At 59.3% G+C, this 57,671-nt stretch carries 50 protein-coding genes (2 of these 50 cut by a window edge); 22 read left to right on the plus strand and 28 right to left on the minus strand.

The features are described 5' to 3' along the window. Both phoR and AAGQ88_RS26355 read left to right on the plus strand, forming a co-directional pair. Positions 1–443 carry the final stretch of a phosphate regulon sensor histidine kinase PhoR gene (phoR, locus tag AAGQ88_RS26350; RefSeq protein WP_342654030.1) on the plus strand. It extends 859 nt beyond the left edge of the window, so only the last 443 of its 1,302 coding nucleotides appear in the window; its start codon lies off the left edge, out of view; it ends in the stop codon at positions 441–443. Between the two features lie 98 nt (positions 444–541). Continuing rightward, positions 542–1,882 (plus strand): hemolysin family protein, encoded by a 1,341-nt coding sequence (locus AAGQ88_RS26355; RefSeq protein WP_285422891.1) that lies wholly within the window; start codon positions 542–544, stop codon positions 1,880–1,882. Between the two features lie 84 nt (positions 1,883–1,966). Here AAGQ88_RS26355 and AAGQ88_RS26360 read toward each other — a convergent pair whose 3' ends face one another. The 7 genes from AAGQ88_RS26360 to AAGQ88_RS26390 form a co-directional block, all read right to left on the minus strand. Further along, on the minus strand, positions 1,967–2,875 hold the full coding sequence (locus AAGQ88_RS26360) for a M23 family metallopeptidase (RefSeq protein ID WP_285422890.1): 909 nt from the start codon (positions 2,873–2,875) through the stop codon (positions 1,967–1,969). 252 nt (positions 2,876–3,127) lie between these two features. Further along, positions 3,128–4,024: a response regulator gene (locus AAGQ88_RS26365; RefSeq protein ID WP_285422889.1), complete on the minus strand. Its 897-nt coding sequence runs from the start codon at positions 4,022–4,024 to the stop codon at positions 3,128–3,130. A gap of 186 nt (positions 4,025–4,210) precedes the next feature. Then, positions 4,211–4,969, minus strand: a complete 759-nt coding sequence (gene phoU, locus AAGQ88_RS26370) for a phosphate signaling complex protein PhoU (RefSeq protein WP_093466324.1) — start codon at positions 4,967–4,969, stop codon at positions 4,211–4,213. Between the two features lie 54 nt (positions 4,970–5,023). Then, a complete protein-coding gene (gene pstB, locus AAGQ88_RS26375; protein ID WP_285422888.1) occupies positions 5,024–5,857 on the minus strand; it encodes a phosphate ABC transporter ATP-binding protein PstB in 834 nt (277 codons plus the stop codon). 111 nt (positions 5,858–5,968) lie between these two features. Further along, on the minus strand, positions 5,969–7,639 hold the full coding sequence (gene pstA / locus AAGQ88_RS26380; RefSeq protein ID WP_342654031.1) for a phosphate ABC transporter permease PstA: 1,671 nt from the start codon (positions 7,637–7,639) through the stop codon (positions 5,969–5,971). 15 nt (positions 7,640–7,654) lie between these two features. After that, complete coding sequence (locus AAGQ88_RS26385; protein ID WP_342654032.1) at positions 7,655–9,940, minus strand: phosphate ABC transporter permease; 2,286 nt, start codon at positions 9,938–9,940, stop codon at positions 7,655–7,657. A 194-nt stretch (positions 9,941–10,134) separates the two neighbouring features. Then, on the minus strand, positions 10,135–11,106 hold the full coding sequence (locus tag AAGQ88_RS26390) for a phosphate ABC transporter substrate-binding protein PstS family protein (RefSeq protein ID WP_285422885.1): 972 nt from the start codon (positions 11,104–11,106) through the stop codon (positions 10,135–10,137). A 453-nt stretch (positions 11,107–11,559) separates the two neighbouring features. Here AAGQ88_RS26390 and AAGQ88_RS26395 point away from each other — a divergent pair, with 453 nt between their 5' ends. Further along, positions 11,560–12,915, plus strand: a complete 1,356-nt coding sequence (locus AAGQ88_RS26395; protein ID WP_342654033.1) for a hypothetical protein — start codon at positions 11,560–11,562, stop codon at positions 12,913–12,915. Between the two features lie 56 nt (positions 12,916–12,971). Here the strand turns inward: AAGQ88_RS26395 and AAGQ88_RS26400 are convergent, their stop codons facing one another. Then, positions 12,972–14,267 (minus strand): MFS transporter, encoded by a 1,296-nt coding sequence (locus tag AAGQ88_RS26400; RefSeq protein ID WP_342654034.1) that lies wholly within the window; start codon positions 14,265–14,267, stop codon positions 12,972–12,974. A 380-nt stretch (positions 14,268–14,647) separates the two neighbouring features. On the opposite strand from AAGQ88_RS26400, the gene AAGQ88_RS26405 reads away from it, so the two are divergent. After that, positions 14,648–15,049: an acyl-CoA thioesterase gene (locus AAGQ88_RS26405; protein ID WP_093466337.1), complete on the plus strand. Its 402-nt coding sequence runs from the start codon at positions 14,648–14,650 to the stop codon at positions 15,047–15,049. A gap of 99 nt (positions 15,050–15,148) precedes the next feature. Beyond that, complete coding sequence (locus tag AAGQ88_RS26410) at positions 15,149–16,060, plus strand: D-hexose-6-phosphate mutarotase (RefSeq protein ID WP_285422882.1); 912 nt, start codon at positions 15,149–15,151, stop codon at positions 16,058–16,060. A gap of 80 nt (positions 16,061–16,140) precedes the next feature. Here the strand turns inward: AAGQ88_RS26410 and AAGQ88_RS26415 are convergent, their stop codons facing one another. The 5 genes from AAGQ88_RS26415 to AAGQ88_RS26435 form a co-directional block, all read right to left on the minus strand. Further along, positions 16,141–16,677, minus strand: a complete 537-nt coding sequence (locus tag AAGQ88_RS26415; RefSeq protein WP_342654035.1) for a DUF3299 domain-containing protein — start codon at positions 16,675–16,677, stop codon at positions 16,141–16,143. Between the two features lie 78 nt (positions 16,678–16,755). Next, the gene (locus AAGQ88_RS26420; protein ID WP_093466343.1) at positions 16,756–17,001 is read right to left on the minus strand and encodes a GlsB/YeaQ/YmgE family stress response membrane protein; all 246 of its coding nucleotides are present in this window, start codon (positions 16,999–17,001) and stop codon (positions 16,756–16,758) included. A 212-nt stretch (positions 17,002–17,213) separates the two neighbouring features. After that, positions 17,214–18,296 (minus strand): 5-(carboxyamino)imidazole ribonucleotide synthase, encoded by a 1,083-nt coding sequence (locus AAGQ88_RS26425; protein WP_342654036.1) that lies wholly within the window; start codon positions 18,294–18,296, stop codon positions 17,214–17,216. 7 nt (positions 18,297–18,303) lie between these two features. Next, entirely contained in the window at positions 18,304–18,795 is a 492-nt protein-coding gene (purE, locus tag AAGQ88_RS26430) for a 5-(carboxyamino)imidazole ribonucleotide mutase (protein WP_074754780.1), read from the minus strand. Positions 18,796–19,005: 210 nt separating this feature from the next. Continuing rightward, positions 19,006–19,917 carry a LysR substrate-binding domain-containing protein gene (locus AAGQ88_RS26435; RefSeq protein ID WP_342654037.1) on the minus strand — a complete coding sequence of 304 codons (912 nt, stop codon included), beginning with the start codon at positions 19,915–19,917 and terminating at the stop codon, positions 19,006–19,008. A 357-nt stretch (positions 19,918–20,274) separates the two neighbouring features. Between AAGQ88_RS26435 and AAGQ88_RS26440 the strand changes: the two genes are divergently transcribed. From AAGQ88_RS26440 to AAGQ88_RS26450, 3 genes are all read left to right on the plus strand, one after another. Then, positions 20,275–21,699 carry an aspartate ammonia-lyase gene (locus AAGQ88_RS26440; protein ID WP_285422879.1) on the plus strand — a complete coding sequence of 475 codons (1,425 nt, stop codon included), beginning with the start codon at positions 20,275–20,277 and terminating at the stop codon, positions 21,697–21,699. Between the two features lie 253 nt (positions 21,700–21,952). Beyond that, a complete protein-coding gene (locus AAGQ88_RS26445; RefSeq protein ID WP_342654038.1) occupies positions 21,953–23,407 on the plus strand; it encodes an alanine/glycine:cation symporter family protein in 1,455 nt (484 codons plus the stop codon). 30 nt (positions 23,408–23,437) lie between these two features. Beyond that, on the plus strand, positions 23,438–24,442 hold the full coding sequence (locus tag AAGQ88_RS26450; protein ID WP_342654039.1) for an asparaginase: 1,005 nt from the start codon (positions 23,438–23,440) through the stop codon (positions 24,440–24,442). A gap of 126 nt (positions 24,443–24,568) precedes the next feature. On the opposite strand, the gene AAGQ88_RS26455 is transcribed toward AAGQ88_RS26450, so the two are convergent. Beyond that, a complete protein-coding gene (locus AAGQ88_RS26455; RefSeq protein WP_342654040.1) occupies positions 24,569–25,447 on the minus strand; it encodes a bestrophin family ion channel in 879 nt (292 codons plus the stop codon). 281 nt (positions 25,448–25,728) lie between these two features. On the opposite strand from AAGQ88_RS26455, the gene tkt reads away from it, so the two are divergent. Beyond that, positions 25,729–27,729, plus strand: a complete 2,001-nt coding sequence (tkt, locus tag AAGQ88_RS26460; RefSeq protein WP_342655895.1) for a transketolase — start codon at positions 25,729–25,731, stop codon at positions 27,727–27,729. Between the two features lie 120 nt (positions 27,730–27,849). Here the strand turns inward: tkt and AAGQ88_RS26465 are convergent, their stop codons facing one another. Further along, a complete protein-coding gene (locus AAGQ88_RS26465; protein WP_342654041.1) occupies positions 27,850–29,061 on the minus strand; it encodes a YeeE/YedE family protein in 1,212 nt (403 codons plus the stop codon). 110 nt (positions 29,062–29,171) lie between these two features. Further along, the gene (locus AAGQ88_RS26470; protein WP_342654042.1) at positions 29,172–30,728 is read right to left on the minus strand and encodes a PLP-dependent aminotransferase family protein; all 1,557 of its coding nucleotides are present in this window, start codon (positions 30,726–30,728) and stop codon (positions 29,172–29,174) included. A gap of 89 nt (positions 30,729–30,817) precedes the next feature. Here AAGQ88_RS26470 and AAGQ88_RS26475 point away from each other — a divergent pair, with 89 nt between their 5' ends. The 4 genes from AAGQ88_RS26475 (at position 30,818) to AAGQ88_RS26490 (ending at position 33,317) form a co-directional block, all read left to right on the plus strand. Continuing rightward, positions 30,818–31,459 carry an FMN-binding negative transcriptional regulator gene (locus AAGQ88_RS26475; protein ID WP_342654043.1) on the plus strand — a complete coding sequence of 214 codons (642 nt, stop codon included), beginning with the start codon at positions 30,818–30,820 and terminating at the stop codon, positions 31,457–31,459. Then, complete coding sequence (locus AAGQ88_RS26480) at positions 31,452–31,898, plus strand: GNAT family N-acetyltransferase (protein ID WP_342654044.1); 447 nt, start codon at positions 31,452–31,454, stop codon at positions 31,896–31,898. Before AAGQ88_RS26475 ends, AAGQ88_RS26480 begins: the two co-directional genes overlap by 8 nt. 18 nt (positions 31,899–31,916) lie before the next feature. Then, positions 31,917–32,588, plus strand: coding sequence for a GNAT family protein (locus tag AAGQ88_RS26485; protein ID WP_342654045.1), 672 nt, complete (start codon positions 31,917–31,919; stop codon positions 32,586–32,588). Between the two features lie 129 nt (positions 32,589–32,717). Further along, the gene (locus tag AAGQ88_RS26490) at positions 32,718–33,317 is read left to right on the plus strand and encodes a hypothetical protein (protein ID WP_342654046.1); all 600 of its coding nucleotides are present in this window, start codon (positions 32,718–32,720) and stop codon (positions 33,315–33,317) included. Between the two features lie 113 nt (positions 33,318–33,430). On the opposite strand, the gene oadA is transcribed toward AAGQ88_RS26490, so the two are convergent. Beyond that, positions 33,431–35,239 carry a sodium-extruding oxaloacetate decarboxylase subunit alpha gene (gene oadA / locus AAGQ88_RS26495; RefSeq protein WP_342654047.1) on the minus strand — a complete coding sequence of 603 codons (1,809 nt, stop codon included), beginning with the start codon at positions 35,237–35,239 and terminating at the stop codon, positions 33,431–33,433. Positions 35,240–35,250: 11 nt separating this feature from the next. Beyond that, a complete protein-coding gene (locus AAGQ88_RS26500) occupies positions 35,251–36,666 on the minus strand; it encodes an acetyl-CoA carboxylase biotin carboxylase subunit (protein WP_285422867.1) in 1,416 nt (471 codons plus the stop codon). 196 nt (positions 36,667–36,862) lie between these two features. On the opposite strand from AAGQ88_RS26500, the gene AAGQ88_RS26505 reads away from it, so the two are divergent. Then, complete coding sequence (locus AAGQ88_RS26505; RefSeq protein WP_342654048.1) at positions 36,863–37,813, plus strand: LysR family transcriptional regulator; 951 nt, start codon at positions 36,863–36,865, stop codon at positions 37,811–37,813. Here the strand turns inward: AAGQ88_RS26505 and AAGQ88_RS26510 are convergent. The 3 genes from AAGQ88_RS26510 to AAGQ88_RS26520 all read right to left on the minus strand — a co-directional run bounded on the left by AAGQ88_RS26510 (position 37,767) and on the right by AAGQ88_RS26520 (position 41,274). Further along, entirely contained in the window at positions 37,767–37,997 is a 231-nt protein-coding gene (locus AAGQ88_RS26510) for a hypothetical protein (protein ID WP_285422865.1), read from the minus strand. The two genes, AAGQ88_RS26505 and AAGQ88_RS26510, sit on opposite strands and share 47 nt — an antisense overlap. A gap of 226 nt (positions 37,998–38,223) precedes the next feature. Then, on the minus strand, positions 38,224–39,090 hold the full coding sequence (gene hexR, locus AAGQ88_RS26515; protein ID WP_074754821.1) for a transcriptional regulator HexR: 867 nt from the start codon (positions 39,088–39,090) through the stop codon (positions 38,224–38,226). Positions 39,091–39,234: 144 nt separating this feature from the next. Beyond that, the gene (locus AAGQ88_RS26520; protein WP_342654049.1) at positions 39,235–41,274 is read right to left on the minus strand and encodes an EAL domain-containing protein; all 2,040 of its coding nucleotides are present in this window, start codon (positions 41,272–41,274) and stop codon (positions 39,235–39,237) included. A gap of 223 nt (positions 41,275–41,497) precedes the next feature. Between AAGQ88_RS26520 and uvrD the strand changes: the two genes are divergently transcribed. The 3 genes from uvrD (at position 41,498) to AAGQ88_RS26535 (ending at position 45,518) form a co-directional block, all read left to right on the plus strand. Then, positions 41,498–43,681, plus strand: a complete 2,184-nt coding sequence (gene uvrD / locus AAGQ88_RS26525) for a DNA helicase II (RefSeq protein WP_342654050.1) — start codon at positions 41,498–41,500, stop codon at positions 43,679–43,681. 447 nt (positions 43,682–44,128) lie between these two features. Further along, on the plus strand, positions 44,129–44,980 hold the full coding sequence (locus AAGQ88_RS26530) for a Tim44 domain-containing protein (protein ID WP_093466400.1): 852 nt from the start codon (positions 44,129–44,131) through the stop codon (positions 44,978–44,980). Between the two features lie 130 nt (positions 44,981–45,110). Next, positions 45,111–45,518 (plus strand): SMI1/KNR4 family protein, encoded by a 408-nt coding sequence (locus AAGQ88_RS26535; RefSeq protein WP_093466402.1) that lies wholly within the window; start codon positions 45,111–45,113, stop codon positions 45,516–45,518. Positions 45,519–45,549: 31 nt separating this feature from the next. Here AAGQ88_RS26535 and AAGQ88_RS26540 read toward each other — a convergent pair whose 3' ends face one another. Then, positions 45,550–47,313: a cation:proton antiporter gene (locus AAGQ88_RS26540; protein WP_342654051.1), complete on the minus strand. Its 1,764-nt coding sequence runs from the start codon at positions 47,311–47,313 to the stop codon at positions 45,550–45,552. 310 nt (positions 47,314–47,623) lie between these two features. On the opposite strand from AAGQ88_RS26540, the gene AAGQ88_RS26545 reads away from it, so the two are divergent. Continuing rightward, positions 47,624–48,109, plus strand: coding sequence for an acyl-CoA thioesterase (locus AAGQ88_RS26545; RefSeq protein ID WP_093466406.1), 486 nt, complete (start codon positions 47,624–47,626; stop codon positions 48,107–48,109). Positions 48,110–48,232: 123 nt separating this feature from the next. Here AAGQ88_RS26545 and pdxY read toward each other — a convergent pair whose 3' ends face one another. After that, positions 48,233–49,099 (minus strand): pyridoxal kinase PdxY, encoded by an 867-nt coding sequence (pdxY, locus tag AAGQ88_RS26550; RefSeq protein ID WP_342654052.1) that lies wholly within the window; start codon positions 49,097–49,099, stop codon positions 48,233–48,235. Between the two features lie 133 nt (positions 49,100–49,232). On the opposite strand from pdxY, the gene AAGQ88_RS26555 reads away from it, so the two are divergent. After that, positions 49,233–49,625, plus strand: a complete 393-nt coding sequence (locus AAGQ88_RS26555) for a DUF3301 domain-containing protein (protein WP_342654053.1) — start codon at positions 49,233–49,235, stop codon at positions 49,623–49,625. A 20-nt stretch (positions 49,626–49,645) separates the two neighbouring features. Here AAGQ88_RS26555 and AAGQ88_RS26560 read toward each other — a convergent pair whose 3' ends face one another. Next, positions 49,646–50,608 (minus strand): CobW-like GTP-binding protein, encoded by a 963-nt coding sequence (locus AAGQ88_RS26560; RefSeq protein ID WP_342654054.1) that lies wholly within the window; start codon positions 50,606–50,608, stop codon positions 49,646–49,648. Between the two features lie 53 nt (positions 50,609–50,661). On the opposite strand from AAGQ88_RS26560, the gene AAGQ88_RS26565 reads away from it, so the two are divergent. Then, a complete protein-coding gene (locus tag AAGQ88_RS26565; protein ID WP_342654055.1) occupies positions 50,662–51,033 on the plus strand; it encodes an NADH:ubiquinone oxidoreductase in 372 nt (123 codons plus the stop codon). 37 nt (positions 51,034–51,070) lie between these two features. Here AAGQ88_RS26565 and zigA read toward each other — a convergent pair whose 3' ends face one another. Further along, complete coding sequence (zigA, locus tag AAGQ88_RS26570) at positions 51,071–52,273, minus strand: zinc metallochaperone GTPase ZigA (RefSeq protein ID WP_342654056.1); 1,203 nt, start codon at positions 52,271–52,273, stop codon at positions 51,071–51,073. Between the two features lie 87 nt (positions 52,274–52,360). On the opposite strand from zigA, the gene AAGQ88_RS26575 reads away from it, so the two are divergent. After that, the gene (locus AAGQ88_RS26575) at positions 52,361–52,762 is read left to right on the plus strand and encodes a glutamine synthetase (protein WP_342654057.1); all 402 of its coding nucleotides are present in this window, start codon (positions 52,361–52,363) and stop codon (positions 52,760–52,762) included. Between the two features lie 37 nt (positions 52,763–52,799). Here AAGQ88_RS26575 and AAGQ88_RS26580 read toward each other — a convergent pair whose 3' ends face one another. Together AAGQ88_RS26580 and AAGQ88_RS26585 are read right to left on the minus strand one after the other, a co-directional pair. Further along, on the minus strand, positions 52,800–54,041 hold the full coding sequence (locus AAGQ88_RS26580) for an N-acetylmuramoyl-L-alanine amidase (RefSeq protein ID WP_342654058.1): 1,242 nt from the start codon (positions 54,039–54,041) through the stop codon (positions 52,800–52,802). Between the two features lie 240 nt (positions 54,042–54,281). Then, the gene (locus tag AAGQ88_RS26585; RefSeq protein ID WP_342655896.1) at positions 54,282–54,803 is read right to left on the minus strand and encodes a DUF3617 domain-containing protein; all 522 of its coding nucleotides are present in this window, start codon (positions 54,801–54,803) and stop codon (positions 54,282–54,284) included. Between the two features lie 172 nt (positions 54,804–54,975). Between AAGQ88_RS26585 and cls the strand changes: the two genes are divergently transcribed. After that, positions 54,976–56,415 (plus strand): cardiolipin synthase, encoded by a 1,440-nt coding sequence (gene cls, locus AAGQ88_RS26590; RefSeq protein ID WP_093466432.1) that lies wholly within the window; start codon positions 54,976–54,978, stop codon positions 56,413–56,415. Between the two features lie 118 nt (positions 56,416–56,533). Here cls and cfaB read toward each other — a convergent pair whose 3' ends face one another. Further along, positions 56,534–57,671 carry the 3' portion of a C17 cyclopropane fatty acid synthase CfaB gene (gene cfaB, locus AAGQ88_RS26595; RefSeq protein ID WP_285422855.1) on the minus strand. Its footprint extends 47 nt past the window's final position, so only the last 1,138 of its 1,185 coding nucleotides appear in the window; the start codon falls outside the window, past its right edge; it ends in the stop codon at positions 56,534–56,536.

Consider the following 57,671-nt stretch of genomic DNA (forward strand, 5'->3'; position numbering starts at 1 on the left):
TGCAGAGCATCAAGAACGATGCCCAGGCGCTGTCGGGCAGCAAGAATCAGCAGATCACCCTGGATCTCGAGAGCGAGTACAGCCTCAAGGGCAGTGAGGCGGAGTTACGCAGCGCGTTCTCCAACCTGATCTTCAACGCGGTGAAATATACGCCCGCCGAAGGCAAGGTCCGCATCCGCTGGTGGGCCGACGGACGCGGTGCGCATTTGAGCGTGCAGGACTCGGGTATCGGCATCGACAGCAAGCACATTCCTCGCCTGACCGAGCGCTTTTACCGCGTCGACTCAAGCCGTGCGTCGAACACTGGCGGCACGGGGCTGGGCCTTGCGATCGTCAAGCACGTCTTGCTGCGTCATCGCGCAACGCTGGAAATCAACAGCGTTCCGGGCAAAGGCAGTGTGTTCATCTGCAACTTCGCTCCGATCCAGATGACCAAGGCCTAGGCAAGCCCACGGATAGCGGCTAAATTGCGTCGCTTATGCCCTCCATTTGTGAGGGTTTATTTCATCCTTCTGTAAAACGGAACCTGCAAAACTCCATCATGGACCCTTCCCCTGGTATTAGCCTGGCTTCAATTTTCGCCGACTTCGGCATGATTCTCTTCGCAATGATTCTGGTCCTGCTCAACGGTTTTTTCGTTGCCGCAGAGTTTGCCATGGTCAAACTGCGCTCCACTCGTGTCGAGTCGATCGCCGAGAAAAACGGCTGGCGCGGCCGTATCCTGCGCACCGTACACAGCCAACTGGACGCCTATCTGTCGGCGTGTCAGCTGGGTATCACGCTGGCCTCCCTTGGTCTGGGCTGGGTCGGTGAGCCTGCCTTCGCCCATCTGCTGGCGCCGCTTCTGGAGACCCTGGGCGTGGATACGCCTGAAGTGGTCAAGGGCGTGTCGTTCTTCACGGCCTTCTTCCTCATTTCCTACCTGCACATCGTGGTCGGTGAGCTGGCGCCCAAATCCTGGGCCATCCGCAAGCCTGAACTGTTGTCGCTGTGGACTGCGGTGCCGCTGTACCTGTTTTACTGGGTCATGTATCCGGCCATCTACCTGCTCAACGCCAGTGCCAACGGTATCCTGCGCATTGCCGGTCAAGGCGAGCCCGGGCCGCATCACGAGCATCATTACAGCCGCGAAGAACTCAAACTCATCCTGCACTCCAGCCGGGGTCAGGACCCGAGCGATCAGGGTATGCGCGTGCTGGCGTCTGCCGTTGAGATGGGTGAGCTGGAGGTCGTGGACTGGGCCAACTCCCGTGAAGACCTCGTGACGCTGGATTTTAATGCGCCACTCAAAGAGATTCTGGCGCTGTTCCGTCGGCACAAATTCAGCCGTTATCCGGTGTACGACGCCGATCGCGGCGAATTCGTAGGCCTGCTGCACATCAAGGACCTGCTGCTGGAGCTGGCGGCGCTGGATCACATTCCCGAATCGTTCAACCTCGCGGAGCTGACTCGCCCGCTCGAACGCGTGTCCAAGCACATGCCGCTGTCACGGCTGCTGGAGCAGTTCCGCCAAGGCGGCGCGCACTTTGCGCTGGTCGAGGAAGCGGACGGCAAAGTCATCGGCTACCTGACCATGGAAGACGTGCTGGAAGTGCTGGTCGGCGACATTCAGGATGAGCACCGCAAGGCCGAACGCGGGATTCTCGCCTACCAGCCCGGCAAGCTGCTGGTGCGGGGCGATACGCCGCTGTTCAAGGTCGAGCGCTTGCTGGGCATCGATCTGGACCACGTAGAGGCCGAAACCCTTGCAGGCCTCATCTATGACAGCCTCAAGCGCGTGCCTGAGGAAGAGGAAGTCATGGAAGTCGAAGGCCTGCGAATCATCATCAAGAAGATGAAAGGCCCGAAGATCGTGCTGGCGAAGGTGTTGAAGCTGGATTGATCAACAGCCTGGCCAGAGTCGCTTTTGATTCTGGCCGCAGGCCGTAGGCCTCCGGCCAGAAGCGGACCGCAAGGGTACTGCGATTCAATTCCCGCCAATGGCGAAGTTCGGCAGGCTTTGGACCGGCTGCGAGAATTCGTAAGGAATCGATTCCAGCGCCAACCCGACATTGCGCTGCACCACGAAGTGCAAATGCGGCCCGGTGCTGTTGCCGGTATTGCCTGACCGTCCAAGCGGGGTGCCGACGGTTACCTTTTCCCCTTCCCTGACGCTCACCGAACCCTGTTGAAGGTGCAGATAGACGCCCATGGTGCCGTCGTCGTGCAGGATGCGCACGAAGTTGCCGGACGGATTCGCGCCGCGTCCGGACTGGGTGTTTTCAGTCTTGATCACGGTCCCGCCTCGTGCCGCAATGATCTGCGTGCCTTCAGGCATGGCGATGTCGATCGCATAACGGCTCTTGGCGCCCACATGGCTGTATGAGCCGTTGGCGCCCTGACTGATACGAAACGGTCCGCCGACCCAGGGCAACGGATAGCGATAGCCCAGGCCGCTTGCGCTCACGCTGCGCTGCGGGTCGCCCATGATCGAGCGAAGACTCGGTTTGTAGGCCATCGCCCTGCTTGGAATCTGCGGACTCAGCGCGATCAGGCGTTCGTTGCTGCGGGCAGGAATGGTTCGGCGGATCACCTGATCAGCAACGCCGACAACGTTCTTCACGCCCGACAGGCGCAGCTCGATCTCCACAGGCGCGAACAGATCATTACGCACGTAGAGGTTGTCGGCACCTTTGGTTTTCTTGACGTTGAGCCGGACCTGACTGTCGATGCGTTCGACCATGCGCTCGCGCAGCTTCATCACCTGGGCGCCAGGAACGGGTTGGTCGGTAAACGAAACCACTCCATTGGCATCGGTGAATCGGTAAATGGTCACAGCTGCAGCAGTCTGCGCGGCCAGCAGCAATGCACAGACAACCAGCAAGCGCTCTAACATCTGGATAGGCCTGGTATGAAGACAATGGGGCAAGCCTAGCAGCGATGCCGATGGAAAAGGACTCATCCGTATCAATCGGTAATAGACGAAGCGTCAAGGAAATCGCGTCAGGGTCAGCTGCGAAGCAATTTGCAAATTCTATGCAGGATGGGGATGCGCTTCGTCAGGCAGAGACGGAGCCATTGTGGGAGCGCGCTTTGCGTTGAGCCGCATTCGCGGGCAAGCGCGCTCCTACAGGGGGTTGTGGCGAGCTTATGCGCCAGGCACGAAATGCTTTTGCGCCGTGCCGCGGGCAATCAGGCGCGACAGGTAGTCGAGCTTCTGGGTGTCCTGGTCGACGAAGCGGAACGTCAGTTGCAGCCAGTCGCTGTCCGGTTTCTGCTCGAACGCCGCGATGGCGTGCAGGTAGCCGTTCAAGCGCGCGACCTCGGCATTGTCGCCCTGCTCCAGATCCAGCACGGCGCTGTCGAGAATCTGCGGCAGCACTTCACCGCGACGCACCACCAGCAGCGCTTCCTTGAGCGTCAGCGCTTTGATCACACACTGCTGGTTGCCGCTGGACAGCCGCAGCTGACCCTGACCACGCCCTGTTGGCTCAGACGGTGCTGCCGGTTTGGCCATCGGCTTGACCAGCGGTTGTGCCGGAGCCGACGCGGTTGGCGTGGCGGTCACGACCTCTGGACGGTTGCCGGTCAAGGCGCTGAGGGAGTCGTTGGCGAACGCAGCGTTCGCGCGCGCAGGACCGCTGCTCATCAACGCATCCAGCTTGCCCACCTTGTGCAACGCTTTCTTCACCTTGGTCAGCAGTTGTTCGTTGGTGAACGGCTTGCCGATGAAATCCGAAACGCCGGCATGGATCGCCTGGATCACGTTTTCCTTGTCGCCACGGCTCGTGACCATGATGAAGGGCATGGTTTTCAGGCTGTCCTGCTGACGGCACCAGGTCAGGAGCTCAAGCCCGGACATTTCCGGCATTTCCCAATCGCACAACACCAGGTCGAACACCTCACGGGTCAGCAATACCTGGGCTTTACGGCCGTTGACTGCATCCTCGAGGTGAATTCCGGGGAAAGCGTTGCGCAGCCCTTTCTTGACAAGGTCGCGGATGAACGGCGCGTCATCCACCACCAAAACACTGACTTTACTCATCGACGCTCCTGATGGCGTGTGCACCGCAAATGGCGAGCATATCGCTGGCGGGTAGCCAGCTGCCAAACTGTTTGACGACACCGGGACATTTATTCGCGGGTGACTTAGGAATTAGGTGGCCTTGAAAACGGCCATTTTACCCAAAAAAAAGCCCGGCGTTCGCCAGGCGTTTTTTATCAGGCAATCTTATTTATCGTCAGGAGCGTCCGGAACATTAGGCTTTTCGGCGGACAGGCCTTTGACTTCTTCCTGCATGCGCTTGAGGCCCAGGTGACGCACGTCGGTGCCGCGCACCAGGTAGATCACCAGCTCGGAGATGTTGCGGGCGTGATCGCCGATCCGCTCAAGCGAACGCAGCACCCAGATGACGTTGAGCACGCGGGAGATCGAACGTGGATCTTCCATCATGTAGGTGACCAACTCACGCAGTGCGGTCTTGTATTCGCGGTCGATGGTCTTATCGTACTGCGCAACGGACAGGGCCAGATCAGCGTCGAAGCGGGCAAAGGAGTCCAGGGCGTCACGCACCATGCTGCGGACCTGATCGCCGATGTGGCGCACTTCCACATAACCGCGTGGCGACTCGCCTTCTTCGCACAACTGAATGGCGCGACGGGCAATCTTGGTAGACTCATCACCGATGCGCTCCAGATCGATCACCGATTTGGAAATGCTGATGATCAGACGCAGGTCGGAGGCGGCGGGCTGACGACGAGCCAGAATGCGCAGGCATTCTTCATCGATGTTGCGCTCCATCTGGTTGATGCGGTCGTCGACTTCGCGAACCCGCTGGGCCAGGCCCGAGTCGGCGTCGATCAGCGCGGTGACCGCGTCGTTGACCTGCTTCTCGACCAGACCACCCATTTCCAGCAGGTGGCTGCGAACTTCTTCCAGTTCAGCGTTGAACTGCTGGGAGATGTGATGTGTATGGCTGTCTTTGATCATGCTGAGTGTCCGTCCGATTGATTGCGCGGTGGTTCAGGGCTGACGAAACACGTGCTAGCCGTAACGACCGGTTATGTAGTCTTCAGTCTGCTTTTTGGTCGGATTGGTGAACAACGTATCGGTGTCCCCGAATTCGACCACCTTGCCCATGTACAGAAACGCGGTGTAATCCGACACGCGCGCCGCCTGCTGCATGTTGTGGGTAACGATCACAATGGTGTATTTGGATTTCAGTTCGTAGATCAGCTCTTCGACTTTTAACGTCGAAATCGGGTCGAGCGCGGAGCACGGCTCATCGAGCAGCAGGACTTCGGGTTCGACGGCGATAGTGCGGGCGATCACCAGACGCTGCTGCTGACCGCCGGAAAGCCCGAGCGCCGATTCGTGCAGGCGGTCTTTGACCTCATCCCACAGAGCGGCGCCACGCAACGCCCACTCGACCGCCTCATCAAGCACGCGCTTTTTGTTGATGCCCTGAATCCGCAGGCCATAGACCACATTTTCATAAATGGTCTTGGGAAACGGGTTGGGCTTCTGGAACACCATGCCGACGCGACGACGCAGCTCGGCCACATCCTCGCCCTTGGTATAGATGTCGTGCCCGTAGAGCTTGATTTCGCCCTGCACGCGGCAGCCGTCCACCAGATCGTTCATGCGATTGAAGGTGCGCAACAAGGTCGACTTGCCACAGCCCGACGGCCCGATGAACGACGTTACCCGCTGTTTCGGGATATTCATCTGGATGTCGAACAACGCCTGCTTTTCCCCGTAGAAAAGATTCAGGCCCGGCACTTCCAGAGCGACGTTTTCGCTGGCCAGATCAAGCCCCTGGCGCTTTCGACCCAAGGCAGACATGTTGATGCCGTGGGTGTGGGGTTCTTGCTGCATGGTCTCACTCCGTTCGTAGCCGCAAGCATCGAGCTGCAGCCGCCAGTTCGTGCAGAAGCGGCGTGCGGCGTTTTACTGGCCGCGCGTGGTTCCCCGCTCGTGGCTTGTTTATCAGCTGTCCAGGGCTCTGTACTTCTCGCGCAGCCGGTTTCGAATCGTCACCGCCGACAGGTTCAACAGGGCAATGACCAGCACCAGCAGCAACGCCGTGGCATACACCAGCGGTCGCGCCGCCTCGACGTTGGGGCTCTGAAAGCCGACGTCGTAGATGTGGAAGCCCAAGTGCATGATCTTCTGGTCGAGGTGCAGATACGGATAGTTGCCGTCCACCGGCAGCGACGGCGCCATCTTGACCACGCCCACCAGCATCAGCGGCGCGACTTCACCGGCCGCGCGGGCCACGGCCAGAATCAGTCCGGTCATCATCGCGGGACTTGCCATCGGCAGGACGATCTTCCAGAGCGTCTCGGCCTTTGTCGCACCCAGCGCGAGCGAGCCCTCACGCAGGGTCAGCGGAATGCGCGCCAGTCCCTCTTCGGTCGCGACGATCACCACCGGCACCGCCAGCAATGCGAGGGTCAGCGACGCCCAGAGCAGGCCAGGCGTCCCGAAGGTCGGCGCTGGCAGCGCTTCGGGGAAGAACAGCCGGTCAAGCGAGCCGCCCAGAACGTAGACGAAAAAGCCCAGCCCGAAGACGCCGTAGACGATCGCCGGAACGCCTGCCAGGTTGTTCACGGCAATGCGGATCAGCCGCGTCATCGGCCCCTGACGCGCGTATTCGCGCAGATACACAGCCGCGAGCACGCCAAACGGCGTGACGATGATCGCCATGATCAGGGTCATCATCACGGTGCCGAAGATCGCCGGGAAAATCCCGCCCTCGGTGTTCGCCTCTCGCGGGTCGTCGCTCAAGAATTCCCACAGCTTCTGGAAGTAGAAACCCAGCTTGGTCAACGTGCCCATCGCATTGGGCTGGTAGGCGTGCACGACTTTACCCAGCGCAATTTCGACCTCTTTGCCATTGGCGTCGCGGGCCGTCAGGCTGTCGCGGTTGAAGTCGGCATGGAGTGCGCCAAGACGCGCCTCGATGTCCTTGTAACGTGCGTCGTATTCGGCGCGTTCGGTAGCCAGGTCAGCCTGAGCGGCAGCATCGAGCTTGCCGTCGAGCTCAAGCTGGCGCGTGCGCAGGCGCAGACGCTCAATGCCGTGGTTGATCGCACCAATGTCCGATTTCTCAAGGCCATCGAGCTCATCGGAGATTTTCTCGACGCGCTTGATGCGCTCCTGCAATTGCGGCCAAGCGGCTTCACCTTGCGCTACGACCTGTCCGTTCTCCTTGACGTTGACCAGGTAACCGTAAAAGTTGCCCCACTCCCGACGCTCGAGCGTCATCAGCTCTACCGGTTTGCGCTGATCCGTCAGCCATTCGCCGATGATCCAGCTGAAGTCGGAGGCATTGATATCCCGGTTGCCGACCTTGAACAGGTCGCGGGTCATGAATTCCGGCCCTTTGTCCGGGACAGGCAGCCCGGCGCCTTTAAGCCGTGCGCGCGGCACTTGTTCGGATTCGACCAGTTCGCCGACCAATACGTGGCGCTCCTGACCTGGCACATCGTATTGGGCAGAGATCACGTCCGCGGGCCAGAAATGGCCCAGACCGCGCACGGCGATCACCGCCAGCAGGCCGATGGTCATGATCACGGCAACGGAAACAGCGCCCGCGCTGAGCCAGACGCCGGGGCCACCACTTTTGAACCAATGCTTGAGGGAGGTCTTTTTCATGTGTTTCTACCTGCCCTATAGAGACGAATACTGCTTGCGCAGGCGCTGACGGATCAGCTCTGCCAAGGTATTCATGACAAACGTGAACATCAGCAGCACGAGGGCAGCCAGGAACAGCACGCGGTAATGGCTGCCGCCCACTTCCGACTCCGGCATTTCGACGGCGACGTTGGCCGCCAGCGTGCGCATACCTTCAAAAAGGTTCATGTCCATGATCGGCGTATTGCCGGTGGCCATGAGCACGATCATCGTTTCACCCACGGCGCGGCCCATGCCGATCATCAACGCCGAGAAAATCCCCGGGCTGGCGGTCAGGATCACTACGCGCGTGAGGGTTTGCCATGGGGTTGCGCCCAGCGCCAATGAGCCCAGCGTCAGACCGCGCGGCACGCTGAACACCGCATCTTCGGCGATGGAGTAGATATTGGGAATGACAGCGAAACCCATTGCCAGGCCAACGACCAGTGCATTGCGCTGATCGTAGGTGATGCCCAGATCGTTGGTGATCCAGGAACGCATGTCGCCGCCGAAGAACCAGTTTTCCAGGTGCGAGCTCATGCCCAGAGAGACCCAGCCGATCAGCAAAATGACCGGAATCAGGATCGCGCTCTCCCACCCATCAGGCACACGAAGGCGAATCGAATCCGGCAAGCGCGTCCACAAAAACCCTGCCAGCAGGATGCCGATCGGGGTGAAGATCAGCAGACTGAATATGCCTGGCAGATGGCCTTCCAGGTAGGGCGCGAGAAACAAGCCGGCGAAGAAACCCAGGATCACGGTCGGCATCGCTTCCATCAGTTCGATCACCGGCTTGACCTTGCGACGCATGCCCGGGGCCATGAAATACGCGGTGTAGATGGCAGCGGCGACGGCCAGCGGCGCGGCGAGCAGCATGGCGTAGAAGGCAGCCTTGAGCGTGCCGTATGTCAACGGCGCCAGGCTGAGCTTGGGCTCGAAGTCGCTGTTGGAGGCGGTCGACTGCCAGACGTACTTGGGCTCGTCGTAACTCTCGTACCAGACCTTATCCCAGAGAGCGCTCCAGGACACTTCGGGGTGCGGGTTTTTGAGGGTCATCGGCAGCAGTCTGCCGCTGTCTTCGGCAATGATGCGGTCTGCCCGGGGCGACATCCCGATCACGGCAGGACCGCTGGCGACAGGCTCAACCAGCAGCGTGCGGTGAGCCGTGCTGTGGAACACGCCGAGCTTGCCGGAGGTGTCCATCGCGATGAAGCCTTTGCGGCGCTGCTCGGCAGTGATCTGCGCGATCGGCGCGCCACTCATCTTGAAGTCACGGATGTGCTGAAGACGCATCTCGCCATCGACATCGCGGGCCATGAACCATTGAGCGATGTTGCCCTTGGAGCTGCCGATCACCAACGATATCCCGCCAACGAGCTGTGCGCTGGCGGTGGTTTCGGCGTTGGCGTCTTCAAGCAGTTTGTAACGACCGTTGAGCGTACGGTCGTGGAGGTCGAAGACGTCGGCCTGCGCACGACCGTTGATCACGTACAACCATTGCTGCCGCGGATCGACGAAGATGGCCTTCACCGCGGCCGACAGTTGCGGCAGATCAATACGGCTTTGCTCGTTGGCAGTCTCGCCGGTCATCAGGTTTTCAGCTTGCGTCAACGCCAGCACGTGCAGCTGAGTGCCTGTAGCACCCGCCAGAATCAGCGTCGAGTCGCTGGCGTTGAGGTTGACGTGCTCAAGCGCCCGCCCTTCCTCATCCAGCACCAGCGGCGTGTCGCCATAAGGCCAGGTAATGGTCGGTGTGATGGTCTTCTTGTTGCCGGGATAGGTGATGGGATAGGCATGTTTGAACACCAGCACCTGTCCGTTGGACAGGCCCACCGCGATCAGGGGTTTGCCAGGCTGATCCTGAGCGACTGACGTGACACGGGCCCCCTCGGGCACCGGCAAGCTCACGCGGGACAATTCATGCCCGTCTTCCACGGCGAAGAACAGTGCCTCGCCACTGTCCGACACACGCATGCCGACCTGATTCTGCTCCTCTATGACCAGAACCATGGGTTTGCCGGCAGTCTGCAACCATGCGGGGGTTTGCGCGTCCGCGACCGTCAGCCTGGCCCCCTGAAACAGGGGCGCCACGACGTAAGCGAGATAAAAGAAAATCAGGGTGATTGCGGCCAGCACGGCGAGACCACCCACCAACACGTACCAGCGCGTCAGACGGTCTTTGAGCGCGCGAATACGACGCTTACGTTGCAGCTCGGGCGCGTTGAAATCAATGCGCTCGGGATGGGGTTTTTCGGTCATCGATGAATTGGCCAAATCATTCATGCGCACACCCTAGTCGCTCTGTATGACAAATACATTACAACGTGGTGACGCAAAAAAGCCCGTCGCCTCTGGTGTGTGGCAACGGACTGTTCATTGTCTCGCAAGCCTCGTTCCATAAGGCCTTTCTGGTTTCATGCGGGACGAACCTGTCACCCCGCTCAGGGTTATCCGGCTGCACGGCGCGCAGCCCATTGTTATAGCCCCAGATCAGCCAATGCCTTGCTGACGACCTTGGCTGGTAAAGGAATGTACCCGTCTTTCATGACAACTTCCTGACCTTGTCTGGACAGCATCAGTTTTACGAACTCGGCCTCGAGGGGATTCAGCGGTTTATTGGGCGCCTTGTTGACGTAGACATAAAGGAAGCGCGCCAGTGGATACGTGCCGTTGAGCGCATTGGCTTCGTTGTCCTCGACGAACTCGCCACCGGGCTTTTTCGCCAGCGGCACGGTGCGCACGCTGGACGTTTTATAGCCAATACCCGAATAACCGATGCCGTTCAGCGAGCTGCTGATCGAGCTGACGACCGAAGCCGAGCCCGGTTGCTCATTGACGTTGGGCTTGAAGTCTCCCTTGCACAGCGCTTCTTCTTTGAAATAACCGTAGGTCCCGGACACCGAATTGCGGCCGAACAGCTGGATGGACTTACCCGCAAGGTCACCCGTCACGCCCACGTCGCCCCAGGTCTTCGCATCGAGTTTGCCGCCGCACAAGCGGGTTGCCGAGAAGATCGCATCGACCTGCTGCAACGTCAGCCCTTTGATCGGGTTGTCCTTATGGACGAACACCGCAAGCGCATCAACCGCAACCGGAATGGCAGTCGGTTTGTACCCATGCTTCTGCTCGAACGCAGACAGCTCGCCGTCTTTCATTTTGCGGCTCATCGGGCCGAGCGTTGCCGTGCCCTCGGTCAACGCAGGCGGCGCTGTCGAGGAACCGGCAGCCTGAATCTGGATGTTCACGGTGGGGTATTCTTTCTTGTAGGCCTCAGCCCACATCGTCATCAGGTTCGCCAGCGTATCCGAGCCGACGCTGGACAGATTGCCCGACACCCCGCTGGTTTTTTCGTAGGCCTTGATCGCCGGATCAACAGCAGCAACCGCCGCCGCCGCGGTAAAGCCAGCAGCGACAAAAGTCAGTGCGGTCATCAAACGCTTGAGTGTCATGCCTTGCTCCTGGCGAGATTAGGGTGCTGGCCGGGGAGATGGCCATGTGACTACTCTATGTCTGAATTGTGACATATCCATGAAACCGAGAAAGACGCGTATTCATTTCCCGGAATGGACAGCGGCACATTCATCTGCCTGCCTAGACCCGCATGCGCGCATCCACACGGCAATTCAGGCATTCAGTCAGCATTTTTTGCCGCGCGCACCGATTCGCAATTTCAAGGTGAAGTGCTTACTCGTCGTAACCGGTGTATTGAAAGCGCGATAAGAGATAAATCTGAAATCGCGATTTAATCTACCGTAATCGCTCTCGCTGATCCAGACTCACTGTATGGCGACCACCCATCCAAGACATTCGCCTAAAAGTTGTTATATACATTCTTATCCGCACTTTTTCGTGGATAGCGAATACGTGCCAGGGAAGCGCACCTTTATACGAGGCAATACATTATGGACAATAAACTTCGCGAGGAGATTTCGAAATCTTATCTCTATGGCCATACCGATGATCGTCAGACTTCACCTCGATCACTGGGAACGCTCGAGTACGATCAAACATTCGGGGCTGCAGGCAAATTAAGGCTCGGGAATGACAATGGCTGGGCTACATGCATAATATCCAGTGTCGCCAAGCCAGGTTATTTCCTCGCAACCTATTACGATATCCTTAACGTCGACCTTCCGGGACGACGCTACGAAGCCTACGTGGCGCGGTTCGACGCCGCCGGAAACATAGACCCTTCATTTGGGAGCCTTGGAACAGGGTCTATCGAAGCACATTTCACGAAAGAGCCCGGGAAGATAACCGTCCTCAAGGGCCTTCACGAAACAACGGCTGGCGATATATTCAATTGGGGATCCACTATGTGGGTAGACGGTGGCAATATCTATCACGCTCATGCCCTTACAAAAAGATTGAGCGATGGCACGCCAGACTCAAGCTTCGGCATTGAAGGCAAAGTGGATATCGACACATTTGCGGCCGCTGATGCACAACTCTTTGATGGCAACGCCTGCATTGTGTGTTCATCGGGTATATTTGTCGGCATTGCCGAATATAACAAGTCTCCTCCTGACTATCATATTTTACGATTGACGCAGAAGGGCGCACTGGATACCACTTTTCAGGAAGGTGGTATATGGACACCGAGACATCCTGATTACCCCGAAAAACTGATCAGGATATCAAGCCTTGCCCCAAGTCAGGACGGCGGTATTCTCGCATGCGGGACGACTCACCGGCCCGATGGTTTTGGACTGGGCGGGCTGATCATGAAGTTCGACACTGAGGGCAATCTTGATAAAAGTTTTGGCACAAACGGGGTCAGCGAAACCGAGATAGAAGGTCAGTTTCATGAGTTTCGCTCGGTCTACGAGGCCCCTCCCGTCATGCTCGTAGCAGGCACGTCGCTTGAAAGGGGATGGAAAAGTCTGGTCGGGCTATACGGTACCAACGGCTCGCCGGAAGAGAGCTTTAACGGAGGCGAGCCGGCTGTTCACGCCTTCGTTGATCCGCCTTATGTGGATATGTGGCATCAAGCGGGCATAGCGGCGCAGACGCCTGAAAAAGTGATTGCACTGGGGAGGTGGAGACAACCCACATCATCTGGACCTGTAGTCGGGCGTTTCAATATGGACGGCAGTGTCGACGAGACCTTTGTGCCCAATCCGGCAAAGTTCGGGACACTGACCGACGCGGACGTTATATCCAACGCGTCGACCGGATTCGTCCAACCCAGGCCAGACCAGATACTGGTTGCAGGTGAGTCCGGTGGAAAACCGACGATACTTGCCGTCAAAGTCTGACGGTGCAAGCTTCGCGCTCGCGGCTTGATAATGCCGCGAGCGCGAAGCTTTTCACATCAATTGATCCGCCGGCTGCGCAGCAAATACACGCCGATCACCATCCCCAATGCACACAGAATAGCCACATACCAGGCGGGCGCCATCGGGTTCACCTTGTTCATACCCTGCACCACCATCGGGGTCAGCCCGCCGAAGATTGCATAGGCCAGATTGTAGGAAAAGGACAGTCCGGAAAAGCGAACGACTGGTGGGAAGGCTCTGACCATCACGAATGGCACCGCGCCGATGGTGCCAACGAACAGGCCGGTCAGTGCGTAGAGCGGATAGAGCAAGTCGGGATGATCGCCAACGGTGTGATAGAAGGTCCACGACGTGACCAACAGCCCAAGCGAGCCGACCAGGAACACGAGGCCTGCGCCAACACGATCCGCCAGTGCGCCCGCGCCGATGCAGCCCAGGCTCAGCAGGACGATGGCCAGACTGTTGGCCTTCAACGTGACCGCCGGCGCGAAACCGAAGTTGGTTTGCAGCAGCGTCGGCGTCATGAGGATGACCACGACAACGCCTGCCGACAGCAACCAGGTCAGTGCCATCGACAACACCACAGCACCGCGATGATCACGCAGCACGGCCTTGAGCGGGACTTCGTCAGCCAGTTGTTTGCGCAGTTGCAGCTCAGCGAATACCGGCGTCTCGTGCAACCAGCGGCGCAGGTAAACCGACATCAGACCGAATACACCGCCCAGCAGGAAAGGAATACGCCATGCGTAATCCGAAACCTCAGCCGGTGAATAGATGCTGTTGATCCACGTGGCCACCAGCGAACCAAGCAGAATGCCGGCAGTCAGCCCGGAAGTGAGGGTACCGCAGGCGTAACCGACGTTACGTGCGGGAACGTGTTCGGAAACGAATACCCACGCACCTGGCACTTCACCCCCGATCGCGGCACCCTGGATGACGCGCATTAACAGCAGCAACAACGGTGCGAACATTCCGATCTGTTCGTAGGTCGGCAGCAAGCCCATGATCAGCGTCGGCACCGCCATCAGGAAAATACTGAGCGTGAACATTTTCTTGCGACCCAGCAGATCGCCAAAATGCGCCATGACGATGCCGCCCAGCGGTCGAGCCAGATAACCGGCGGCAAAAATGCCAAACGTTTGCATCAAACGCAGCCATTCCGGCATGTCAGCGGGGAAAAACAGCTTGCCCACCACTGCCGCGAAGAACACGAAAATGATGAAATCGTAGAACTCCAGCGCGCCGCCCAGTGCGGACAGCGACAGGGTTTTGTAATCGTTACGGGTCAGTGGGCGCGAGGGTTGCGCGGCACTTGAAGACACAGAGGACATGACAATGGCTTCTCTTTTGAGGCTCTCTTGAGACGAATGATCAACAGCGAAAAAGGCCGCGGGTAACGGCTCCATACGCGATTTATCGACTCGACTGTGCAATCGGGCATCAAAATTGCGTACCAATAAAGGCTTAGTGTGCCAAATCGGTTCGGCACGATAGCAAATTGTGTGCAGGTGCACATCGATTGCAATGAGAGAGGGGCTAAATGGGAACCCAACGGTCGTGTCTCGGGGCATCGGCCGATATACTTGCCAGCCGCGACTCCACCCGTCATTCAGGGAAATTGTGCGAAGCCATTTTCACCAAGTCGTTTTCGCAGAGTTTCCCTTTCTAACGTAATGAAGACTTGAGAGTCATGGGTCAGAGGGACCCCGGCATGATTGAGCTCGAACAAGAAGATCCTATCCCGCAAGGCGATCTGGCATTGCAGATCACCGCGCTTCCACGCGAAACCAACGGCTTCGGCGACATTTTTGGTGGCTGGCTGGTGGCCCAGATGGACCTGGCCGGTACGGCCATGGCCAGCAAAGTCGCGGGCGGGCGCGTTGCAACCGTCGCGATCGACCGCATGGCGTTTCTGGTACCGGTCGCCGTGGGCGCGCAATTGTCCTTTTATACGCAGACGCTGGAAATCGGCCGCAGCTCGATCCAGATGATGGTCGAGGTATGGAGCGACGACCCGCTGTCCAGCGAATGGCGCAAAGTCACCGAGGCCGTGTTTGTATTCGTGGCCATCGACGGCAGCGGCCGCACCCGCTCGGTTCCCGCGCGGCGCTGACGGATCACGCTTCAGCAGCGCGGCACTTGGCTTTGGGCATTAAACTCATCAAGCTTGGCACAGTCTGATTCAGTCACTGTCCTTCGAGTGAGAGCCCCTATGCCTACGCCACAAGTCGAATCCATCCAGCTCGGTGAGCTTAATTGCTGGCGAATCAGCCATGGCAAGGCCGAACTGGTTGTCGCCCAGCAGGGCGCGCACATCGTCAGCTATCAGGTTGATGGCGATCAGCCTCTGATCTGGTCCAATCCGGGCGCAGTCTTCCACAAAGGTAAGGCGATTCGTGGCGGTATGCCGATTTGCTGGCCTTGGTTCGGCAACTTCCAGCGCAACCCGCAGAGCGTTCAGGCCATGCGCCAGAGCAGTGAACCGGCGAACGCCCACGGCGAGGTCCGTGCGATCGACTGGGAATTGATGGGCATGGGCGAAGATGGCGAAGCACTGATCGTCGAGTTCATTCAGCCCAAGGCTGAAGGGCAGCTGCCAGGCTGGCCGCACACCGTCGGCCTGAAGCTGCAGATCCGCCTTGATGCAGCACTGAACGTCAGCCTGGTCAGCTTTAACGCGGGACCCGAAGACGTCACCCTGAGCCAGGCGCTGCACAGCTATTTCGCCATCAGCGATATCAAACAGGTCAGCATCGAAGGCCTGGACGGCGTCAGCTACCTGAATACGCTGGAAAGCTGGGAAAAACAGAATGTGCAGGCAGGTGACATCACGTTCACTGGCGAAACAGACCGCATCTATCAAGACACGCCCGACCTGATTTCGATTGTCGATCCCGCGTGGAAACGCCGAATCCAGATTCAAACCATCGGTTCGAACTCTTCGGTGGTATGGAACCCGTGGATCGAGAAAACCAAGACCTTCAGCGACATGGAAGCTGACGGCTGGCAGAACATGGTATGTGTCGAAACCGCGAACGTCATGGGCGACATCGTGACGCTCAAGCCCAACGACATGCATGTGATGAGCGTGAGCATCTGGGCAGAGCCTTTGACAGACGATTGATCAGACAATGATCAGCTTTGTGGGAGTAAGCGTGCTCACTCCCACAGGTTTGCCCCAGCTGCAACTTCTGCCAGAGAGCGTTACAAATCCGCCTCAGTCACCACTCGCACCTTCGATGCATCCAGCGCGTAGGCGGCGTCGGCCAGGTCGTTGCTGACCTTCTCGACCTTCAAGGTGCCGATTACCCACAGCGGCGTGTAGATATCGTCGATCTTCAGGCCTTTGGGATAACGAACGAGGACCAGCTGGTTTGGCGGCGGAGGCGGTACGTGGATGCAGGCCCCAGGATAAGGGACCAGGAAAAACAGCGTGCTGTGGCCTTTGGCGTCGGTTTCCAGCGGAACCGGATAACCGCCCAGACGAATGGTTTTGTCATTCATGGCAGCTACGGTTTTGGTCGAATACATGACCGCAGGCAAGCCCTTGCTCTGTTTCAAACCGCCCTTGCTGTCGAACGTCCCTTGAGCCTCCGGGGAGTTGTGGTCGATTTCGGGCATGGCTTCGAGGGCTTTCTGATCCGACTTGGGCATCAGCTCCAGCCAGTCGGTTTCAGGCGGTTCAGCGGCGCATGCCAGTCCACAGACCAGCAGCAGGGAAACGAGAAGAAGGCGACGCATTGAGAGGCTCGGCTGAGGATGATGTGCCGGGCATTCTAGCCCTCCGCGCCGCAATAACGCAGAGGGCCAGCGTCATTTTCATTTCTTTCTGATCAGGCCGTAGATCACCAGCAGCACAATTGCGCCCACCAGCGCGCCGAGGAAGCCTGCACCCTCGCCTGCCTGATAGATACCCAGCGCCTGACCACCATAGGTCGCGACCAGAGAGCCGGCGATACCCAGAATAATGGTCATGATCCAGCCCATGCTGTCGTCGCCCGGTTTCAGAAAACGCGCGAGCAGACCCACGATCAGGCCGATGAAGATGGTTCCAATGATTCCCATGCCATGTCCCTCTGTTTGAATGAATATGCCAAAGCCTAGTCGGCTATCGGCAACACGCTATGAGAGGGGCGCGGGGGATGAATGGTTCAACGTAATGAACACGGACTTGCAGGAGCGCGGCTTGCCCGGGATGCGATAAGGGTCAAACGGGTGGGTGCCTGACCCACCCTGATCGCGGGCACGCGCGTTCCTACGAGGACCGCTGCGACTGATCAGTTCTTGATCAGCGCCTCGACCTGCTTCACCTGTTGATCCAGGGTCGCGCGGTCTTTGCTGCGCACGGTCGCGTGACCGACCTTGCGGCCTGTCTTGAACGCCTTGCCGTAGTGATGCAGGTGACAGTCTTCGATGGCGATGACTTTATCCACTGCAGGCACTTCGCCGATGAAGTTGAGCATTGCGCTCTCGCCCACTTTGGCCGTCGAGCCCAGCGGCAGGCCAGCCACGGCGCGCAGGTGGTTTTCGAACTGGCTGCATTCGGCGCCTTCAGTGGTCCAGTGCCCAGAGTTATGCACACGTGGGGCAATCTCGTTGGCTTTCAGGCCACCGTCGACTTCGAAGAACTCGAAAGCCAGCACGCCGACGTAGTCCAGCTGCTTGAGCACACGGCCGGCGTAGTCTTCTGCCAGTCCCTGCAACGGGTGATCGGTGCTGGCGATGGACAGGCGCAGGATGCCGCTGTCATGGGTGTTGTGCACCAGCGGATAGAAACGGGTCTCGCCATCACGCGCGCGTACGGCGATCAACGAGACTTCACCGGTGAAGGGCACGAAGCCTTCGAGCAGGCACGGCACGCTGCCCAGCTCGGCGAAGGTGTCGACCACGTCTTTCGGCTCGCGCAGGACCTTCTGCCCTTTGCCGTCGTAACCCAGCGTGCGAGTTTTCAGCACGGCAGGCAGGCCGATACTGGCAACCGCAGCGTCCAGATCCGCCTGGGACTGAATGTCGGCGAACGCAGGCGTCGGAATGTCCAGGTCCTTGAACATGCTTTTTTCGAACCAGCGATCACGGGCGATACGCAGGGCCTCTGCGCTCGGATAAACCGGCACGAACTGCGATAGAAACGCGACCGTTTCAGCCGGCACGCTTTCGAATTCGAAGGTCACCAGATCCACTTCGTCAGCCAGCTGACGCAAGTGATCCTGATCGCCGTAATCGGCACGCAGATGCTCACCCAGTGCGGCAGCACAAGCATCCGGCGCCGGGTCGAGAAAAGCGAAGTTCATTCCCAGCGGTGTGCCCGCCAGAGCCAACATGCGGCCCAGCTGGCCGCCACCGATTACGCCGATCTTCATGAAAACCTCAGGCCTCGCGTGGGTCTGGATTGTCCAGAACGCTGTCTGTCTGCTCAGTGCGGAATTTCTTCAGCACCGCGTGGAATTGCGGGTGTTTGGCGCCCAGGATGCTCGCCGAGAGCAGCGCAGCGTTGATTGCGCCTGCCTTGCCGATGGCCAGAGTGGCAACCGGAATGCCTGCCGGCATCTGCACGATCGACAGCAGCGAATCGACGCCCGAGAGCATGGAAGACTGAACCGGAACGCCCAGCACCGGCAGGTGGGTCTTGGCCGCGCACATGCCCGGCAGGTGAGCGGCGCCGCCGGCACCGGCGATGATCACCTCGATGCCACGGCCCTCGGCCTCCTCGGCGTACTGGAACAGCAGATCCGGCGTGCGGTGAGCCGAAACCACTTTGACTTCGTACGGAATGCCGAGCTTTTCCAGCATGTCGGCGGTGTGGCTAAGGGTGGACCAATCGGACTTGGAGCCCATGATCACGCCAACCAGTGCGCTCATCGTCGTGCCTCTCATCGGGCGCCCGCAGGCGCGTCTAAAAACAACAAGCCACGCGGGAGGACCGGCGTGGCTTGTCGTACGAATTATGACCAGTCGAACCGGCCAAAGGCCGCGCAGTATACCGCAAAGAGTGCTGTTTGACAGAACGCTGACGACCTCCTGTCAGCCGATCATCAAGGGCCGGATCCCGCGTGTTTACTGACTCGAAGGTCAAGCGCCGGGTTGTGATGCGCCGCCCTCAAGCTTGCGCCACAGCAGGCGCACGTTTGCCTTGCGCACGAGCGCGCAGCGATACAGGCGGATCTCCAGTGGCACGTGCCACTGTGGGCCGCCGCAGATCACCAGCTCGCCGCGTTCAAGTTCGGCCGTGACACTGAGTCGCGGCACCCATGCGATGCCCAGACCCTGCAACGCCATGCCCTTCAGGCTGTCGGCCATGGCGGTTTCGTACACCGTCGTGAAGCGCAGCGCGCGCTGACGTAATAGCAAGTTGACCGAACGCCCAAGAAACGCCCCAGCGCTGTAGGCCAGCAGCGGCACGCTCTGTTCGCATTCCAGGTCGTACAACGGTTGGCCGTCGGCGTCGACCGAGCAGACCGGCAGCATTTCGGTCATGCCAAGGTGCAGCGACGGAAATATTTCGGCGTCCATCTGCAACGCAGCGTCGGGGTCGTAGAACGCCAGCATCAGGTCGCAGCCACCTTCGCGCAGCGCATGCACCGCGTCGCCAACGTTGGTGGCGACCAGACGGGTCGCAATGTTCAATCCCTCGTTACGCAACTGCGCGATCCAGCGCGGGAAGAAGCTCAACGCCAGTGAGTGTGCGGCGGCGATCTGCATGACCTCGCCCTGCCCGCTTTCCAGATGATGCAAGTGGCGCAGCACCTCACCCAACTGATCGACGACGGTGCGAGCAGTGACCAGAAACAATTGCCCGGCCGCGGTCAGCTCGATCGGCGTGCGCGACCGGTTGACCAGCGTCAGCCCCAGCGCGGCCTCAAGGCTACGAATGCGTCGACTGAACGCCGGCTGCGTGACGAAGCGCCGCTCCGCCGCCTGGGAGAAGCTGCGGGTCGCGGCCAGCGCGCTGAAATCTTCCAGCCATTTGCTTTCCAGGTTCATCGTGTTCTCCGCCATTGGGAGCCAAGTTAGATTTCGATTGTAGGAGCGTGGCTTGCCCCGCGATCTGGCGCGTAGCGGCAGCGAAATCAGGCGACTCAAGAATGACTTGCCAACCCGCATTATCAGGTTCCGCTGGCGCTGAGCGCCAGATCGCGGGATGCGGCCCAAAGACAAGCCACGCTCCTGCAACATGAGACGCGTCGCCCTTCACACGCTCGTCACAATCCGAACGTCACATCCGCATTATGCCGTTTGCGCATAGGCTAGCGCTTAACAGCATTGGTTCGCAATCGTCCACAGGCCTAGTATTAAAGGCGTTCCGGCTTAGTCCGTGCCTCTCTTGAGACTTTCTCTATCATGTCCTGCGCTGCATCATTTCGCATCGAAAAAGACCTGCTTGGCGTCCTCGAAGTACCCGCTGAAGCGTATTACGGCATTCAGACCCTGCGTGCGGTGAACAACTTCCACCTCTCCGGCGTTCCGCTCTCGCACTATCCAAAGCTGGTCGTGGCACTGGCAATGGTCAAGCAGGCGGCTGCCGATGCGAACCATCAGTTGGGTCATTTGAGCAATGAGAAGCACGCGGCAATCAGCGAAGCATGTGCTCGTCTGATACGGGGCGATTTCCACGAGCAGTTCGTCGTCGACATGATTCAGGGCGGCGCTGGCACCTCGACCAACATGAACGCCAACGAAGTCATCGCCAACATTGCGCTCGAAGCGATGGGCCATGCCAAAGGCGAATATAACTACCTGCACCCCAACAATGACGTGAACATGGCGCAGTCGACCAACGACGCCTACCCGACGGCGATCCGTCTGGGTCTGCTGCTGGGTCACGACGCCTTGCTCGCCAGCCTCGACAGCCTCATTCAGGCATTCGCGGCCAAAGGTCAGGAATTCAACCACGTCCTGAAAATGGGCCGCACCCAGTTGCAGGACGCCGTGCCGATGACGCTGGGCCAGGAATTCCGGGCCTTTGCTACCACGCTGACTGAGGACCTCAACCGTCTGCGCAGCTTGGCGCCTGAACTGCTGACCGAGGTCAACCTGGGCGGTACCGCAATCGGCACGGGCATCAACGCCGACCCTGGCTATCAGCACCTGGCAGTGCAGCGTCTGGCGACCATCAGCGGTCAGCCGCTGGTACCTGCGGCTGACCTGATCGAAGCCACTTCGGACATGGGCGCCTTTGTACTGTTCTCAGGCATGCTCAAGCGCACAGCCGTCAAGCTCTCGAAGATCTGTAACGACCTGCGCCTGCTGTCCAGCGGACCGCGTACCGGTATCAATGAAATCAATCTGCCGGCGCGCCAGCCGGGCAGCTCGATCATGCCGGGCAAGGTCAATCCGGTGATTCCGGAAGCCGTGAACATGTGCGCGTTCGAAATCATGGGTAATGATCTGGCGCTCACTGTCGCAGCCGAAGGCGGCCAGCTGCAGCTGAACGTGATGGAGCCCCTGATCGCGTACAAGATTTTTGATTCGATCCGCCTGCTGCAACGTGCCATGGACATGCTGCGCGAACATTGCATCGTCGGCATCACCGCCAACGAAGTCCGTTGCCGTGAACTGGTCGAACACTCGATTGGCCTGGTCACCGCACTGAACCCTTACATCGGCTACGAAAACGCCACGCGTATCGCCCGCGTTGCCCTGGAAACAGGCCGCGGTGTACTGGAACTGGTGCGTGAAGAAGGCCTGCTCGACGACGTCATGCTCGCCGACATTCTGCGCCCCGAAAACATGATCGCGCCCAGACTGGTACCTCTAAAGGCCTGATTCCGGACGCTGACGCCTTGACTGCAACACGATCACCAGGCTGAGGGCCTAGACACCCCTCACCCTTTTGAGGGCCGAAAGTAGACACTTCAGGCCCTTTTTTTTTGCCCGGAATTGTTCAACTTCACGCGAGTCACAATTGCCTGCGGCCTCCTGAAGGGCAATGTGCACCCGCAAAGCAGGAAATGGTTTACAGACTCCAATAACGCGCACCGGTATAGTGCGGCCCCTCTAAAAAAGCGAGGAACATTCAATGCTTGAAGTCATCAACGACTTCCTCTCGGGAAAACTGCTGATCGTGCTCATTGTCGGGCTCGGTGGATACTTCACAATTCGCTCGCGCTTCGTTCAGTTACGCCACTTCTTCCACATGTTCGCGGTCTTTCGCGAGAGCCTGCGCAGCAGCTCGGGCCAGCTGAGCTCGTTTCAGGCCCTGATGCTCAGCCTGGCCGGGCGCGTCGGCGCGGGCAACATCGCCGGCGTCGGCATTGCGGTCACCCTCGGCGGCCCTGGCGCAGTGTTCTGGATGTGGGTCACGGCACTGGTCGGCATGGCCAGCAGTTTCTTCGAATGTTCCCTCGGCCAGCTGTATAAACGCTGCGACGCAGAAGGCCAGTATCGCGGCGGTCCTTCGTATTACATCCAGCACGGGCTGGGCAAACGCTGGCTGGGCATGGTCATGGCTGTCCTGCTGCTGGTGACATTCGGGTTCGCCTTCAATGGCCTGCAATCCCATGCCGTTACCCACTCGCTCAATGACGCGTTCAAGATTTCCCCGGGCTATGCCGGTATCGGCCTGGCGGTGCTGCTGGGCCTGGTTTTCATCGGCGGTATCAAACGTATCGCGGCGGTGGCCGATCTGCTGGTTCCGATCAAGACGCTGGTCTACATCGCCGTGACGCTCTATGTCATCGGCGTGCAGTTCGAACACGTCCCGCAGATGCTGATGACCATCGTCAAAAGCGCTTTCGGGCTGGACGAAGTGTTCGGCGGCCTGATCGGCAGCGCTATCGTCATGGGCGTCAAGCGCGGCGTATTCGCCAACGAAGCAGGCCTGGGCAGTGCCCCTAACGTCGCAGCGGTGGCTGACGTTCAGCATCCGGTTGCGCAAGGTGTGGTTCAGGCGTTCAGCGTCTTCCTCGATACATTCGTGATCTGCACCTGCACCGCTTTGCTGATCCTGCTGTCGGGCTTTTACACGCCAGGCTTCGAGGGCGACGGCATCGCGCTGACGCAGAACTCGCTGGCAGCCGTCGTCGGTGACTGGGGCAAGCTGTTCATCAGCGTGGCGCTGGCGTTGTTCGTGTTCACCTCGATCCTCTACAACTATTATCTGGGCGAAAACAGCCTGCGATTCCTGCTCGGTGAAAACCGCAAGGCGCTGATTGGTTATCGCGCACTGGTGCTGGCGCTGATCCTGTGGGGTGCGGTCGAGGACCTTGGAACCGTGTTTGCCTTCGCCGACATCACGATGACGTTGCTTGCGTTCGTTAACCTGATCGCCTTGGCGATGCTGTTCAAAGTCGGTTTGCGTATCCTGCAGGACTACGACGCACAGCGAAAGGCAGGCATCGATACGCCGGTCTTCGATTCCAGTCAGTTCCCGGATCTGGATCTGGACTTGCAAGCCTGGCCCAAGCCCGGCCACGCTCAATCGGTCGCCACGCCTGCGGTTGCGAGCAGCAAGCCGGCCACTGAAACACCTTAATCTGTTGACAGTCAGTCCAGGGAGACAGGCATGAATCGCGAAAATCACACGGCGGCCCGGCAGGTCATGGTGCTCTACACCGGCGGGACGATCGGCATGCAGGCCAGCGAAAATGGCCTGGCGCCGGCCTCCGGCTTCGAGTCCCGCCTGGCCGGACAGCTCGCGGCGTTGCCTGGGCTTACGGTGCCGAAGTGGACGTTTCGCGAAATGTCGCCCCTGATCGACAGCGCCAACATGACGCCTGCCTACTGGCAGCGCCTGCGCGAAGCGGTCGTCGATGCGGTCGACGCTCAGGGCTGCGATGCCGTGCTCATCCTGCACGGCACCGATACGCTGGCCTACAGTGCGGCCGCCATGAGCTTTCAGCTGTTGGGCCTGACGGCGCCAGTGGTGTTCACCGGGTCCATGTTGCCTGCCGGCGTTGCTGACAGCGATGCGTGGGAGAACGTCAACGGTGCGCTGCAAGCATTGGGTAAAGGCCTGACGTCGGGGGTGCACCTGTACTTTCATGGCGAAGTGCTTGAGCCCACGCGCTGCGCGAAAATTCGCAGCTTTGGGCGCAATCCCTTCGCGGCACTGAATCGCACCCGGGGCGGTGAGGCAGTGTCCGCGCTGCCCGAAGCGCTGGACTACCGGCAGCCGAAAACACTGGCAAACGTCGCGGTGCTGCCGCTGTTTCCCGGCATGAGTGCCGCTCAGCTGGACGCGCTGATCGACAGCGGTATCGAGGGTCTGGTCCTGGAATGCTTCGGCAGCGGCACAGGGCCAAGCGACAATCCGGCCTTCCTCGAAAGCCTGCAACGGGCGCATCGTCAAGGCATCGTGGTGGTCGCGATTACCCAGTGTCACGAAGGTGGCGTTGAGCTGGACATCTACGAAGCCGGCAGTCGTCTGCGCGGAGCGGGCGTGTTGTCCGGCGGCGGCATGACGCGCGAAGCCGCGTTCGGCAAACTGCACGCGCTGCTCGGCGCGGGATTGGCCAAAGACGAAATCCGCCGGCTGGTAGAGCTGGATGTCTGTGGTGAACTGCGCTAACGGCGTCAGCGTTCAAAACCAACGCAGTACCGATCGCGTATCTGTCCGCACGGGCTGCTGACTTATCTGCGTCCAGATCCGCAGGCCAGCGCCTGCAGATCTGAACGGTCCTCGCGCAATCCCGGCTTATCGCTTTTCCATGGCGTCCTGCAGCATGGAGTTGAGGTTGCCGGAGATGTTTTCACACAGCGCTTTCATCTGGATCTCATGCTCGGAAGCCTTGAACGGGCTTTGCAGATCCGTGCCGATTTTCTCGATGGCCAGCAGCATGAATCCTACGACTGTCGATGCCAAAGGCGTGAACCAGCCCAAGGTCTCAACCAGGCCGATGGGCACGATGATGCAGAACAACGTGATGAACAATCGCGGAAAGGTCACGTACGGGTAAGGCAGCGGTGTATTCGCGATACGTTCCATGCCACCCTGGCAGTTGGAGACTTCCACGAGCGTCGCTTCAAGCCGCTCCAGGCGAATGCTATCCAGCCGGCCGGCCTTGTATTCGGCAGCGATGATGGCAGCGGACTCATTGAGGATCGCGTTGGGAAAGTTGTTGGTACGCTTGCGCCGCTCATACTCTTCGCGCGGGATCATGGCCGTGATGTCTTCACCGCATTCGCTCCCTTTCAGATGCGCAGACAAGCATTCCACGTAAGCCACATGTCTGCGCAGCAGTACGGCTTTGACCGGATTGAGTTCATCCTCATCGTCGATCAGCGTCAGCACCTGGCGGGCGAAGCTGCGGGAATTATTCACCAACGCGCCCCAAAGCGTACGCGCCTCCCACCACCGGTTGTATGCGCTGCTGTTGCGAAAACTCGTCAGTACTACAAGTGCCGAACCCAGCAGGGTCAAAGGCATGGAGGGCAAGGTTATCTTGCGTTCCAGGTACAGCATGAAATCAACGGTGACGATGACGTCCCAGATCAGAAGCCAGAACAGTGACCAACCGATGTAGGTGAAAGTCCTGATCATGGCTCGATACTTCCTGATGATCGTTTCCTGCAAAAGCCACCCCCCGATACCGGTTCTGAATTGCGGGACGGCAACATGCACAAACCCCAAGGATTCGAGAACAAAATGGACTGGTTGGTTCGCTGTCCAGCTGACAGATTATTCATGGAACGAACCTCGCCTCATCGGGCTCAACACCTATCTGGATGTTCAAGCCATACGTCACGAGGAGAAAGTTAATGAGCTCGTCTGCCACCTCTCACTCCACCGAACGACCTGCTACAGCGCACACCGAACGCGACCAATTGACCATCAACACGATTCGCACCCTGGCGATGGACGCTGTGCAGAAGGCCAACTCCGGTCACCCCGGCACTCCGATGGCCTTGGCGCCAGTAGGCTACACGCTGTGGAAAGATTTCCTGCGTTATCACCCGGAACATCCTGACTGGCCAAACCGCGATCGCTTTGTACTGTCTGTCGGGCATGCCTCGATGCTGCTTTATTCCTTGCTGCACTTGGCCGGAGTGGTGGAGATCGATGCCCACGGCACACCGTCCGGCAAACCTGCGGTCAGTCTCGAAGACATCAAGCTGTTCCGCCAACTGGATTCCAAAACGCCTGGCCACCCTGAATACCGCATGACCACCGGCGTCGAGACCACCACCGGTCCGCTGGGTCAGGGCTGCGCCAACAGCGTGGGCATGGCCATGGCCGAGCGCTGGCTGGGCGAACGCTTCAACAAACCGGGCGCTACGCTGTTCGATTACAACGTTTACGTCCTGTGCGGGGACGGCGACATGATGGAAGGCGTAACCGCAGAAGCGGCTTCGATCGCGGGGCATTTGAAGCTCTCCAACCTTTGCTGGATCTACGACAACAACACCATCAGCATCGAAGGTCACACCGAACTGGCCTACAGCGACGATGCGCAGAAACGCTTCGAAGGTTACGGCTGGAAAACCCTTCACGTGAAGGACGCCAACGATGCCGCTGCGCTGGCCGAGGCCATCAGGACATTCCAGCGCACCGACGATGCACCCACGCTGATCGTGGTCGACAGCGTCATCGGCTATGGTTCGCCGAACAAGCACAACACGGCTGCCGCCCATGGCGAACCGTTGGGCGAGGACGAAATCAAGCTGACCAAGAAAACCTACGGCTGGGATGAAAACAGCAGTTTTCTGGTTCCTGAAGAAGCCCGTCACGTGTTGCGCGACGCACTGCTGGAGCGCAACGGCGGCGACTTCAAGGCCTGGCAGGATACCTTCGCCCGCTTCGAGAAAGATGATCCGGCCCTGGCCGATGAACTGCAGCGGATGCGTGCCGGGGAGATGCCGGAGGGATGGCGTAACACGGCGGTCAGCTTTGAGGCGGATGCAAAAGGCCAGGCCACACGTGCGTCCGGCGGCAAAGTTCTCAACGGTTTCGCCCAGCAGATTCCGTGGCTGATCGGGGGATCGGCGGACCTTTCTCCATCCACCAAAACCAATCTCACCTTTGAAGGTGCGGGCAGCTTCGAAGCAGGCAGCTATGGCGGCCGCAACTTGCACTTCGGTGTGCGCGAGCATGCCATGGGTTCGATTGCGAACGGTCTGGCGCTCTCCTACATCCGCCCCTACACCTCAACCTTCCTGGTGTTCAGCGATTACATGAAGCCGCCGATCCGCCTGGCTTCGATCATGGAACTGCCGGTGGTCTTCGTGTTTACCCACGACTCAATCGGCGTTGGAGAGGACGGTCCCACTCACCAGCCTATCGAGCACCTTACGCAACTGCGTTCCACGCCGGGTCTGGTGACGCTGCGTCCGGGTGACGCCAATGAGACCGCCGAAGCGTGGAAAGTCGCGCTGGCGCAGACACACCGCCCTTGCAGCCTGATCCTGTCGCGCCAGCCGATGCCAACGCTTGATCGGTCGAAATATGCCAGCGCTGAGAACGTCGCAAAAGGCGCTTATGTATTGGCCGATGCCGTGAAGGACAAGGTGGAGGTGATTTTGATCGCCACTGGCAGCGAGGTTGGCATGACTGTCGAGGCGTTCGAGAAGCTCAAGGCCGAAGGGATTGCCGCCCGCGTCGTGTCGATGCCGAGCTGGGAATTGTTCGAAGATCAGGACAAGTCCTACCGCGACAGCGTCTTCCCGCCGAGCGTTACCGCACGCGTGGTGGTGGAACAGGCTGGGCCTGTGGGCTGGGATCGTTACGTGGGCCAGAGCGGCGCGAAGATTGTCATGAACACCTTCGGCGCTTCCGCCCCGATCGACAAGCTGCAAGCGAAATTCGGGTTTACAGCCGAGAACATTGCAAAAGTAGCGAAAGATCAGTTGAAGGGTTAACGCGACTCCTTTGCGGAGGCGCGCCCGCCCGCGTTTGCGGTGTGTCAGGCAGTAAACCCGTCATCGACACACCGCCATCGCGGGCAAGTGCGCACCTGCAGTCGGCGCCTTGAACTGAGATCAGCAGCCCGTCAGCGCAACCGGACGACGCTCGCCTTCAAAGAAGAACGGGCGAATGCGCACGCCCACTGCGTTGCCCGCAAATGCCGCGATCAGCCACAGCCAGCCATGCAGGCTGCCGGATGCGATACCACTGAAGTACGCGCCAATGTTGCAGCCGTACGCCAGACGCGAGCCATAACCGAGCAGCAACCCGCCCAATACCGCCGCGATCAATGAACGGGTCGGAATTTTCAGGTTTGGCGAGAAACGTCCTGCAAGACCTGCGGCCACTGCCGCACCCAACATAATGCCGATATCCATGACCGTGGTGATGTCCTCCCACACAGGGGCGGCCAGAGCCTTGGCGTTTGCCGGCATCTGCCAGAACACCCAGCTGCCGACGTCCACACCCATCGCGCTCGCGACCTTCGCGCCCCACAGGGCAAAGGCTGACGTGATGCCCCACGGACGCCCTGCCAGTGCCAGGGTGGCGTAGTTCAGCAACGCCAGCGCAATCGCGCCCCATACCAGCGGCCAAGGCCCGCGCAGGAAACGGCGCAATCCGACGTGCTCACTGGTGACGGCAGCCTCTAGTTCGCCATGGCGTTGCTTTTCAAGGTTCACGGTGATCAAGGCGATCATCGCGAACAGCACCAGGCTCATGATCAGCGCAGGAAACACGCCGAAGGTTTTGACGATGGAAGTCGCCGGAAAGGACGGCAGCGAAAACCACCAGTCAGCGTGGTGAGTGGCGATGACCGAGCCGATGATGAAGAACAGCAAGGTCACCAGCATTCGGGCGTTGCCGCCGCCCACTGTAAATAACGTGCCTGACGCGCAGCCACCGCCCATCTGCATGCCGATGCCGAAAATGAACGCACCGAATACCACTGACACGCCGGCCGGCGCGACCAGTCCGGTGACCGGGTTGCCGAATAACGTGCCCGCGCCCAAGGCCGGGAAGAACAGCACGACAGCGATGGCGAGCATGACCATCTGCGCCCGCAGACCGGCGCCCCGCCGCTCGTTGATGAACACCCGCCACGCCGAGGTGAAACCGAATGCCGCGTGGTACAGGGTCAGGCCCAGTGCCGCACCGACGATCAGCAACAGGACCTGCTTGCCACCCACGGCGGACTGAAGGAACAGCGCACCCGCGACGAGCAAAATGAAAGCAATCAACGGCGTGCCGAACTTGCGTTCCGGCGTCGCAGAAAGAGGAAGACTCATGGACGTATCTCAAGGAAGGTTGCAATGGGCGCGAGTATACGCCCGTCAATGCGGGGGTTTAAGCGATATGCCAATCGCGGGTCAGCCAATGCGCCAAGCACAATTGGGCCTCAATCTCGCCAGACATTGCGAAGCCTTTCCAGCGCCGAAGCGATATCCGCCTCGGGCACCGCCGCAAATCCCAGCACTAATCCTGCGCGGTTATCCACAGGCGTTTCTGAATCGGGCAACCAATAGCCGCTCAACGCCGACACCTCGACCCCCACGCCCTGGGCCTTGGCGATCAGTGCCCTCTCGCGCTCGATGCTGTCGACCTTCACGGACACATGCAGGCCCGCCGACGGCTTGGGCATCGGGCCGCAGCCAGGCAAGTCCTGCGGCCATCCAGCCAGCAATGCATCACGACGATTCAGGGCAGCGCGACGCATGCGGCGGATGTGCCGCTGGAAGTGGCCGGCAGCGATGAATTCGGCCATGACCATCTGCGTGCCGACCTCAGAGTGGCGCATGTCCACGGCGCGCCGCTGGCTGAAAGGCTTGACCAGATTTCGCGGCAGCACCAGATACCCAAGACGCAATGCCGGAAAGGCCACTTTGCCGAACGTGCCGACATAGAGCACTCGACCGTTGCGATCCAGCGCGGCCAGCGGCGTCAGAGGCGCACCGCTATAGCGGTATTCACCGTCATAGTCGTCTTCGACGATCCAGCCCTGTGTGCGCTCAGCCCACGCCAGTAATTCCAGCCGCCGCGCCAGGCTCATGGTCACACCCAGCGGATACTGATGGGACGGCGTGACGTAGGCGAGTCTGCAACTGCGGTCGTCGACATCGGGACTTCGCATGCCGTCGACATCCACCGGCATGCCACGCAACGTTGCACCCGCCATGGCGAATGCATGGCCGGCGGCCCGGTAACCCGGATTCTCGATCGCAACGGCATCGCCGTTGTTCAACAGCAACTGTGCACAAAGGGTAATTGCCTGCTGCGCACCACTGGTGATCACAATTTGTTCAGGGGTGCACTGCAAGTCACGAGATGTTCTTAAATAAACAGCGACCAATTCGCGAAGCCGCCACTCACCCGCCGGGTCTCCGTAACCCAGGTGATTCAGCCCGGGTTTGCGCCAGAAAGCCGCGTGCAGCTTGCCCCAAACGTCAAACGGAAACAGGTCGAATGCAGGCAATCCGACTCGGAACGCGCAAGGAAGGCCGGTTTTAGGGACGGTCAGATGATGAGTTTTCAACCGCTCCATGGCGGCACTGTGGATAACTTCACTGGATAAATCACCAGCCATTTCTGCGGATTTTGTGGATAACCCTGTTGATAAGCTTGGTGATAACCCTGTGGACAGTTTTGTGGATAGTTTTAGCGACGACGACCCGATCGCTGCCGATTTTTGCAGAAGGGCGACATACGTCCCATCACCGATGCGCCCCTGGATGAAACCCTCGGCGTACAGTTGATCGTAAGCGCGCATCACGCTGTTGCGCGAAATTGACAAGGACGCGGCGAGGTCACGGCTAGCTGGCAGCCGCGTGCCGCTGCCCAAGCGACCATCGAGAATGCGCTGGCGCAGCGCCAGATAGAGCTGACGGCTAAGTCCATGGCGCCGGTCCAGCTCAATGCCAGCAAAGTCGAACGTGAGAGACGGCGTCACATCAGGCATGTCATTGGCTCTATGAAATCGACCATTAATGGCTCTTACATCGAACCAATAGGCTGCCTACGATTGGGTCAGTCGCCAAGGGAAATATCATGTACACGCCCAACTATTTTAAAGACGAGGATCTCGCCAGCCTCCATCGGCAGATCGACAACGCGCGCCTGGCAACCTTGGTCACGTTCGACGAAACCGGGCTGCAGGCCAGCCATATCCCGGTGTTGCTGGATGCGGATGAAGGACCCAACGGCACGGTGTCCGGCCATCTCGCCAAAGCGAACCCGCAGTGGAAAGCCCTCGCTTCAGGTGCCGAAGCGATGCTGATTTTTCAGGGGCCGGACGCCTACATCAGCCCGTCCTTTTACGCCGCCAAAGCCGAGCACGGCAAAGTGGTGCCTACCTGGAATTACGTGGCGATCCATGCGTATGGTCGGCCAGAGGTTTTTTCTGACCCCGAGCGCCTGTTGCGGATCGTGTCCGGCCTGACGGATAAGCATGAAGCGGTGCGGTCCGAGCCTTGGGCGGTCAGCGACGCCCCTGCCGATTACATCCAGAAAATGCTCAACGGCATCGTTGGCTTTGCCATTCCCATCGAGCGGCTCGAGGGCAAGCGCAAACTCAACCAAAACCGCAGCCCTGAAGACATCGCCGGCGTAAGCCAAGGGCTGGCCGGCAGCCAAGACCCCAATGATCGGGAAATCGCTCGATTGATGAGCCAAGGAGAATCCAGTGTCTGATTTACACATCCGCCCGGTGACGGCCGCCGATAAACACGCCTGGCTGCCGCTGTGGGAGGCGTACCTGACGTTCTACAAAACCGAATTGGCCGATGCCGTGACGCAAAGCACCTGGCAGCGGTTTCTGGACAACAGCGAACCGACTAACGCGGCGCTCGCCTGGCAGGACGGCAAGGCGGTCGGCCTGGTTCACTTCATTTATCACCGCTCTAACTGGAGCATCCACAACGCGTGCTATCTGCAGGATCTGCTGGTGGTGCCGGAGCAGCGTGGCACTGGCGTCGGTCGCAAGCTGATCGAATACGTGTACGCGGCCGCGAAGACAGCGGGCGCCGACAAGGTTCACTGGCTGACTCATGAGAGCAATGCCACCGCCATCCAGCTCTACGAGCGCATCGCCGAGCGTCCAGGTTTCATCCAGTTTCGCAAACCGTTGTAAGGCCCGGGAATCTTGAATATGTCGAATCTTGAACACTGGCAATCGGCAAATTTGCCAGACGCACGAACACTGAACGGTCGTTTCATTCGTCTTGAAAAGCTCGACGCTGCGCGCCATGGCGACGGGCTCTGGGCAGCACTGCAGGGCCCTGGCTCAGACGCCAAATTGTGGGATTACCTGGCTGTGGGCCCGTTTGCCGAGCGCGCCGCGTTTGGTGATTACCTGTCCGGACTGCAGAGCTCTACCGATCCGTGGTTCTACACCGTGATCGATCAGGAAACCGGGACCATCGATGGTTTTCTGAGCCTGATGTCGATTGTCCCCACCCAGGGCCGTATCGAGATCGGTCACGTGACGTTCGGCGCGTCCATGCAACGCACACCCAAGGGCACCGAGGCGATTTATCTGCTGGCCAAGGAGTCGTTTGCGCTCGGCAACCGTCGGCTCGAATGGAAGTGCAACGCTGACAACGCCCGCTCGATGAAGGCTGCGCAACGGTTCGGGTTTACCTTCGAGGGCACATTCCGTCAGCACATGGTGGTCAAAGGGGCAAACCGCAATACGGCGTGGTTTTCGATCATCGACAGCGAGTGGCCTGCATTAGGGAAGGCCTTCAAGGCTTGGCTGGATGTGGATAACTTCAAGGATGGCGAGCAGATCAAGACGCTCGCGCAGTTGCGATCTGCGTAGCTTCCGTTCTCGCACGCAGGTCGGACAATTCCGAAAATCGTGCGGGATGGCCACGCGAAGACGCTTCGGGGCCTACTGTAAGGATGTTCACAGGAAGTGAACGTCCCTACTCATTCAAGGAAGAGTCCCATGCAAGATCTCAATCAATTCCGTGCAACCGCAGCGCCTGAAAATCCATGGCGCGTTCCTGAACCCGTTCTGAAATCGGGCAAGTATGGAAGCATCATCATCGACCGGGGGCAGCTGAAAAAGGCAGTCGCCGGTTCGAATAATCACTACCTTTTTTCCGAGACGGGAGCCGGCGTCCAGTCTCTGGTCATCGTCGGTACCGCCGTGCAAGTCGTCGAGTTCCTGCTCGCCCACCCGCAACGCGGTCTGGAATCGCAGATCAAGACCCTGCCCAAGCTCTACATGGGCATCAGCCCGTACGCGCCCAATCAACGCTTCTCTGGGGTGTTTCCGGCCAACGAACTGCTGTCCGCTGTCGCAGGCTTCCTCGGCAGCCTGATTCCCGCACCGGACTGGACCAACATCATTGGCGCTCCCGCGCAGCTCGAAGCCCTGAAGAAAGCCATTGATGGGCTGAGTCATTCGGACAAAGCCAAAGGCAAGATGCTCTACGTGAAATTCAGCTACTTGCCTGAAGACCAGATGGTGGAGATCGGCAAGGGGAAGATGTCGTTCAAGGAAGTGCTGCACGTGTTTCAGAAGCACTACAAGCCGCGCTGACAGTCAGCCTGTTCGACAGGCAAAAAAAGGGGAGCCACGAGTGCTCCCCCAGAGGTAAACCTCAGCCTCCTGCGTCAAGGCGCAGGAGGCTGTTCATTTTTCGAGCATCGAAATCAGCCTTCGATCTCGACCAGAATTTCGCCCGGATTCACGCGATCGCCTTTCGCGACATGGATCGCCACGACCTTGCCGGCAACCGCCGCCTGCACTTCGGTTTCCATCTTCATTGCCTCGGTGATCAACACCGCTTGACCTGCTCTGACGGTGTCGCCTTCCTTGACCAGCACCTCGACGATGTTGCCAGGCATGGTGGTGCTGACATGGCCCGGCTTGCTTGCCTGGGCACGCTTGCCTATGCCACCGCCGACAAATTCGTTGAGCGGCTCGAACACCACTTCTTCCGGCATGCCATCGATGGAAAGGTAGAAATGACGCTTGCCTTCGGCCTTCACGCCAACGCCAGTGATGTCGACGCGATAGCTTTCGCCGTGAACGTCAATCACGAACTCGGTCGGCACGCCCTCGCCGCCCGCCTTGGCAACTGTGCCAGGCTCAGGGATCGGCAACAGCGGTTCTGGCGCCAAGGTGCCCGCAGCGCGTTCTTCGAGGAACTTGCGCCCAATGTCCGGGAACATGGCATAAGTCAGCACGTCTTCCTCGGATTTTGCCAGCGTGCCGATTTCGCCGCGCAACTTGGTCATTTCCGGTTTCAGCAGGTCCGCTGGACGGACGTCGATCAGCTCTTCATTACCGATGGCCTGACGACGCAGCTTCTCGTCCACCTGACCCGGCGCCTTGCCGTAGCCGCCAGTGAGGTAAAGCTTCACTTCATTGGTGATGGTCTTGTAACGCTCGCCCGCAAGCACGTTGAAGAACGCCTGGGTGCCGACGATCTGCGACGTCGGCGTCACCAGAGGTGGATAGCCGAGGTCTTTGCGCACGCGCGGGATTTCAGCCAGCACTTCGCCCATCCGGTTGAGTGCGCCCTGTTCTTTTAGCTGGTTGGCGAGGTTGGAAATCATCCCGCCCGGCACCTGATTGACCTGCACGCGCGTGTCGACGGCGGTGAACTCGCTTTCGAACTGATGATATTTCTTACGCACGGCGTAGAAATACAGACCGATTTCCTGCAGCAGTTCCAGGTCCAGCCCCGTGTCGAACTCGCTGCCCTTGAGAGCGGCGACCATCGACTCAGTGCCTGGATGGCTGGTGCCCCACGCAAAGCTGGAGATCGCTGTATCAATGTGGTCGGCGCCGTTTTCTACAGCCTTCAGCTGGCACATCGCAGCCAGACCGGCCGTGTCGTGAGAGTGAATGAAGACCGGAAGCGACTGCTCGGCTTTCAGCGCCTTGACCAGCTCGCCTGTGGCGTAGGGGGTCAGTAGACCGGCCATGTCCTTGATCGCGACGGAGTCGCAGCCCATGGCTTCCATCTGCCGGGCCTGCGCAACGAAGGCCTCGATGGTATGCACCGGGCTTGTCGTGTAGGCGATGGTGCCTTGAGCGTGCTTGCCGGCCGCTTTCACCGCCTCGATGGCAACGCGCAGGTTACGCACGTCGTTCATGGCGTCGAAGATGCGGAACACATCGATGCCGTTGACCGCAGCCTTGGCGACGAACGCCTTCACCACATCGTCGCTGTAATGGCGATATCCCAAAAGGTTCTGACCCCGCAGCAGCATCTGCAGGCGTGTATTCGGCAGCGCGGCGCGCAGCTGACGCAGGCGCTCCCAAGGGTCTTCCTTCAGAAAACGTACGCAGGCATCGAATGTCGCGCCGCCCCAGACCTCCAGCGACCAGTAGCCGACTTTGTCGAGCTTCTCGCAGATCGGCAGCATGTCCTCGGTGCGCATGCGGGTGGCCAGCAGCGATTGGTGGGCGTCGCGCAGGATGGTGTCAGTAACGAAGATCTTCTTGGACATTTACGTGTTCCTCACAGGCCTGCATGGGCGGCAATGGCGGCAGCGATGGCCAGGGCCAGCTCTTCGGGTTTGCGCTTGATCGAATAATTGGTCAGTTCAGGGTGGCTTTCGACGAAGCTGGTATTGAACTGGCCGCTGCGAAATTCCGGGTTACGCAGGATTTCCTGGTAATAGGCGGCGGTGGTCTTCACGCCTTGCAGGCGCATGTCATCCAGCGCACGCAAGCCACGGTCCATCGCCTCCTCCCAGGTCAACGCCCAGACGATCAGCTTCAGGCACATCGAGTCGTAGAACGGCGGAATCGTGTAGCCGGTGTAAATCGCCGTGTCGGTCCGCACGCCAGGTCCGCCGGGCGCGTAGTAACGGGTAATCTTGCCGAAGCTGGGCAGGAAGTTGTTCTTGGGGTCCTCAGCGTTGATGCGGAACTGCAACGCGAAGCCGCGATGAATGATGTCTTCCTGCTTGACCGACAGCGGAAGCCCCGAGGCGATACGGATCTGTTCGCGAACGATGTCGATCCCGGTGATTTCTTCGGTGATCGTGTGCTCAACCTGCACGCGGGTGTTCATCTCCATGAAGTACACCTCGCCCTCGGCGAGCAGGAACTCCACGGTGCCGGCGTTCTCGTAGCCCACCGCCTTGGCTGCGCGCACCGACAGATCGCCGATATAAGCGCGCTGCTCCGGGGTCAGTTGCGGGCTTGGCGCGATTTCGATGAGCTTCTGGTTGCGGCGCTGAATCGAGCAGTCGCGCTCGAACAGGTGCACGACATTGCCGAAGCTGTCGCCAAGAATCTGCGCCTCGATGTGCTTGGGATTGACGATGCATTTTTCGAGGAAGACTTCCGCTTTGCCGAACGCCTTGGTTGCCTCGGAAATGACCCTGGGAAACGCCTGCTCGAGCTCATCGCGGCTGTTGCAGCGCCGAATTCCGCGCCCACCGCCGCCAGAAGTGGCTTTGAGCATCACCGGGTAACCGATGCGATCCCCTTCGACCAACGCTTCGGCGACGTCAGCCACATTGCCTTCGGTGCCGGGTGTGACCGGTACGCCAGCCTTGATCATGCTGCGGCGCGCTTCGGTCTTGTCACCCATGCGGCGGATCACTTCAGCGGAAGGGCCGATGAACTTGATCCCGCGTTCGGCGCAGATCTCAGCCAGTTCGGCGTTTTCCGAAAGAAAACCATACCCCGGGTGCAGCGCATCACAGCCGGTTTCGACAGCCAGATTCACCAGCTTGCGCGGGTTGAGATAGCCCTCCAGCGGCTCAGCGCCGATGCCGTAAGCCTCATCCGCGCGCTTTACATGAAGCGCGTGGCGGTCCGCGTCGGAATAGATCGCCACCGAGCGGATGCCCATTTCGGCGCAAGCGCGCACGATCCGGACAGCAATTTCTCCGCGGTTGGCGATCAGGATTTTTGTTATCACTGGCATTTCCTCGACCGATGAGCAGACGGACCGGAAACCGGTCACTTCGCGGCGACAAACCGTTACTGCGTGTTGCGTCGCTGCGATGAAGTCACCCTAAGACCAATCAGCAATTAATAAAAATGAGTAAAAATTGGGTTAAACATAAGTAAAACCTTATAGTTCCTGTTCGAGAGGATGCAGGAGGGAGTGAATCATGCGTAAGTCATTGATGCGTATGACGTTGCGTCAATTGCGGATCTTTAATGAAGTCTGCGATTTACGCTCCTACAGCCGCGCCGCCGAGGAAATGTCGCTGACGCAGCCTGCTGTCAGCTTGCAGATTCGGCAGCTGGAAGAACTGATCGGCCAGCCGCTTTTCGAATACGTCGGTAAAAAGCTCTACCTGACCGAGGCCGCCGAGGCGCTGCAGCTGGCAAGCCGTGACATTTTTGGCCGGCTGGAAAACCTCGATATGCAGCTTTCAGACATGCAGGGGTCATTGCAGGGCCAATTGAAGCTGGCGATCGAGTCCAGTGCAAAATACTTCGTTCCCCACCTGTTCGCCGCTTTTAAGCGCCAGTATCCCGAAGTCATGCTCAATCTGACAGTCGTCAACCGAGCGCAGGTGATCCGTCGGCTGTCCGATAACCGGGATGATCTGGTGGTGATGTCGATGGTCCCGCAGGACATGAATCTGGAATTCCTGCCTTTTCTGAACAACCCGATCGTTGCAGTCGCAAGACCCGATCATCCGCTGGCACAGCTGGAGAACCCTTCGTTAAAGAACCTGGAAGGTCACACGCTGGTTATCCGCGAATCGGGTTCGGGGACGCGAAAGGCGTGCGAAGAGTATTTCAAGGAGAAGCGCATCCACTTTGAGCACTCGCTGGAGGTATCCTCAGCCGAGGCGCAGCGTGAGTGTGTGGTGGCGGGATTGGGTATCGCGCTGCTGACCCGGCATGCGCTGAGCCTGGAACTGGCCACGGGCATGCTCAAAGAGTTGCCAGTGGCCGAGTTGCCTCTGTATCGGAGCTGGTGCGTGGTCCAGGCAAGAGAGAAGCGGTTGTCGCCGGTGGCTCACGCATTCCTTGCGTTCATTCGCACCGAGCGGGCGCAGATCAGCGAGTTGGTCGCGCGCTTTGATGGCCACCTTCCGAAACGCTAGCGCTCTGCCAGAAATTGGCCGACGCGGCATCGAGGTAGTCAGAGAGCTCCTGATTCAAGCGGCGTTCTTCGGAGTAGGTTTCGATCGCACGCCGAAACGCCATGCGGCGTTGGTCTTCCTGCTGACGGCGGGTCTTGGCGCTGGAGGTGCTGTGCTGCTGCGAGTCATCGTAGTGCCGAGGCATATCCTGTCTCCCATTGCGTGTGCGGGAGTACAGAGTGGCCCTGAGCCGTGACGATCAGGTGGCGCGCGGGTGACAAGTTGGTGAACGCTGGAGACCGGCCAATTCATCCATAGCTTGTGGGAACGACATTGCTTGCGAAGATGCCTGGAAATTTACGCCTTCGGCGCTCGCCTCTGCGTCTTCGCGAGCAAGCTCGTTCCCACAGAATCGTTGCAGAACAGGTCGCTCAATCCTCAGCGGACTTGATCGACTTCGGCGACAACCGCAGGCTGCGCAAGCTGCGCTTCACGCTCTTGAGATGATTGACCAGACTCGGGCCGCGCGCCATCGCAACGCCCATCGCCAGTACATCGATAACCACCAGGTGGGCAATGCGTGAGGTCAACGGGGTGTAGATCTCGGTGTCCTCATGCACATCGATCGCCAGATTGACTGTCGACAATTCGGCCAGCGGTGTCTGACTCGGGCATAGCGTGATCAGGTTGGCGCCGCTCTCACGCACCAGATTGGCCGTGATCAGCAGGTCCTTCGAACGACCCGACTGCGAGATACACACGGCGACATCAGTCGGTTTGAGCGTCACTGCGGACATCGCCTGCATGTGCGGATCAGAGTAGGAAGCCGCCGTCAGCAGCAATCGGAAAAACTTGTGCTGAGCGTCGGCAGCGACCGCGCCCGATGCGCCGAATCCATAGAACTCCACACGGTGCGCTGCCGCCATGACCGTGACGGCAGCCTGCAACGCATGGGGATCGAGCTTTTCACGCACTTCCATCAGCGTGTGCAGCGTGGTGTCGAAAATCTTCAGGCTGTAGTCGGCAACCGAGTCATCTTCATGGATCGCGAACTGACCAAAGCTCGCGCCTGCGGCCAGGCTCTGGGCCAGCTTGAGTTTCAGATCCTGAAAACCGGTGCAACCGATGGCGCGGCAAAACCGCACGATGGTGGGCTCACTGATGCCGACGCTGTGGGCCAGATCGGCCATGGAGCTGTGCATCACGGCCGCCGGATCGAGCAGCACATGGTCTGCTACTTTCAGCTCCGACTTGCGTAAGAGATGGCGTGACTGGGCGATGTGCTGCAACAGATTCAAAGGACAGGACTCAATAGAAGGATGGGCCGGGCTGTAGCTTTTTTGTAGTTATACTACATGACCTGCAAACCGCACAGCTAAACGAGCTCGCCGTTGGCAACCGATCACACCTGAATGACAGGGCGCCTTGCAGTGTAGGACTTTTTACACGGGACTCCAGGCCTCGCCCACCCGATTACGCAACACCTCGCCCATCGCGTCCGCTTCGACAGGACGACTGATCAGATAACCCTGCACTTCATCGCAGCCGTGGGACTTCAGGAAGTCCAGCTGGGTGCAGTCCTCTACGCCCTCGGCCACTACTTTGAGCTCCAGACTATGTGCCATCGCGATGATCGCCCGGGTGATCGCCGCGTCTTCCGTGCCCTCGCCCAGGCCGCGAATGAATGACTGATCGATCTTCACGTAATCGACCGGGAAACGCTTGAGGTAACTCAGCGATGAATAACCCGTGCCGAAATCGTCGATCGCAAGTTTTACGCCCAGCTCACGCAACTGTTGGAAGGTCGTGATGATGTGCTCGACGCTGTCGAGCAACTGACTCTCGGTCAGCTCAAGCTCCAGGTATTCGGGCAGCAGCCCGGTTTCGTCCAGCACCTGACGCACAAGGCTGACGAGCTTGCCCTGCCGCAACTGATGCACGGAAAGATTGACCGACACCCGGATCGGCGCAATTCCGTCACGCACCCACTCACACGCCTGGCGGCAAGCCTGACGCAACACGAATTCGCCGATATCGGCGATCAGTCCTGTTTCTTCCGCCAACCCGATGAACTCTCCGGGCGGCACCATGCCGCGAGCAGGATGGCGCCAGCGCACCAGAGCCTCTGCCGAGTTCATTCGTCCAGTGATCAGTTCCAGCTTGGGCTGATAGAACACTTCGAGCTGGCCGTCTTCGATCGCGCGACGCAGCTGAATTTCCAGTTGCAGACGCTCAAGCGTGCGCGCCTGAAGACTTTCCGTGTAGAACTGGACATTGTTGCCACCCAGGTGCTTGGCGTATTGCATCGCCATGTTCGCCTGACTGACTAAAGCCGCCAGGTCACGTGCCGAGTCAGGCAGCAGCGCGATCCCGATCGACGCACTGATCACCAGATCATGTCCGGAAACCGTGATCGGCGAGCGCATTTTGCTGAGCAGTCGCGTGGTCAGCCTCGCCAGCGTGGTCAGGTTTGCGTGGCTGTCGAGGATCACCGCGAATTCATCGGCAGACAGCCGGGCGACGGTGTCGGCGCCGGTCAATTCCGCGCTCAGGCGGCGAGCGACCAGGCGCAGCAGTTGATCGGCGATGTCATGACCCAGGCTGTCGTTGAGCAATTTGAAACGATCAAGATTGATGTGCAGCAGAGCCAGGTTTTTACCACCCTGCCGCACACGCTGGTTAGCCTCGCGCAGACGCTCGTTGAACAGCGCGCGATTGGCCAACCCGGTGAGTTCATCGTAGTGCGTGAGAAATCGCGTGCGCTCTTCGTACTGTCGCGCCAGCTCGCGATTGAGCTCATCACTTTTCGCTTGCGCCTGTTGCAGGTGCTCGATCAGCGCCAGGTTTTGGAAACGGCGGATGAGGCCGCGCTGAATCAGCCTGTTCACCTGAATGGCCACGACGATGAGCGCCAGCAGAAGGATAAGGCCCAGCCAGCCCCAGCCCCGCATCGGTACCTCTGCGCCCCAGAACAGATAGATGATCGGAGGCAGCAGACAAGGCACGGCAAAGGTCAGAAACGCCGGGATGCTCACGGCGTACGCCACACTGGCAGACAGCGTCGCGGCGCCGATCAGGCCGAACACCCACGCTTGCTGAATGAAGTTTTCCACAGGCACCAGCGCCAGCGCCGCGCTCGACAACGTAAGCCCGCTGACGCAGGCGCCGGCCAGAAACATGCGCTTCCAGACCGGATGTGCCTGACGCTCCGGCGAAGCCGCGCGAAACGCCGCCACCTGCAGCACCCGCAGACAGATCAGCGCCGACAGCCAGCCCATCCAGACGCTGACCAGCACGTAGCGTTCCGGGCTCCAGAGCAACCAGGCGCACAGCAGACCATTAATGAACATGAAAAGAGTCGGCAGCAGCGACCCTTGGTAAAGAAGGCGTGTGCGCTCGACTGCAAGCTGAGTAGCAAACTGTCTGCGGATGACACGTCGTGTCGCCACAGAGTCGGCCGGGGCTTCGGAGCTGGAGATCATGGCAGTTCTTATAATTGGGGCCTTGAGCGTCAGCGGAGCATACACAAGCCACCAAAGAGACCAAACAGTCAGAAAAATAAATTGTATGGACGGTCGCATCGCGCCTTTTCATCGAGCGACAAATCCGCGATTGAGACCGCTTCCAGTGTGAGTGACGGCCTGACTTTGCGACCGACCGGCGTAAGAGTTTGCCCACTCCACCCCGGCACCCTAGAATGCGCCGATGCGCGATGATCTCTCCCTTCTGCTTAATTCTCTCAACGATGCCCAACGTCAGGCCGTAGCTGCCTCACTGGGTCGTCAGTTGGTCCTGGCCGGCGCTGGTTCCGGCAAAACCCGCGTGCTTGTGCATCGTATCGCCTGGCTTATCCAGGTCGAAAATGCCTCGCCGCACTCGATCCTGTCGGTGACGTTCACCAACAAGGCCGCTGCCGAGATGCGCCACCGCATCGAGCAGCTGATGGGTATCAACCCGGCCGGAATGTGGGTCGGCACCTTCCACGGTCTGGCGCATCGCCTGTTGCGCGCGCACTGGCAGGAAGCGGGACTGAGTCAGAGCTTCCAGATCCTCGACAGCGATGATCAGCAGCGTCTGGTCAAACGCGTGATCCGCGAGTTGGGTCTGGATGAGCAGCGCTGGCCAGCGCGTCAGGCGCAGTGGTTCATCAACGGCCAGAAGGATGAAGGGCTTCGCCCGCAACACATTCAGGCCAGTGGCGACATGTTCCTGGCAACCATGCGCAGCATTTACGAAGCCTATGAAGCGGCCTGCCAGCGCGCCGGCGTTATCGATTTCTCCGAACTGCTGCTGCGCGCGCTTGATTTGTGGCGGGACCATCCGGGCCTGCTGCAACACTACCAGCGGCGTTTCCGCCACGTGCTGGTGGACGAATTTCAGGACACCAACGCCGTGCAGTACGCCTGGCTGCGTCTACTGGCCAAGGGCGGCGACAGCCTGATGGTGGTGGGCGATGACGATCAGTCGATTTACGGCTGGCGCGGCGCCAAGATCGAGAACATTCATCAGTATTCCGATGACTTCCCGGACACCGAGGTCATCCGTCTGGAGCAGAACTACCGCTCCACGGCGAGCATTCTCAAAGCGGCCAACGGCCTGATCGTCAATAACAGCGGCCGTCTGGGCAAAGAGCTGTGGACCGACGTCGGCGACGGCGAACTGATCAGCCTGTACGCGGCCTTCAACGAGCACGATGAAGCGCGCTACGTGGTCGAAACCATCGAAAGCGCCATCAAGACAGGCCTGTCGCGCAGCGATATCGCGATTCTCTATCGGTCGAACGCCCAGTCGCGGGTACTCGAAGAGGCATTGCTGCGTGAGCGGATTCCGTACCGCATCTATGGCGGTCAGCGATTCTTCGAACGCGCCGAAATCAAGAACGCCATGGCTTACCTGCGCCTGCTCGACGGTCGCGGCAACGATTCCGCGCTTGAGCGTGTCATCAACGTGCCTGCCCGTGGCATCGGCGAGAAAACCGTCGAGGCAATCCGCGAGCATGCCCGCCACGCCGATGTCTCGATGTGGGAAGCCATGCGTCAGCTGGTTGCGAACAAAGGTCTCACCGGACGTGCCGCCAGTGCGCTGGGCGCGTTCATCGAGCTGATCGAAAACCTTTCTGCCAAAGTCATGGAGATGCCGCTGCACTTGATGACGCAGACCGTCATCGAGCAATCCGGGCTGATCACCTATCACCAGGAAGAAAAAGGTGAGAAGGGCCAGGCACGGGTGGAAAACCTTGAAGAACTGGTCAGCGCCGCCCGCGCCTTCGAGAACAGCGAAGAAGAGGAAGACCTGACGCCATTGGCCGCATTCCTCGGTCACGCGTCGCTTGAAGCGGGCGACACGCAGGCGGACGAGCACGAAGACAGCATTCAACTGATGACGCTGCACAGCGCCAAAGGCCTTGAGTTCCCGTACGTGTTCCTCGTGGGCATGGAAGAAGGCCTGTTCCCGCACAAGATGAGCCTGGAAGAGCCGGGTCGTCTTGAGGAGGAGCGACGCCTGGCCTACGTGGGCATCACGCGTGCGATGCAGCATCTGGTGCTGACCTACGCCGAAACCCGGCGCCTGTACGGCAGCGAGACCTACAACAAGGTTTCACGATTCGTACGTGAGGTCCCACCGAATCTGATTCAGGAAGTGCGTCTCTCCAACAGCGTGACGCGTCCTTTCGGTGGCTCCAAAACGATGGCGCCAAGCCGCCTGTTCGACGGTGAAGGTATCCCGCAAAGCCAGTTCTCGCTGGGTCAGCGCGTGCAGCACGCGGTCTTTGGTGAGGGCGTGATCCTCAATTTCGAGGGCTCAGGCGCACAGGCCCGGGTTCAGGTGAATTTTGCCGAAGGCAGCAAATGGCTGATGCTGGGCTACGCGAAGCTGGAACCAGTCTGATCCTGACCGGTACGTTGCAGGTGTGAGCAGACTGTCTGGCTGCCCCTGTCGATCAACGTCGCAAAACTCGACGCCTTCCCGGCTAAAGCCGGTCCTACGAAAAGCTCGCCGCGTCTGTAGGACCGGCTTCAGCCGGGAAGAAAAGCTTGCAGCGTCGGTAGGGCCGGATTCAGCAGGAAGGGGAGAGCTCGCAGCGTCTGTAGGACCGGCTTTAGCCGGGAAGAGGCCGCTGCATATGGTGGAGAACCAATGGCCTTACCCGCGCGCTCTTGCATTCCTACATCGGGCCCCCATCTTTCCTACAGAACTTTCTCCATCGCCCCACAACCCAAGTAGTACGGGCGCTGTTGAGATCCACGCAAAAGCCAGAAACATATGGCTGCTGGTCAGACACATTTGTCCTGTGCAACATGGCGCGCGTGCAATCCACAAACGGGAATTCCCAATATGCAACGTTTTCTAAGCATCGCTTTGGCGCTGGTCATCGGTCTCACCATGAGCCTGGATGCCAACGCCGCGCGTTTCGGTGGTGGCAAGAGCATGGGCTCGGCGCCAAGTCACCAGGCGCGCCAGACAGCTCCTTCTGCCCCTGCCGCCGCACCTAATGCCGCCGGTCGTCCTGCGCCTGCTGCAGGCGGTGCTTCCAAATGGCTGGGCCCACTGGCCGGTATCGCCGCCGGTGGCCTGCTGGCCTCCATGTTCATGGGCGGTGGTTTCCAGGGCATGCAATTCTTCGACATCCTGATCATGGCGGTCATCGCATTCGTGATCTTCCGCTTCATTGCGGCACGTCGACGCAAGCAACAGCCGCACATGGCACCTGCTGGCGCGCCTTACCAGCGTGAAACGTTCGAGCAACCGGCTCAGAACACTTCGATCTTCGGTGGCGCTGCGCCTGCTGCGGCAGCTCGCCCTGTGATCAACGCGCCGGCCTGGTTCAACGAAGAACGCTTCCTTGAAGCCGCTCGCACGCACTTCCAGTCGCTGCAGCAGCACTGGGATGCTAACGAGATGGACAAGATCGCCGAGTTCGTGACCCCGCAAATGCTGCAGTTCCTGAAAAAGGAACGTGCGGATCTGGGCGACGGCTTCCAGTCGACCTACATCGACAACCTGACCGTGCAGCTGGACGGCCTGGATGATCGCGCTGACAAGACAATCGCGACCCTGACGTTCTCGGGTGTCTCCAAAACGTCCCGCTTCGACCAGGGCGAAGTGTTCAGCGAGAGCTGGAACATGGAACGCGCACCGGGCGAGAACCAGCCTTGGCTGGTTGCCGGTATCCGCCAGAACGGCTGAAACGCTTCGCGGCATGGTTAATCCAGAACCCCGACACTGTTCGGGGTTTTGTTTTTCTGAGGCCGCGGTTAATTTGGCGATGCCTTTGAGCTACTGTATAACCCGCGTAAATCGTTAGAGGATCCACGTCGTGGAAGAAGTCATCGAACAACTCCGTGAAGCCAATGAGCCAGTTCCCGTCCCGCTGGAACTGCCGGACGAAGATCAGCTCGTCGAAATCGAAGAGCAGCTGTTCATCAACATCCCCTTTGTCTTCAAAGAATTTCTCCTGACCGTCAGCGACGTGGTGTACGGCAGCCTGGAGCCGGTGACCGTCACCGACCCGCAATCGCACACCTATCTGCCGGATGTGGCGGCGAACGCCTGGGACATCGGCGTTCCGCGCGAGCTGATCCCGATCTGCCAGGACGGTGAAGATTACTATTGCGTCGAGGAAGACGGCACGGTCGTGCTGTGGTCGGGCGAGGAAGAAATCGTCACCGAAGAGAGCTGGGAATCGGTCTGGCACTGGGCGCGAGACGTCTGGCTCGAAAGCTGAAACCGTCCCGCAGCAGCCAAGCCTTCGGAGCTCAACGCTCTGAAGGCTCCTGATGATTACCCAGTGTTTCCAGCAGCGCGATCTGCATGCGCGTGTGCACCCGGATGAACCAGCGCCACAACACGGCCGCCACCACCCCCGCCACCGCGACGATCAACAGCAGCCATTCACTGGTGGGCAGCATGCTCGCCGACAGCAGTGCGATCAGCAGGAAGATCACCAGCAACGACACCAGTGGAATGACCTCCGCGATCACGCGCCTGACCCGTGCAGTGTGCCGTCCAGCCATCTCGGGCTTTACGCCCATCTCCGCCAGCAGCATCGACAGCGCCTTGAGCTTGCGATAAGCCGCAATCAAAAACGGCAACGACAGCAGCAATGACGCACCCCAGATCCAGGCTTTCTGCTGTCCGATTTCGGTGACCCACTCACTGAAATACTCGCCGATGCGCTCGGCAAAAAATGCCCCGCAGAAGAATATCGCCACGACCAGTGCCAAATTCACGCCGACTTGCAGCAGGATTTTGCGGATCATCGAAGCCAGCAGCGCGCCCTCGCCCTGTGGCTGGATGCTGCGCAGCCACTCTCCGTACATGCCGAAAACCCGGGCGACTCTCGTCGGCACGATACTGCCCAGTTTGTGGGAAAGCGGATCAGCGGACCGGATCAGATAAGGCGTGAGCAAGGTTGTGATCGCCGATACTGCAACCGCCACCGGATATAGGAAATCGCTGGTGACCTGGAGCGTCATACCCAGGGCGGCGATGATGAACGAGAATTCGCCGATCTGTGACAGCCCCATCCCCACGCGCAGTGAGGTTTTGCCGTCGTTACCGGCGATAAATGCGCCTAGCCCGCAGGACAGCATCTTGCCCAACACCACCGCGACCGTGATGACTGCGATCGGCCAGGCATAATCGAGCAGGATCTGCGGGTCGATCAGCAAACCGATGGCGACGAAGAAGATTGCACTGAACATGTCCCGAATCGGCTCGACCAGATGCTCGATCTTTGCCAGTTGTCTGGATTCGGCCATGATGGCGCCGATCAGGAACGCCCCGAGCACCATGCTGTATTCAAGCTTGACCACGAGCAGGCAGAAACCGAAACACAGTCCCAGCACCGTGACCAATAGCATCTCGTTGCTTTCGAATTTCGCCACATACGACAAGAGTCGCGGCACCACCAGAATGCCGATGACCAGCGCCACAATCATGAACAGCGATAACTTGCCGACGGTGGAGAACACCTCGCCCGAGCTGACCGTACCGCTGACCGCGATGCCTGACAGCAACGCAATGATGCCGATACCGAGAATGTCCTCGACGATCAGCACACCGAAGATGAGCTGCGCGAAACGCTGGTTCTTCATCTTCAGATCATTGAGTGCCTTGACGATGATCGTGGTCGAGGAAATGGCGAGGATCGCACCCAGAAACAGTGAGTCCATGGTATTCCACGCGAAAAACTGGCCGATTTCGTAGCCGATCCAGATCATCAGCATGATCTCGAGGAAAGCGGCGATGAAGGCTGTCGCACCGACCTTGAACAGCTTGCGCAGACTGAACTCCAGTCCGAGACAGAACATCAGGAAAATCACACCCAGTTCGGCAAGGGTCTTGATGGTGTCTTCATCATGAATCAGGCCGAACGGCGGGGTATGCGGCCCGATGATGAAGCCGGCGACGATGTAACCGAGGACAACGGGCTGCTTGAGCCGATGAAAGACGACTGTCACCACGCCAGCGACCAGCATGATGACTGCCAGATCCTGAATGAAACTGATGGCATGCATGGGCGCGGGCTCCTTGTGACGACAGCGAAAATGCGCGCTTCTGCATGAAAGATCGACGATGGCTGTACGAAATATCATCAGCGAAGCCGGAAATTTCCGGAAGAAGCGCAGGAATTACCCAATCCAAGGGTTTTCGCAGGTTAACACTGCACAAAAGCGGATAAAGCCGGTGCAATATATGGAAACAGATAGGCGAGTGGCGTGACGGCGAACCCGCTGCCGGCGTCCCGATATCGTCGGTTTTAAACCCGACCTGCATCCGAGCACCCACACGAGGTGCCAAATTGACTCAAATGACCGTGAGCACGCTATGGAACCCGGAAACGCCCAGCTGTCGATGACTGTATTGATGACCCCGGACATGGCCAACTTCTCTGGCAACGTGCACGGCGGCACGCTTTTGAAGTACCTGGATGAGGTTGCGTACGCATGCGCGAGCCGATACGCCGGTCGCTACGTCGTGACCCTGTCGGTGGATCAGGTGATTTTTCGTGAGCCGATCCATGTAGGTGAACTGGTGACCTTCCTGGCCTCGGTGAACTACACCGGCAACACGTCCATGGAAGTGGGCATCAAGGTTGTGACCGAGAACATCCGCGAGCGCTCTGTTCGTCACACCAACAGCTGCTTCTTCACGATGGTTGCCGTGGACGACCAACGCAAACCGGCCAGCGTGCCGCCTCTGACCCCCGCCACCAGCGAAGACAAACGTCGCTACGTCCAGGCGCAGCAGCGTCGTCAGATTCGTCAGGAACTGGAAAAGCGCTATCGCGAAATCAGAGAAGACGGCGTTTGATCGTCAGACTCAAGTCCAGAGCGAGCTCACTGTAGAAACGCGGCGTCGAGCGAGCGCGTGAGCCGGATTTTTGGCCGCAGGTGCCCCTCGATCGCGGGGCACGCCACGCTCTTGCATGCGAAGTTACAGGCGAGTCGCCTCAAACTTCACTCGCGGATGCGCGATACGATCCTGCGCCCTGATCAGCTCAAGCTCGTAACTGCCGCACGCCTGGGTTTCCAGCAGCACCTCATGCACCGCAGACGCGGTGTACTCGAAGGCAGTGCGCAGGTCGTCGCCCAACAGCACTCTGGACAGGAACAGCCCTGACGTCAGATCGCCCACGCCCACCGGCTGGCGTGGAAACGCAAGCAGCGGACGGCGCAGATGCCAGCTCTCCTGCTCCGTGACCAAAAGCATCTCGAAACCATCGGCAGGTTTGCCAGGGTAATCCAGATGTTTCACCACGATCGCCCTCGGGCCTCTGGCCAGCAACGCACGCGCCATGCTCAGGCAGTTGAGCAGGGAGCTCGGCTTGCGACCTGAAAAACTGTCCAGTTCCAACTGGTTGGGGCAGAGAAAATCGGCGACCGCGGCGGCCTCGTCGAGCAGGAAATCGCTGACTTCCTGAGGCACGATGCAGCCTTTTTCCGGGTGTCCCATGACGGGATCGCACAAGTACAGCGCGCGAGGATTGGAACGCTTGATCTGGGCAACGGCGTCGAGAATGGCCCGTCCCTGCGCCGCGCTGCCCAGGTAACCGGAGAGCACGGCGTCGCAGTTGCCCAACTCACCGATGGCGGCGATCCCTTCGACCAGCGCAGGAATCTGCTGCGGCGCCAACACTTCGCCTGCCCAATGACCATACTGAGTGTGGTTGGAGAACTGAACAGTATTCAACGGCCAGACATTGATGCCGATACGCTGCATAGGGAACACCGCAGCGCTGTTGCCGGCGTGGCCAAACACTACGTGGGACTGGATGGCGAGAAGATGAGGCGAGCGTTTCATGACAGGTTCCTGAGGCCGGGAAAGCACAGTAGTAGCGATGCCGGACGAAGTGAAGCGAAATTAAGCTTTCGGAGTATGGCTGTCGATCACCCGACGCAGTTAAGCTGAACACCTTCTGTTGGAGCTCTCTTGCATGCTGACCCTGGGCAACATTTTCGTCCTGATGCTGCTGGCCACCGCCGGCGCCTGGCTGTGGCATTCCCATGGTCTGCGTGAGCGCGCACTTGAACGCGTCAAACATCATTGTGCCAAGCTGGACATCGAGTTACTGGACGGCAATGTCGCGCTACGGCGTATCACGTTCAAACGTGACAACGACGGCCGCAAGCGTCTGGCGCGGGTGTATAACTTTGAGTTCACGGTAACCGGCGAACAGCGTCATCCGGGCTCGATCACGATGTTCGGCGCACACACGGCGCAGATCGAACTGGCGCCCTACCCCTTCGAAATCAAGAACCCGAAGCCGACGGCCGAGATTATCCAGCTGAGTGAGTGGCGCCAGGAACACAACAAATGGAAGCAATGACGCGCTGTGGCTAAGCCGCGCTAGGCCAGACAGGCCGCGAGCTGCGCGGTAAGTTGCGCAGCATCGTGAGGTTCGCTGCAGATGAGTTCAAGACGTGAATCCTTGCGCCACTCGGTCGTCCGCCAGGCCCATTCCTCTCCTTCCAGCGCATTCCCCGACCACCACCCCGACGTACTGTGAATCACCAGCTTGGCGCGGCGCCATTGCAGGCCTTGCAGCCAGGCTTCTACCTTTGCCGCGTCGAACACCCTGTCCGGATGCCAGCGCCAGCCGATGCTCCAGCCCTCGGCCTGATGCTGACTCAAGCAGATCGGCTGCATCGGATTGGACCAGTCCGCAGGCAGCTGCGCCAAGGTCTTCGGTGCGATGAAGTTATCCACACCCTCCTTTGCCCGCGAGTTGATGCCTGGCAGTCGTTCAAGGGGCAGCAACGCCTGCTCTGTCCAGTGCAGCTGTCGAGACGGTAAGGCGTCGATGATCGTCTTGCGCTGAACAGGCGCGAGTCCCGCCGACTTATTCAGCACGAGCAACCCTGCGTCGCTCAGCGCTTCTTGCTGGGATCGTGGCAATGGCTTGCCGCTCGCAAGCGCCTGAGCGTCCAGCACCACTACGCCGGGCTGAACTGCCAGCACGCCGACCCACGGCGCTTCCCGCAGCTGCGCCATCAGTTGGACCGGATGGCCCAGCCCGGAAGGCTCGATGAACAGACGATCCGGCCGGGCTTTGCGCAAAAGGCGACCCAAGCCGATCTGGAAGGGTGCGCCATTGACGCAACACAGACACCCGCCAGCCACTTCGCCAAGTGCGATACCATCCTGCGCGGTGGTCAGCAGCGCAGCGTCGAGCCCGATCTGGCCGAATTCATTGATGAGGATTGCCCAGCGCTCGCCAGCAGGCTTTTGCGCCAGCAGTTGTCTGATCAGACTGGTCTTGCCTGCACCCAAAGGGCCAGCAATGACATGTGTGGGAATGTTCTGCAGCATGTCCGGCCATTGTTGAACGTCGCTCCCGAAACCGAGCGCAGACGGAGGTAAAAATGCGAGCAAACTGGCTGCCCGTGCGGCTGACATTGGTGGTATTGGCAGCCGTTTCAGTTCAGGCGCGCGGCGAGTCGTGCGTCGTGCACAGTCAGGGCGAGCGACTGGACGTCAAGGTGTGTCAGGAGAACCTGACCATTCCGGCGGACCTGTTCCACGATGGCTTCTGCAAACCGCAGCTCAAGGATCAGAAAGTCGAAGTCACTTACATGGAGCAATGCCCGACCGGCTCATTCGGCCAGTGCACCAACGCGCAAGTCGCCAATATGCCTTATCGGCAGAACATTCACTATTACGGCGTAGCGAGCGACGCTGCTTTCCTCAAGCCGTTTTGCGAGCAACAGAGCAAGGGCGTGTGGAAAGAACAGTAACTATCGCCTGCCACACGACCCACCGCAGCCGTCGGCGTCAGGCCGCCTCGCCATACCAGTCACCGAAGGGATCGGCGAACTCACTCCAGCCCTCGACGCCCATGCTCATTTCCGCGTCGGTCAACAGGCAGTCATCCAGCGACGCCGTCAGCTGATCAAAATCGATGTGCTGACCAATGAAGACCAGCTCCTGACGACAGTCTCCGGTTTGAGCGCTCCAGCTTCGCATGATCACTTGCGTGCTTTCGTCGTCCTGCGGCCACTGAGCCTTGGGCACGAATCGCCACCAGCGCCCGGCAAATCCGTGACGCATCAGCCCTCCCGCCTGTGACCAGCTGCCAGCATCCTGATGCTTGCTCGCCAGCCAGAAGAACCCCTTGGAGCGCAGCAGCTTGCCGTTGGTCCACGGCTGATTGATGAAGTTGAAAAAGCGCTGTGGATGGAAAGGTCGACGCGCGCGATACGCCGTCGATGCAATGCCGTACTCCTGAGTTTCCGGCGTGTGTTCACCACGCAGTTCCTGCAGCCATCCTGGCGCTCGTGCCGCGCGCTCGAAGTCGAACAGCCCGGTGTCGAGGATTCTGCCCAGCGGCACGGCACCCATGACCATCGGCAAAATGTGCGCCTGGCTGTTGAGGCGCTTGAGGATTGCCATCAGCTCCTGCCGATCGGCAGTGCTGATCAGGTCGATCTTGCTGACCAGAATCACATCCGCGAACTCAACCTGCTCAATCAATAGATCGGTGATGGAACGTTCATCCTCTTCACCCAATGTTTCGCCGCGCGTCGCCAGGCCTTCCGCAGCCTGATAGTCCTGAAGGAAATTCAGCCCATCGACAACGGTGACCATGGTGTCGAGCCGAGCGACGTCCGCCAGACTGCGTCCCTCCTCGTCTCGAAAAGTGAAGGTCTCGGCCACGGGCAGCGGTTCGGAAATTCCGGTCGATTCAATCAGCAGGTAGTCGAAACGGCCGTCACGCGCCAACCGGCTCACTTCTTCCAGCAAGTCTTCACGCAGGGTGCAGCAGATGCAGCCGTTGCTCATTTCCACGAGCTTTTCTTCGGCCCGGTTCAAGCTGACATCGCGCTGCACCTCGCTGCCGTCGATGTTGATTTCGCTCATGTCATTGACGATGACAGCGACGCGCAGATTTTCACGGTTGCGCAGCACATAGTTCAGCAGCGTACTTTTGCCGGCACCCAGGAAGCCGGACAGCACGGTTACAGGAAGGCGATTCATGGGCATCTCATCAAGTAGCAGGTTCGGATGCTTTTTACGTTATAGTATAACAATACAAATATGCTAATACTTTTTTGGGTCGACGCGATGCTCAGAATTTCAGGTGTTTTGGCGGGAATGATGGCGGCGTTGACCGTGCTCTCAGCCGCGCAGGTTTCAGCCGCAGTGCCATCGGCTCGACTCGATCAGGCGCTGTGCACTCGCACGGCAACGCTGCTGGCGTGTGCCGATGCCTACGACAACAGCTACAGCGTGGCGATGTCGGGAAAAACGATGTTTTTGCGCGGTTATGAAAGCGAAGCCAAGCGCCGCTGGGCGCAGACCAACAGCCGCTACGGCTCGATGACGTTCTTCACCGGGCTCGCCTCGGATGGCGAAGTCTGGGTCGGATACACCCTGAAGGTCGGCTGGACCACAGTCAGCCGAGTCTCAAGCTCCAGCGGCAGCCGGAGCAAGATCACTTGCAGTCGCGTGACGGGTTGTCGTTGAACGCCAGGCCCGATTCGAGGCACAGCCGTAACGCTGATCAGACGATGGCCTGCTCAGCGGCCTTTTGTTCCTGGCGCCAGGCGATGAAGGACCCCGCCGGAGGATTGCGCTCGAAATACGTCTTCATGCCCTCGAACAAGCCGTCGGCAACGGCCTGCTGATGCCGTGCGGTGACCAGCCGCTGGCTGTCCCGGCTGTTGGAGATGAATCCGGTTTCAACCAGGATGGACGGAACATCCGGTGATTTCAGCACGGCAAATCCGGCCTGTTCCACGCGTTTCTGGTGCAACGTGGTGACGCCTTCCAGACTGCCGAGCACGGTGTGGCCCAGTTGCAGGCTGGCAGCAATAGTGGCGTTCATCGACATGTCGAGGATGACCCCCGCCAGCATCGGGTCCTTGTCCTTCAGGTTCAACAGGCTGTTCGCCCCGATGAGGTCCGCGCCATTCTCACGCTGCGCCATGAATCGCGCCGTCGCCGAGGTGGCGCCGTTCTCGGACAACGCGAACACCGAAGCACCCGACGCCGTGAGCCGAGGTGCAGCGTCCGCATGCACTGAAATGAACATGTCGGCGTTGTATTTGCGGGCGATGTCCACGCGTTTGCGCAGCGGCACGAAGAAGTCATCATTGCGTACCAGACGCACATCAAAGCCCTTTTCGCGCTTCAATCGCTTGGCCAGCAGTTGCGCGATGGACAGCACGACGTCTTTCTCACGCTCGCCCTTTGAGCCCACGGCACCAGGGTCTTTTCCACCGTGGCCCGCATCGACCACCACCATGATGTCGCGCTTGGGGTGCTCTTTGTCGACGACGGGACCTGATGGCTGCTTGACCAGCGGCGCGGCAGCCGCCATTTGAACGGGCGAATGAGCAGCCGCGTCACTTCCAAGATCCAGTACCAGACGGTTGCCCTGCGCGCCTTCTGGCCCCAACAGAAAGCTATTGAGCTGCACCGGCGACTGCAGGTCCAGGACGATGCGCGTGTCGCCTTGACCAAAATGGCCCGAGCGAATCGCTTTGATGGGGGTGTTCTCCAGTGCCAGTTGGCTGAAGTTACCTTCAAGCCGTGCGCCACTGACGTCGATGATGATCCGCTCGGGCGCGCTGAGGGTGAAGGTCTTGTACTGCACAGGACCGCTCAGGTCGAAGACCAGCCGCAATGTGCTATCGGAGCGCCAGAGTCGTGCGTTGCGAATCTGCGTTGCGTTGACTGAAAACGGGAGCGCACATGCTGCGCTGGCCAGTAGCATGTTGAGCAGCATTTGACGTCGATGCATGACACATTCCAGAAAAAGTGATCATCAGGCTCGAATAAGCAGGTCATTATTCGTAATAATATAACATGCCGAGACAAGGCCAAAGATGAAGCTTTTTACAGAAATGGGCCGTGTTTTAGCCGATCAAACAACGAGTGACGGGTAAAACACTAGGTAAAACAACAAGATGTTCCACGTGGAACACAAACGAGATAGAGACTAAAACGCCCCGGCTAGCGGGGCGTTGACCGATGCTGTCAATTACGTACGAGGTTTGACGGTGCCGCAATTCTGCCCCAACCAGACCGCCTTGGTGTCCATGCTGCCATTCTGCTGTTGGCCCGTGGCGTTGAACGAGCCCACGACGTGCGTATTGAACGCGCGATCACTCAAGAACTGCGCAGTGCCCGTACCCTGAGCACGTGGGCAACTGAATTTGAATTTCCAGGTCGGGCCGTTCTTGTCAGTGATCTGCTGCGTGCAGCCGGTCTTGGGATCTGTCAGGGGAATCTGCTCATTTTTGACTTGCTCAGGAGTCAAGCAAACGCGAACACCTTGCCCACCGAGCGTAATCCCTTGTTTTGCCAGCATTTGTTCCATAGCCGCTCGTTGCTGCGGCGCCATCATTTGCAGCTGAGCGAGCATGACCTGCATGTCGGGCATCTGTTGCCCATCGACCTGCATGTTGCTCGAGGTCAGCTCCCACAGTCCCGGCTGCAGGACCTGCGCTTGAGCGAACGGCGCAGCCAGACATACCATCAACGCCAATACGCACTTTTTCATGAATCGGATTCCTTTTTGCTCTGAGGCAGTTTCAACGCGGCCCATTGGAGCCGTCGGACGATGAGCTTTAGACGACGAATGGGATAACCAGTTGCAGCACCAAGAAAATAGCGACAATCCCCGCGCACTGTGGTCTGTTAAACACCAATACGCCATAAGCTCAAGGTTGCGCATGGATTATCACAGCCCGTATTTCTTTGGCTATTTGATTGGCTTCACTCACCTTCTGGGCATCGTAGCAGCGATCCACGCCCTATTGACGGTGCGCACTGCTCAAGGCTCTATCGCCTGGGCAATGCCGCTGATATTCATCCCCTACATCACGCTTATTCCGTATCTGGTTTTTGGCCGCAGCACCTTCGATGCGTACATCAAGGCGCGTCGTCAGGCGAACAACGAGATGCGCAACGCCATTGTCGACTTCAACTGGAAACCCTGGATTGAGGAAGCGGTCGCCGCCAGACGCTCGGACGCCTATGCCTCCTTGCGCGCGATGCCCAAGCTGGGTCGCATGCCGTGCCTGGCCAACAATGAAGTGAAACTGCTGATCAACGGTGAAGCGACCTTCGCCGCGATTTTCGACGCTATCCGTGCCGCCAAACGAGCGGTGTTCGTACAGTTTTTCATCATTCATGACGATGACCTCGGGCGCCGTCTGCAAACCGTCTTGCTGGAAAAGGCTGCAGAAGGCGTTGAAATCTTCGTCCTGTATGACCGGATCGGCAGTCATGCGCTGCCGGCCAAGTATGTGGAAAAGCTGCGCGCCGGGGGCGTCCAGATCAAGGCCTTCGCCACACGCGGCGGCTGGCTCAATCGATTCCAGATCAACTTCCGCAACCACCGCAAGATTGTCGTGGTGGACGGAGTGAAGGGCTTCGTGGGCGGGCATAACGTCGGCGACGAGTATCTGGGCCTCAAGCCGCCGCTGGCGCCTTGGCGTGACACCCACGTGGCGGTCGTGGGTCCGGTGGTGGCATGTCTGCAAGAGTCGTTCGCTGAAGACTGGTTCTGGGCAACCCGCCAGTTGCCGCCCCTGATACTGCCGGACAGCTATCCGGAGGATGGCGTGCTGTGCCAGTTCCTTGCAACCGGGCCTGCGGACGCGCAGGAAACCTGTTCGTTGTTCTTTGTCGAGGCGATTCATGCCGCCACGGAGCGCGTGTGGATCACCACGCCGTATTTCATTCCAGACGAGGCCGTGTCAGCTGCATTGCGCCTGGCAGTGCTCAGAGGCGTCGATGTGCGCCTGCTGCTGCCCTCGCGTCCCGATCATTACACGGTGTATGCCGCCTCCAGCCTGTTCGCCTTCGAAGCCGTGCGAGCAGGTGTGCGGATGTTTCGTTATCAACCAGGGTTCCTGCATCAGAAGGTGGTGCTGGTGGACAACGCGATTTCGGCGATCGGCAGCGCCAACCTGGACAATCGTTCGTTCCGGCTGAATTTCGAGCTGATGCTGCTGACGGTCGACGAAGATTTCGCCCGCGAAGTAGAGGCGATGCTCAGCGATGACTTCGCCCAAGCGCACGAAATCTCGATCGAGGAAAGCAAGGAGACTCACCATTTGCAGCAATTGGGGATGCGCGTGGCGCGCTTGATATCGCCGATTCTCTGATGGTTTGAGGGTCAGCGGCAGAGCGTTTCCCGCGCTGCCGGAGCACAGACGACCGGCTCGGTCGACTGTGCCCCTGACGACTGAAGCTGACTGCCGCGTGAACTCACGGCCTACCTGATCAGGCGTAAAGATCGTCTCTCGTCCAGGGTAGGTCATGACCGCCGTCGGCGCGCGGCTTGACTGCAAGAATCTGGTGCAGATTGATCCAGCCCTTGGAGAACGCATAGGCGCACCCGGCCAGATACAGGCGGAAAATCCGCAGCGCCTGCTCAGGCACCATTGCTGCAGCGACCTCGAGCTTTTCTTCCAGTCGCATGCTCCAGTGATCGAGCGTCCTGGCGTAATGTAAACGCAGGCTTTCCACGTCCACCACTTCCAGTCCGGCTTCGCTGATGAAACCGGTGATCATCGACAGATGAGGCAGTTCACCGTTAGGGAAAACGTAGCGATCAATGAAATCCCCGGCGCCGCGCCCGACAGGACGACCATCCGTGTGCTTGGCCGTGATGCCATGGTTCATCACCAGGCCGCCCTCCTTCACTGCATCGAACAGGCACTTGGCGTAAAGGTCGAGGTTGGCGTGGCCCACGTGCTCGAACATGCCGACACTGACGACTTTGTCGAACCGGCCATCTTTGGGCAAATCGCGATAGTCGAGCAGTTGCAACTCAACCTGACCTTCCAGACCTTCGGCTTTGACCCGCTCCTGCGCCAGCGCCAATTGCTCGCGGCTCAAGGTGATGCCGAACACTTTGACGCCGTATTCACGCGCCGCAAAGCGCGCAAGACCGCCCCAGCCACAGCCGACGTCCAGCAGATATTCGCCCGGCTTCAAACGCAGCTTGCGGCACAGATGATGAAATTTATCCTGTTGCGCCTGCTCAAGCGTCTCGTTGCCGGTCTTGAAGTAGGCGCAGGAATAGACCATCTCCTTGTCCAGCCATAGCTGGTAGAAATCGTTGGAAAGGTCGTAGTGGTAGGAGATGGACTTGGCGTCGGTTTCTTTATCGTGCTCGGTCCGGACCGGCGCGACGTCGTCGTCCTCGTCCACCAGCGCGGCAGTCAACTCGTCGCAGACCCGCATGACTTCGCTGATCGAGCCTTCGAGCTCAAGCCGCCCTTCAACGAACGCGCTGCCAAGAAGGTCCAGGCTTGGGTGAGTGAAATCGGACACCAGCGAGGGATCCTTGACGACAATCGTGACGCTGGGGTCGGCCCCCAATTCGACTTCGTTGCCATCCCAAAGCTTGAGCCGC

The sequence above is a fragment of the Pseudomonas sp. F3-2 genome (assembly GCF_038804275.1).
Classification (GTDB): Bacteria; Pseudomonadota; Gammaproteobacteria; order Pseudomonadales; family Pseudomonadaceae; genus Aquipseudomonas.

Excerpts from the sequence above, each read along its gene's own strand:
- AAGQ88_RS26575 (WP_342654057.1), top strand. The coding sequence starts at position 52,361 with ATGCTCAGAATTTCAGGTGTTTTGGCGGGAATGATGGCGGCGTTGACC.
- AAGQ88_RS26420 (WP_093466343.1), bottom strand. The coding sequence starts at position 17,001 with ATGGGAATCATTGGAACCATCTTCATCGGCCTGATCGTGGGTCTGCTC.
- pdxY (WP_342654052.1), bottom strand. The coding sequence starts at position 49,099 with ATGAAACGCTCGCCTCATCTTCTCGCCATCCAGTCCCACGTAGTGTTT.
- uvrD (WP_342654050.1), top strand. The coding sequence starts at position 41,498 with ATGCGCGATGATCTCTCCCTTCTGCTTAATTCTCTCAACGATGCCCAA.
- AAGQ88_RS26425 (WP_342654036.1), bottom strand. The coding sequence starts at position 18,296 with ATGAAGATCGGCGTAATCGGTGGCGGCCAGCTGGGCCGCATGTTGGCT.
- AAGQ88_RS26560 (WP_342654054.1), bottom strand. The coding sequence starts at position 50,608 with ATGCTGCAGAACATTCCCACACATGTCATTGCTGGCCCTTTGGGTGCA.
- AAGQ88_RS26400 (WP_342654034.1), bottom strand. The coding sequence starts at position 14,267 with ATGTCCTCTGTGTCTTCAAGTGCCGCGCAACCCTCGCGCCCACTGACC.
- AAGQ88_RS26485 (WP_342654045.1), top strand. The coding sequence starts at position 31,917 with ATGTCGAATCTTGAACACTGGCAATCGGCAAATTTGCCAGACGCACGA.
- AAGQ88_RS26395 (WP_342654033.1), top strand. The coding sequence starts at position 11,560 with ATGGACAATAAACTTCGCGAGGAGATTTCGAAATCTTATCTCTATGGC.
- oadA (WP_342654047.1), bottom strand. The coding sequence starts at position 35,239 with ATGTCCAAGAAGATCTTCGTTACTGACACCATCCTGCGCGACGCCCAC.
- tkt (WP_342655895.1), top strand. The coding sequence starts at position 25,729 with ATGGACGCTGTGCAGAAGGCCAACTCCGGTCACCCCGGCACTCCGATG.
- AAGQ88_RS26450 (WP_342654039.1), top strand. The coding sequence starts at position 23,438 with ATGAATCGCGAAAATCACACGGCGGCCCGGCAGGTCATGGTGCTCTAC.
- AAGQ88_RS26510 (WP_285422865.1), bottom strand. The coding sequence starts at position 37,997 with ATGCCTCGGCACTACGATGACTCGCAGCAGCACAGCACCTCCAGCGCC.
- AAGQ88_RS26545 (WP_093466406.1), top strand. The coding sequence starts at position 47,624 with ATGGAACCCGGAAACGCCCAGCTGTCGATGACTGTATTGATGACCCCG.
- AAGQ88_RS26490 (WP_342654046.1), top strand. The coding sequence starts at position 32,718 with ATGCAAGATCTCAATCAATTCCGTGCAACCGCAGCGCCTGAAAATCCA.
- AAGQ88_RS26360 (WP_285422890.1), bottom strand. The coding sequence starts at position 2,875 with ATGTTAGAGCGCTTGCTGGTTGTCTGTGCATTGCTGCTGGCCGCGCAG.
- AAGQ88_RS26555 (WP_342654053.1), top strand. The coding sequence starts at position 49,233 with ATGCTGACCCTGGGCAACATTTTCGTCCTGATGCTGCTGGCCACCGCC.
- AAGQ88_RS26435 (WP_342654037.1), bottom strand. The coding sequence starts at position 19,917 with ATGAACCTGGAAAGCAAATGGCTGGAAGATTTCAGCGCGCTGGCCGCG.
- AAGQ88_RS26530 (WP_093466400.1), top strand. The coding sequence starts at position 44,129 with ATGCAACGTTTTCTAAGCATCGCTTTGGCGCTGGTCATCGGTCTCACC.
- AAGQ88_RS26465 (WP_342654041.1), bottom strand. The coding sequence starts at position 29,061 with ATGAGTCTTCCTCTTTCTGCGACGCCGGAACGCAAGTTCGGCACGCCG.
- pstB (WP_285422888.1), bottom strand. The coding sequence starts at position 5,857 with ATGCAGCAAGAACCCCACACCCACGGCATCAACATGTCTGCCTTGGGT.
- AAGQ88_RS26540 (WP_342654051.1), bottom strand. The coding sequence starts at position 47,313 with ATGCATGCCATCAGTTTCATTCAGGATCTGGCAGTCATCATGCTGGTC.
- phoU (WP_093466324.1), bottom strand. The coding sequence starts at position 4,969 with ATGATCAAAGACAGCCATACACATCACATCTCCCAGCAGTTCAACGCT.
- AAGQ88_RS26585 (WP_342655896.1), bottom strand. The coding sequence starts at position 54,803 with ATGAAAAAGTGCGTATTGGCGTTGATGGTATGTCTGGCTGCGCCGTTC.
- AAGQ88_RS26405 (WP_093466337.1), top strand. The coding sequence starts at position 14,648 with ATGATTGAGCTCGAACAAGAAGATCCTATCCCGCAAGGCGATCTGGCA.
- AAGQ88_RS26390 (WP_285422885.1), bottom strand. The coding sequence starts at position 11,106 with ATGACACTCAAGCGTTTGATGACCGCACTGACTTTTGTCGCTGCTGGC.
- AAGQ88_RS26520 (WP_342654049.1), bottom strand. The coding sequence starts at position 41,274 with ATGATCTCCAGCTCCGAAGCCCCGGCCGACTCTGTGGCGACACGACGT.
- AAGQ88_RS26410 (WP_285422882.1), top strand. The coding sequence starts at position 15,149 with ATGCCTACGCCACAAGTCGAATCCATCCAGCTCGGTGAGCTTAATTGC.
- AAGQ88_RS26355 (WP_285422891.1), top strand. The coding sequence starts at position 542 with ATGGACCCTTCCCCTGGTATTAGCCTGGCTTCAATTTTCGCCGACTTC.
- AAGQ88_RS26385 (WP_342654032.1), bottom strand. The coding sequence starts at position 9,940 with ATGAATGATTTGGCCAATTCATCGATGACCGAAAAACCCCATCCCGAG.
- AAGQ88_RS26470 (WP_342654042.1), bottom strand. The coding sequence starts at position 30,728 with ATGCCTGATGTGACGCCGTCTCTCACGTTCGACTTTGCTGGCATTGAG.
- cls (WP_093466432.1), top strand. The coding sequence starts at position 54,976 with ATGGATTATCACAGCCCGTATTTCTTTGGCTATTTGATTGGCTTCACT.
- zigA (WP_342654056.1), bottom strand. The coding sequence starts at position 52,273 with ATGAATCGCCTTCCTGTAACCGTGCTGTCCGGCTTCCTGGGTGCCGGC.
- AAGQ88_RS26440 (WP_285422879.1), top strand. The coding sequence starts at position 20,275 with ATGTCCTGCGCTGCATCATTTCGCATCGAAAAAGACCTGCTTGGCGTC.
- pstA (WP_342654031.1), bottom strand. The coding sequence starts at position 7,639 with ATGAAAAAGACCTCCCTCAAGCATTGGTTCAAAAGTGGTGGCCCCGGC.
- AAGQ88_RS26445 (WP_342654038.1), top strand. The coding sequence starts at position 21,953 with ATGCTTGAAGTCATCAACGACTTCCTCTCGGGAAAACTGCTGATCGTG.
- AAGQ88_RS26365 (WP_285422889.1), bottom strand. The coding sequence starts at position 4,024 with ATGAGTAAAGTCAGTGTTTTGGTGGTGGATGACGCGCCGTTCATCCGC.
- AAGQ88_RS26565 (WP_342654055.1), top strand. The coding sequence starts at position 50,662 with ATGCGAGCAAACTGGCTGCCCGTGCGGCTGACATTGGTGGTATTGGCA.
- AAGQ88_RS26475 (WP_342654043.1), top strand. The coding sequence starts at position 30,818 with ATGTACACGCCCAACTATTTTAAAGACGAGGATCTCGCCAGCCTCCAT.
- AAGQ88_RS26505 (WP_342654048.1), top strand. The coding sequence starts at position 36,863 with ATGCGTAAGTCATTGATGCGTATGACGTTGCGTCAATTGCGGATCTTT.
- purE (WP_074754780.1), bottom strand. The coding sequence starts at position 18,795 with ATGAGCGCACTGGTTGGCGTGATCATGGGCTCCAAGTCCGATTGGTCC.
- AAGQ88_RS26415 (WP_342654035.1), bottom strand. The coding sequence starts at position 16,677 with ATGCGTCGCCTTCTTCTCGTTTCCCTGCTGCTGGTCTGTGGACTGGCA.
- AAGQ88_RS26580 (WP_342654058.1), bottom strand. The coding sequence starts at position 54,041 with ATGCATCGACGTCAAATGCTGCTCAACATGCTACTGGCCAGCGCAGCA.